General features: G+C 58.8%; 53 protein-coding genes, 1 other RNA gene and 1 riboswitch (1 of these 55 running past the window's edge). Of the genes, 20 read left to right on the top strand and 34 right to left on the bottom strand.

The window, feature by feature from the left end:
* The 6 genes from ACR0IK_RS21650 to rplJ form a co-directional block, all read right to left on the bottom strand.
* A protein-coding gene (locus ACR0IK_RS21650; protein ID WP_480643219.1) for an NAD(P)-binding domain-containing protein crosses the window boundary here: on the bottom strand, positions 1 to 671 show its 5' portion. It extends 1129 nt beyond the left edge of the window; only the first 671 of its 1800 coding nucleotides appear in the window; its start codon is at positions 669 to 671; its stop codon lies beyond the left edge, outside the window.
* A gap of 148 nt (positions 672 to 819) precedes the next feature.
* A complete protein-coding gene (locus ACR0IK_RS21645; RefSeq protein WP_480643218.1) occupies positions 820 to 2451 on the bottom strand; it encodes a sigma-54-dependent Fis family transcriptional regulator in 1632 nt (543 codons plus the stop codon).
* Positions 2452 to 2781: 330 nt separating this feature from the next.
* Positions 2782 to 7023: a DNA-directed RNA polymerase subunit beta' gene (gene rpoC / locus ACR0IK_RS21640; protein ID WP_480643217.1), complete on the bottom strand. Its 4242-nt coding sequence runs from the start codon at positions 7021 to 7023 to the stop codon at positions 2782 to 2784.
* Positions 7024 to 7073: 50 nt separating this feature from the next.
* Positions 7074 to 11210, bottom strand: coding sequence for a DNA-directed RNA polymerase subunit beta (gene rpoB / locus ACR0IK_RS21635; protein WP_480595524.1), 4137 nt, complete (start codon positions 11208 to 11210; stop codon positions 7074 to 7076).
* A 250-nt stretch (positions 11211 to 11460) separates the two neighbouring features.
* Positions 11461 to 11835 (bottom strand): 50S ribosomal protein L7/L12, encoded by a 375-nt coding sequence (rplL, locus tag ACR0IK_RS21630; protein WP_037314964.1) that lies wholly within the window; start codon positions 11833 to 11835, stop codon positions 11461 to 11463.
* 80 nt (positions 11836 to 11915) lie between these two features.
* Positions 11916 to 12434, bottom strand: coding sequence for a 50S ribosomal protein L10 (gene rplJ, locus ACR0IK_RS21625; protein WP_480595523.1), 519 nt, complete (start codon positions 12432 to 12434; stop codon positions 11916 to 11918).
* 404 nt (positions 12435 to 12838) lie between these two features.
* On the opposite strand from rplJ, the gene ACR0IK_RS21620 reads away from it, so the two are divergent.
* Entirely contained in the window at positions 12839 to 13804 is a 966-nt protein-coding gene (locus tag ACR0IK_RS21620; protein WP_480643215.1) for a phosphotransferase family protein, read from the top strand.
* Between the two features lie 231 nt (positions 13805 to 14035).
* Positions 14036 to 14944, top strand: coding sequence for a phosphotransferase (locus tag ACR0IK_RS21615; RefSeq protein ID WP_480643213.1), 909 nt, complete (start codon positions 14036 to 14038; stop codon positions 14942 to 14944).
* A 100-nt stretch (positions 14945 to 15044) separates the two neighbouring features.
* On the opposite strand, the gene rplA is transcribed toward ACR0IK_RS21615, so the two are convergent.
* Together rplA and rplK are read right to left on the bottom strand one after the other, a co-directional pair.
* Positions 15045 to 15743, bottom strand: coding sequence for a 50S ribosomal protein L1 (gene rplA / locus ACR0IK_RS21610; RefSeq protein WP_170328792.1), 699 nt, complete (start codon positions 15741 to 15743; stop codon positions 15045 to 15047).
* Position 15744: 1 nt separating this feature from the next.
* On the bottom strand, positions 15745 to 16194 hold the full coding sequence (rplK, locus tag ACR0IK_RS21605; protein WP_010440985.1) for a 50S ribosomal protein L11: 450 nt from the start codon (positions 16192 to 16194) through the stop codon (positions 15745 to 15747).
* 311 nt (positions 16195 to 16505) lie between these two features.
* Here rplK and ACR0IK_RS21600 point away from each other — a divergent pair, with 311 nt between their 5' ends.
* Positions 16506 to 17366 carry a hypothetical protein gene (locus ACR0IK_RS21600; protein ID WP_480643212.1) on the top strand — a complete coding sequence of 287 codons (861 nt, stop codon included), beginning with the start codon at positions 16506 to 16508 and terminating at the stop codon, positions 17364 to 17366.
* Positions 17363 to 18127: a hypothetical protein gene (locus ACR0IK_RS21595; protein WP_480643211.1), complete on the top strand. Its 765-nt coding sequence runs from the start codon at positions 17363 to 17365 to the stop codon at positions 18125 to 18127. Before ACR0IK_RS21600 ends, ACR0IK_RS21595 begins: the two co-directional genes overlap by 4 nt.
* Positions 18128 to 18248: 121 nt before the next feature.
* Here ACR0IK_RS21595 and nusG read toward each other — a convergent pair whose 3' ends face one another.
* The 11 genes from nusG to ccoN form a co-directional block, all read right to left on the bottom strand.
* Complete coding sequence (gene nusG, locus ACR0IK_RS21590; protein WP_170328796.1) at positions 18249 to 18782, bottom strand: transcription termination/antitermination protein NusG; 534 nt, start codon at positions 18780 to 18782, stop codon at positions 18249 to 18251.
* A gap of 199 nt (positions 18783 to 18981) precedes the next feature.
* Positions 18982 to 19179: a preprotein translocase subunit SecE gene (gene secE / locus ACR0IK_RS21585; protein ID WP_170335602.1), complete on the bottom strand. Its 198-nt coding sequence runs from the start codon at positions 19177 to 19179 to the stop codon at positions 18982 to 18984.
* Positions 19180 to 19247: 68 nt separating this feature from the next.
* Complete coding sequence (ccoS, locus tag ACR0IK_RS21580) at positions 19248 to 19406, bottom strand: cbb3-type cytochrome oxidase assembly protein CcoS (protein WP_170335604.1); 159 nt, start codon at positions 19404 to 19406, stop codon at positions 19248 to 19250.
* 5 nt (positions 19407 to 19411) lie between these two features.
* Positions 19412 to 21589 (bottom strand): heavy metal translocating P-type ATPase, encoded by a 2178-nt coding sequence (locus tag ACR0IK_RS21575; RefSeq protein WP_480643209.1) that lies wholly within the window; start codon positions 21587 to 21589, stop codon positions 19412 to 19414.
* A gap of 4 nt (positions 21590 to 21593) precedes the next feature.
* Complete coding sequence (locus tag ACR0IK_RS21570; RefSeq protein ID WP_480643208.1) at positions 21594 to 22052, bottom strand: FixH family protein; 459 nt, start codon at positions 22050 to 22052, stop codon at positions 21594 to 21596.
* Position 22053: 1 nt separating this feature from the next.
* The gene (ccoG, locus tag ACR0IK_RS21565) at positions 22054 to 23481 is read right to left on the bottom strand and encodes a cytochrome c oxidase accessory protein CcoG (protein ID WP_480595516.1); all 1428 of its coding nucleotides are present in this window, start codon (positions 23479 to 23481) and stop codon (positions 22054 to 22056) included.
* A gap of 101 nt (positions 23482 to 23582) precedes the next feature.
* Positions 23583 to 24458 carry a LysR family transcriptional regulator gene (locus ACR0IK_RS21560; RefSeq protein WP_480643207.1) on the bottom strand — a complete coding sequence of 292 codons (876 nt, stop codon included), beginning with the start codon at positions 24456 to 24458 and terminating at the stop codon, positions 23583 to 23585.
* Positions 24459 to 24833: 375 nt separating this feature from the next.
* On the bottom strand, positions 24834 to 25697 hold the full coding sequence (gene ccoP / locus ACR0IK_RS21555; protein WP_480595514.1) for a cytochrome-c oxidase, cbb3-type subunit III: 864 nt from the start codon (positions 25695 to 25697) through the stop codon (positions 24834 to 24836).
* Complete coding sequence (locus ACR0IK_RS21550) at positions 25694 to 25879, bottom strand: cbb3-type cytochrome c oxidase subunit 3 (protein WP_170328812.1); 186 nt, start codon at positions 25877 to 25879, stop codon at positions 25694 to 25696. Before ACR0IK_RS21550 ends, ccoP begins: the two co-directional genes overlap by 4 nt.
* 10 nt (positions 25880 to 25889) lie before the next feature.
* Positions 25890 to 26618, bottom strand: coding sequence for a cytochrome-c oxidase, cbb3-type subunit II (gene ccoO, locus ACR0IK_RS21545; protein ID WP_480595513.1), 729 nt, complete (start codon positions 26616 to 26618; stop codon positions 25890 to 25892).
* 15 nt (positions 26619 to 26633) lie between these two features.
* Positions 26634 to 28241 carry a cytochrome-c oxidase, cbb3-type subunit I gene (gene ccoN, locus ACR0IK_RS21540; RefSeq protein ID WP_480643206.1) on the bottom strand — a complete coding sequence of 536 codons (1608 nt, stop codon included), beginning with the start codon at positions 28239 to 28241 and terminating at the stop codon, positions 26634 to 26636.
* Positions 28242 to 28435: 194 nt separating this feature from the next.
* Here ccoN and ACR0IK_RS21535 point away from each other — a divergent pair, with 194 nt between their 5' ends.
* On the top strand, positions 28436 to 29275 hold the full coding sequence (locus ACR0IK_RS21535; RefSeq protein WP_480595511.1) for a universal stress protein: 840 nt from the start codon (positions 28436 to 28438) through the stop codon (positions 29273 to 29275).
* Positions 29276 to 29317: 42 nt separating this feature from the next.
* Here the strand turns inward: ACR0IK_RS21535 and ACR0IK_RS21530 are convergent, their stop codons facing one another.
* Positions 29318 to 29569: a GlsB/YeaQ/YmgE family stress response membrane protein gene (locus ACR0IK_RS21530; RefSeq protein WP_480595510.1), complete on the bottom strand. Its 252-nt coding sequence runs from the start codon at positions 29567 to 29569 to the stop codon at positions 29318 to 29320.
* Positions 29570 to 29643: 74 nt separating this feature from the next.
* Positions 29644 to 30387, bottom strand: a complete 744-nt coding sequence (fnrL, locus tag ACR0IK_RS21525) for a transcriptional regulator FnrL (RefSeq protein WP_480595509.1) — start codon at positions 30385 to 30387, stop codon at positions 29644 to 29646.
* A gap of 61 nt (positions 30388 to 30448) precedes the next feature.
* Between fnrL and hemN the strand changes: the two genes are divergently transcribed.
* From hemN to ACR0IK_RS21510, 3 genes are all read left to right on the top strand, one after another.
* Positions 30449 to 31804, top strand: a complete 1356-nt coding sequence (hemN, locus tag ACR0IK_RS21520; protein ID WP_480643205.1) for an oxygen-independent coproporphyrinogen III oxidase — start codon at positions 30449 to 30451, stop codon at positions 31802 to 31804.
* Positions 31805 to 31979: 175 nt separating this feature from the next.
* On the top strand, positions 31980 to 33911 hold the full coding sequence (locus ACR0IK_RS21515; protein WP_480643204.1) for an elongation factor G: 1932 nt from the start codon (positions 31980 to 31982) through the stop codon (positions 33909 to 33911).
* A gap of 93 nt (positions 33912 to 34004) precedes the next feature.
* A complete protein-coding gene (locus tag ACR0IK_RS21510) occupies positions 34005 to 34484 on the top strand; it encodes a DUF995 domain-containing protein (RefSeq protein WP_480643203.1) in 480 nt (159 codons plus the stop codon).
* A gap of 28 nt (positions 34485 to 34512) precedes the next feature.
* Here ACR0IK_RS21510 and ACR0IK_RS21505 read toward each other — a convergent pair whose 3' ends face one another.
* From ACR0IK_RS21505 to ACR0IK_RS21485, 5 genes are all read right to left on the bottom strand, one after another.
* Positions 34513 to 36090, bottom strand: a complete 1578-nt coding sequence (locus tag ACR0IK_RS21505) for an ABC transporter ATP-binding protein (RefSeq protein WP_480643202.1) — start codon at positions 36088 to 36090, stop codon at positions 34513 to 34515.
* On the bottom strand, positions 36087 to 37193 hold the full coding sequence (locus tag ACR0IK_RS21500; protein ID WP_480643200.1) for an ABC transporter permease: 1107 nt from the start codon (positions 37191 to 37193) through the stop codon (positions 36087 to 36089). Before ACR0IK_RS21500 ends, ACR0IK_RS21505 begins: the two co-directional genes overlap by 4 nt.
* Positions 37194 to 38279 carry a microcin C ABC transporter permease YejB gene (locus ACR0IK_RS21495; protein WP_480643199.1) on the bottom strand — a complete coding sequence of 362 codons (1086 nt, stop codon included), beginning with the start codon at positions 38277 to 38279 and terminating at the stop codon, positions 37194 to 37196.
* 5 nt (positions 38280 to 38284) lie between these two features.
* Positions 38285 to 40225 carry an extracellular solute-binding protein gene (locus ACR0IK_RS21490; protein ID WP_480643197.1) on the bottom strand — a complete coding sequence of 647 codons (1941 nt, stop codon included), beginning with the start codon at positions 40223 to 40225 and terminating at the stop codon, positions 38285 to 38287.
* Positions 40226 to 40399: 174 nt separating this feature from the next.
* Complete coding sequence (locus ACR0IK_RS21485; protein WP_480595531.1) at positions 40400 to 40909, bottom strand: c-type cytochrome; 510 nt, start codon at positions 40907 to 40909, stop codon at positions 40400 to 40402.
* A gap of 119 nt (positions 40910 to 41028) precedes the next feature.
* Between ACR0IK_RS21485 and ACR0IK_RS21480 the strand changes: the two genes are divergently transcribed.
* Entirely contained in the window at positions 41029 to 41862 is an 834-nt protein-coding gene (locus ACR0IK_RS21480) for a prephenate dehydratase (RefSeq protein WP_480643196.1), read from the top strand.
* Between the two features lie 11 nt (positions 41863 to 41873).
* On the opposite strand, the gene ACR0IK_RS21475 is transcribed toward ACR0IK_RS21480, so the two are convergent.
* From ACR0IK_RS21475 to nudC, 3 genes are read right to left on the bottom strand one after another with little or no spacing between them, the layout of a single operon-like run.
* Complete coding sequence (locus ACR0IK_RS21475) at positions 41874 to 42365, bottom strand: N-acetyltransferase family protein (protein WP_480643194.1); 492 nt, start codon at positions 42363 to 42365, stop codon at positions 41874 to 41876.
* Positions 42355 to 42822 (bottom strand): SRPBCC family protein, encoded by a 468-nt coding sequence (locus ACR0IK_RS21470; protein WP_480643193.1) that lies wholly within the window; start codon positions 42820 to 42822, stop codon positions 42355 to 42357. Before ACR0IK_RS21470 ends, ACR0IK_RS21475 begins: the two co-directional genes overlap by 11 nt.
* 39 nt (positions 42823 to 42861) lie before the next feature.
* On the bottom strand, positions 42862 to 43842 hold the full coding sequence (gene nudC / locus ACR0IK_RS21465; RefSeq protein ID WP_480595498.1) for an NAD(+) diphosphatase: 981 nt from the start codon (positions 43840 to 43842) through the stop codon (positions 42862 to 42864).
* Positions 43843 to 44017: 175 nt separating this feature from the next.
* Between nudC and ACR0IK_RS21460 the strand changes: the two genes are divergently transcribed.
* Together ACR0IK_RS21460 and ffs are read left to right on the top strand one after the other, a co-directional pair.
* Positions 44018 to 45898 (top strand): bifunctional 2',3'-cyclic-nucleotide 2'-phosphodiesterase/3'-nucleotidase, encoded by a 1881-nt coding sequence (locus ACR0IK_RS21460; RefSeq protein WP_480643191.1) that lies wholly within the window; start codon positions 44018 to 44020, stop codon positions 45896 to 45898.
* Positions 45899 to 45937: 39 nt separating this feature from the next.
* An RNA gene (gene ffs / locus ACR0IK_RS21455) (signal recognition particle sRNA small type) lies at positions 45938 to 46036 on the top strand.
* A gap of 39 nt (positions 46037 to 46075) precedes the next feature.
* Here ffs and ACR0IK_RS21450 read toward each other — a convergent pair.
* Positions 46076 to 46933, bottom strand: coding sequence for an alpha/beta hydrolase family protein (locus ACR0IK_RS21450; protein ID WP_480595496.1), 858 nt, complete (start codon positions 46931 to 46933; stop codon positions 46076 to 46078).
* 141 nt (positions 46934 to 47074) lie between these two features.
* A riboswitch (cobalamin riboswitch) is annotated at positions 47075 to 47296 on the top strand.
* A gap of 81 nt (positions 47297 to 47377) precedes the next feature.
* Between ACR0IK_RS21450 and ACR0IK_RS21445 the strand changes: the two genes are divergently transcribed.
* Positions 47378 to 47785 (top strand): hypothetical protein, encoded by a 408-nt coding sequence (locus tag ACR0IK_RS21445; RefSeq protein ID WP_480643190.1) that lies wholly within the window; start codon positions 47378 to 47380, stop codon positions 47783 to 47785.
* Position 47786: 1 nt separating this feature from the next.
* Here ACR0IK_RS21445 and ACR0IK_RS21440 read toward each other — a convergent pair whose 3' ends face one another.
* On the bottom strand, positions 47787 to 48290 hold the full coding sequence (locus tag ACR0IK_RS21440) for a protein-tyrosine phosphatase family protein (protein ID WP_480643189.1): 504 nt from the start codon (positions 48288 to 48290) through the stop codon (positions 47787 to 47789).
* Positions 48291 to 48423: 133 nt separating this feature from the next.
* Here ACR0IK_RS21440 and ACR0IK_RS21435 point away from each other — a divergent pair, with 133 nt between their 5' ends.
* The 5 genes from ACR0IK_RS21435 (at position 48424) to ACR0IK_RS21415 (ending at position 52530) form a co-directional block, all read left to right on the top strand.
* On the top strand, positions 48424 to 50175 hold the full coding sequence (locus ACR0IK_RS21435; protein ID WP_480643187.1) for a DNA polymerase III subunit gamma/tau: 1752 nt from the start codon (positions 48424 to 48426) through the stop codon (positions 50173 to 50175).
* Positions 50176 to 50178: 3 nt separating this feature from the next.
* Entirely contained in the window at positions 50179 to 50550 is a 372-nt protein-coding gene (locus ACR0IK_RS21430; RefSeq protein WP_480643186.1) for a hypothetical protein, read from the top strand.
* Between the two features lie 13 nt (positions 50551 to 50563).
* The gene (locus tag ACR0IK_RS21425; RefSeq protein WP_480643185.1) at positions 50564 to 50908 is read left to right on the top strand and encodes a YbaB/EbfC family nucleoid-associated protein; all 345 of its coding nucleotides are present in this window, start codon (positions 50564 to 50566) and stop codon (positions 50906 to 50908) included.
* Between the two features lie 64 nt (positions 50909 to 50972).
* Positions 50973 to 51566, top strand: a complete 594-nt coding sequence (gene recR / locus ACR0IK_RS21420; RefSeq protein ID WP_480643183.1) for a recombination mediator RecR — start codon at positions 50973 to 50975, stop codon at positions 51564 to 51566.
* Positions 51567 to 52041: 475 nt separating this feature from the next.
* Positions 52042 to 52530: a hypothetical protein gene (locus tag ACR0IK_RS21415; RefSeq protein WP_480643181.1), complete on the top strand. Its 489-nt coding sequence runs from the start codon at positions 52042 to 52044 to the stop codon at positions 52528 to 52530.
* On the opposite strand, the gene ACR0IK_RS21410 is transcribed toward ACR0IK_RS21415, so the two are convergent.
* Entirely contained in the window at positions 52527 to 53156 is a 630-nt protein-coding gene (locus ACR0IK_RS21410; RefSeq protein ID WP_480643179.1) for a ribonuclease T2 family protein, read from the bottom strand. The genes ACR0IK_RS21415 and ACR0IK_RS21410 overlap by 4 nt on opposite strands.
* A gap of 130 nt (positions 53157 to 53286) precedes the next feature.
* On the opposite strand from ACR0IK_RS21410, the gene ACR0IK_RS21405 reads away from it, so the two are divergent.
* Together ACR0IK_RS21405 and ACR0IK_RS21400 are read left to right on the top strand one after the other, a co-directional pair.
* Positions 53287 to 54048, top strand: coding sequence for a DUF1013 domain-containing protein (locus ACR0IK_RS21405; protein ID WP_480595484.1), 762 nt, complete (start codon positions 53287 to 53289; stop codon positions 54046 to 54048).
* Positions 54049 to 54087: 39 nt separating this feature from the next.
* Positions 54088 to 54492 (top strand): hypothetical protein, encoded by a 405-nt coding sequence (locus ACR0IK_RS21400; protein ID WP_480643178.1) that lies wholly within the window; start codon positions 54088 to 54090, stop codon positions 54490 to 54492.
* Positions 54493 to 54530: 38 nt separating this feature from the next.
* On the opposite strand, the gene ACR0IK_RS21395 is transcribed toward ACR0IK_RS21400, so the two are convergent.
* Together ACR0IK_RS21395 and ACR0IK_RS21390 are read right to left on the bottom strand one after the other, a co-directional pair.
* Positions 54531 to 55562: a permease gene (locus ACR0IK_RS21395; RefSeq protein WP_480643177.1), complete on the bottom strand. Its 1032-nt coding sequence runs from the start codon at positions 55560 to 55562 to the stop codon at positions 54531 to 54533.
* Positions 55555 to 55863 carry an ArsR/SmtB family transcription factor gene (locus ACR0IK_RS21390; RefSeq protein WP_058283064.1) on the bottom strand — a complete coding sequence of 103 codons (309 nt, stop codon included), beginning with the start codon at positions 55861 to 55863 and terminating at the stop codon, positions 55555 to 55557. The genes ACR0IK_RS21395 and ACR0IK_RS21390 overlap by 8 nt, the downstream gene beginning before the upstream one ends.
* 135 nt (positions 55864 to 55998) lie before the next feature.
* Here ACR0IK_RS21390 and pdxR point away from each other — a divergent pair, with 135 nt between their 5' ends.
* Complete coding sequence (pdxR, locus tag ACR0IK_RS21385) at positions 55999 to 57459, top strand: MocR-like pyridoxine biosynthesis transcription factor PdxR (RefSeq protein WP_480595481.1); 1461 nt, start codon at positions 55999 to 56001, stop codon at positions 57457 to 57459.
* Positions 57460 to 57671 lie beyond the last annotated feature (212 nt).

The raw sequence follows: 57671 nt of genomic DNA, 5'->3' as shown, positions 1-57671 counted from the left end.
TAGGGCAGATGGTCGTACCAGACCGGATCGTGCAGACAGAGGGATTTGTAGCGATTGCGCCAACTGTCGCCGGGCCGGTCGTTCCGTTCGACGATGATCGTCGGTACACCAAGCTGGCGCAGCCGCGCGCCCATTGCGATCCCGCCCTGACCGCCGCCGATGATAAGGCAGTAGGGCTGTGTCTTGTAGCCCAGTTCGGCCTCTTCCTGCGCGCGTTCTTCTGCCCATGTGGTACGGTGTTTTCCGGCCCCATGCTTGGCACCCAGCGGACGGTTGAACCCTTTGGGTTCTTCATGCCCTTTCAACTCGGCCATCGTGGTCAGCAAGGTCCATATCCTGCCTTCCTTGAGGCGGATCAGACCGTAGCCACGCGCAACTTCGGTCTCGAATTCGATCCATGCGGTGGTCACGCCCCCATCCTCTGTGGGCACCTCACCTTCGGCTATTCTCCAACCGCTTGGCTTGGTCGTGGCCAGCTGGTGCGAGAGCATATCTGCCACCTGCGCCTTGCCTTCGACCGTTTTGATATTCCAGGTAAAGCTGACCAGATCGCGCCAATAGCATTCATCATGAAACATATCGCAGGCAGCATCGATATCGCCTTTGGACAAAGCCGCCCCGAAAACGTCCAGAAACCCCTGCACCTGATCCGAGAGTGTTGTGTCGAGCATGTCATCCTCCCTATCTCCACGGAGCAGAAGGCTGGCAAATCCGCGACCCGTCGGGCAAGCGGATTTGCAGGGTCAGCACTTTACCCGGACCAAAAATACCTAAGCTTGTTGCGCGCGCAACAAGGCTGCAACACGGGTGCACTTGCGGTTATACGGGCGGTATAAGCCCAGCCTTTCGCGCACGACGAAGGATTGTCGACCGGTTCACGCCAAGCCGCCGCGCAACCTGGGACATGTTCCAATCACAGGCGCGCAGGAGCGCTTCCAGATCATCCACGTCCCGCTCTTGATCAGAGGCCAGCACCGGAGCGGGTAAGTCCGTCAAGTCGATGATGTTGTCCTGACATAAGGCGACAGTACTGAGCAGCAGATGTTCCAGTTCACGAATATTGCCGCGCCAGAGTCGTGACTTCAGATCAGCACGCGCGGCTGTGGACAGGCGGATATCATGGCTGGCAAACCGTCTGAGCAGGCGATCAATCAGCCAATCCAGATCCGCCCGATGTCGTAACGGCGGCAGGGGCAAGGTGGCACCTGCGATCCGGTGCAACAGATCCTCGCGCAGATAACCTTGCAATCCGGCCGGGGCCTCTCGGCAAGAGGCGATGATCCTCAGATCGGCCCGCCGCTCCAGCACCGCCAAAAGAGAGGCCTGCGCAGGTTTGCTAAGATCTTCGACACCGCGCAGGAACAGCGTTCCGGGATCAATGGCGTGGCAGAAATCGAGTGTCTCGGTGTCGCAGCAGATCACCGTGTGAAAATCCTGCGTCGCAGGATCGGCCATGTGGATTGCACGCGCCAGTTTTGTCTTGCCGGTTCCGCTTTCACCGGTCAGCACAAGCGGCAGATTGGTTGGTGCAAGACGCGCAGCTTTGTTCAACAGTTGCTGAAGGTCCGCATCCGGCCCCGCAAAACTGCCAAGGGTCCCGGGCAGAACCTGTTCTCGCTTGCGCAGGGCTGCCGTCATTTGCGGTGTCTGCGGCGCAACGGCATGGCCATAAAGCGCGCGCCCGTCCTTAAGGTGCAATACACGGTCCTCGGACGGCCTGCCGCGCATGAATTCGGGCATGTCGTCAACGCTGATTTCAAGCCAGTCCTGCAAGCGAGACCCGATCAGGTGTCCCGTACCGTCCGGGTCCAGCGCGCGGCGGGCTCCCGAGGTCATACCGATGATCTTGCCACCTCCGTCCACTGCAACCGCCGCTTCGGGATCGACCTCCAGAAACTCGGGGCTGGCTGAAAAGCGCAGGACCCAATCGCGCCGGGTCGATGCCATCAGGTTTGCCATCTCGACGCGACGGGCGGAATTCGTCACCAATGTCATGGCCAGATTCTGCGACGCCTTAGGCGAGGGTCCACGCAACAAGGACACATCCAGAACAGCCGCAAGACCACCCCTGGTGTCAAAAATAGGTGCTGCCGTACAAGACAGCGGCGTATGTGTGATCGAAAAATGATCGCCCTGATGGATCGTCACCGGCTGACCTGTAACAATGCACGAACCCACCCCGTTCGTTCCCGCCAACTCTTCCGTCCACTTGAATCCTAGATGAAGACCCGCAGTTCTGAGCTCGTCCTCGAAGTTCCGGTCGCCAAAGAAGTCGACGCAGACTCCATCCGCATCCGCAAGCAGCAGGACGTAGTTCTGCCCTGCCACCTGCGCAAACAGCGATTGCAGCCCCGAGCGCGCCGTTGCGATCAGACGTTCGGATTGTTCCAGATGTTCACGGAATTTGGTGTCAGGCAGGATATGCGCGGGTTCCTGCCGTGAGGGATCCATACCATAGGTTTCAACACAGCGCTGCCAGCTATCCGCGACGAGTCGGTCTCGCCCTGTATCGAATCCGCTTAAGACACGGTCAATCTCATTTGTGTGCTGGCGATCCAACAGCTTCCCGTCCTACAAATCCTTCCTAAAAATAGCATGAAGATGGCTTCGCGCCCATGTTCAAGTTTCGTTCGGCAAGCGTTTGGCGCTTCGTCGCGTCAAGCTGAGCTTCGTTGAACGCGCAGCATCGGGCCCTATGGACTCGAAGCAGTCATTGACTAGTCCAAAAAAAGAGGCCCCGCGATAGATATCGCAGGGCCTCTTTTTTGCTTGTGACGAGACTTACTCGCGGCTTTCCGGTGTTTCCACCAGAACGTCCAGCTCGTCGCCGACCATGTCGTCGTCCATCATCGGCGCAGCCAGGGCAGCGGCCGCTTCGGCTTCTTCCCGGCGAGCTTCGATCACGACGTTGTCGCGCGATTGCGCAACCTGACGCACGGCCTGGGTCGCACCACCGGTACCGGCGGGAATGAGGCGGCCAACGATGACGTTCTCTTTCAGGCCGACCAGTTTGTCCTTTTTGCCCTGTACCGACGCTTCGGTCAGAACACGGGTGGTTTCCTGGAACGACGCCGCCGAGATGAACGAACGCGTCTGCAGCGAGGCTTTGGTGATCCCCAAGAGGATCGGCTCGCCCTGAGCCGGACGTCCACCGCGCGAGATGGTCTTCTCGTTGGCCGCGTCGAACTCCTGCTTGTCGACATGTTCGCCTTTCAGCAGGGTGGTGTCGCCTGAATCCAGGATCTCCCACTTCTGCAGCATCTGGCGCACGATGACCTCGATGTGCTTGTCGTTGATCTTCACGCCCTGCAGACGATAGACGTCCTGCACCTCGTCGATCATGTAATCCGCCAGCGCTTCGACACCCATGATGGACAGGATGTCATGCGGAGCCGGGTTACCGTCCATCAGGTATTCACCCTTCTGGATGAAGTCCCCTTCGGCGACCGGGATGTGCTTGCCCTTGGGCACCATGTATTCGATGGTCTCCATGGACTCGTCCGCCGGTTCGATGCTGATGCGGCGCTTGTTCTTGTAGTCGCGACCAAAGCGCACGTAACCATCGGCTTCCGCGATGATCGCGTGATCTTTCGGACGACGGGCTTCGAACAGTTCGGCCACACGCGGCAAACCACCGGTGATGTCCTTGGTCTTGGCGCCTTCACGCGGGATACGCGCGACAACGTCACCGGCTTCAACCTGCTGGCCGTCTTCGACCGACAGGATCGCGTCCACCGACATCGGATAGTGAACCGGGTTGCCCGCATCATTGCGGACCGGCTCGCCATCTTCACCGACCAGAATGATCTCGGGCTTCAGGTCGCTGCCTTTGGGGGCGGCGCGCCAGTCGATCACGATCTTCTGGGTCATCCCGGTGGCTTCGTCGGTCTCGTCGCGAACAGCAAGGCCCGAAACAAGGTCGACGTATTTCGCGGTACCGGCTTTCTCAGCGATGATCGGCAGGGTGTAGGGATCCCATTCGAACAACTTGTCGCCACGGGCGACTTTGGTGCCGTCCTTGACGAACAGCTTCGAGCCGTAGCCCAGCTTGTGGCTGGCACGCTCTTCGCCGTGCTCGTCCTTGATCACCAGCTTCATGTTCCGGCCCATGACCAGGCTTTCGCCTGCCGCATTTACCAGAATCTGCGGGTTTTCGAACGAAACGACACCTTCCTGGCTGGCTTCCTGGAACGACTGCTGACCACCTTGCGCAACACCACCGATGTGGAAGGTCCGCATCGTCAGCTGCGTACCGGGTTCACCAATGGACTGGGCGGCGATGATGCCGACAGCTTCACCCGTGTTAACCATGGTACCGCGCGCGAGGTCACGACCGTAGCAAGTTGCACAGACACCTTCCTCGGACTCACAGGTCAGAGGCGAACGGATGCGGGTCGACTGAACGCCGGCTTCATCAATGGCATCTGCCATACGCTCGTCGATCAGCTGACCAGCCGCAACGATCACCTCATCCGTTCCCGGACGCAGGATGTCGTCAGCCGCCACACGGCCCAGGATACGTTCGGCCAGCGAGGCGACAACCTCACCGTCGTTCACGGCGGCTTCGGCTGTGATTGCACGCTCGGTGCCACAGTCGATCTCACGCACGATGCAGTCCTGCGCCACGTCCACCAGACGACGGGTCAGGTAACCCGAGTTCGCGGTCTTCAGAGCGGTATCCGACAGACCCTTACGGGCACCGTGGGTCGAGTTGAAGTACTCGAGAACGGTCAGACCTTCCTTGAAGTTCGAGATGATCGGCGTCTCGATGATGTCACCGTTCGGCTTGGCCATAAGGCCGCGCATTCCGCCCAGCTGTTTCATCTGAGTGACCGAGCCACGCGCACCAGAGTGGGCCATCATGTAGACCGAGTTCGGTTCCTGTTCGGATCCGTCCTCTGCCCGATCCGAAGATGAGATCGTGCTCATCATCGCCTCGGTGACGCGGTCGTTACACTTCGACCAGGCATCGACAACTTTGTTGTACTTTTCGCCCTGAGTAATCAGGCCGTCCATGTACTGCTGTTCAAAGTCTTTCACCTGACCGCGGGTGTCATCAACGATGCCCCACTTGTCGTCCGGAATGACCATGTCGTCCTTACCGAACGAGATGCCCGCCTTGAACGCTTCTTTGAAGCCCATCGACATGATCTGGTCACAGAAGATAACCGACTCTTTCTGACCGCAGTAGCGATAGACGGTGTCGATGACCTGCTGCACTTCCTTCTTCCGCAGCAGGCGGTTGACCAGTTCGAACGGCGCTTTGTTGTTCATCGGCAGCAACGCACCCAGACGCAGACGGCCCGGAGTGGTTTCATAGCGCTTCTGAACTTCGTTGCCTTCGTCGTCGATCTGCGTGATCCGCGCGGTGATTTTCGAGTGCAGATGCACCTCACCCGCGTCCAGCGCGTGCTGAACTTCTTCGATCGAGCCAAAGACCTTGCCTTCGCCCGGCATGCCTTCGCGTTCCAGGGTCACGTAGTAGAGACCCAGGATCATATCCTGCGACGGAACGATGATCGGCGCGCCGTTTGCAGGCGACAGAACGTTGTTCGTCGACATCATCAGAACACGGGCTTCCAGCTGCGCTTCAAGGCTCAGCGGGACGTGCACGGCCATCTGGTCACCGTCGAAGTCGGCGTTAAAGGCCGAACAGACCAGCGGGTGCAGCTGGATCGCTTTACCTTCGATCAGGACCGGCTCGAACGCCTGAATACCAAGACGGTGCAGCGTCGGCGCACGGTTCAGCATGACAGGGTGTTCGCGGATCACCTCGTCGAGGATATCCCACACTTCGGGACGCTCTTTCTCGACCAGTTTCTTCGCCTGTTTCACGGTCGAAGACAGACCCTTGGCTTCAAGGCGCGAGTAGATGAACGGTTTGAACAGTTCCAACGCCATCTTCTTGGGCAGACCACACTGGTGCAGCTTGAGTTCCGGACCGGTCACGATGACCGAACGGCCCGAGAAGTCGACGCGCTTACCCAGAAGGTTCTGACGGAAGCGGCCCTGTTTCCCTTTCAGCATATCCGACAGCGATTTCAGCGGACGCTTGTTGGCGCCGGTGATCACGCGGCCACGACGGCCATTGTCGAACAGAGCGTCAACGGATTCCTGCAGCATCCGCTTTTCGTTGCGGACGATGATGTCAGGTGCGCGCAGTTCGATCAGACGCTTCAGACGGTTGTTCCGGTTGATAACGCGGCGATACAGATCGTTCAGATCCGAGGTCGCAAAGCGGCCACCATCCAGCGGAACCAGCGGACGCAGTTCCGGCGGAATGACCGGGATCACGGTCATCACCATCCATTCGGGCCGGTTGCCCGACTCGAGGAAGGATTCAACTACCTTCAGACGCTTGATGATCTTCTTGGGCTTCAGCTCGCCGGTTGCTTCGGCCAGATCAGCGCGCAGCTGCTCGGCTTCGGCTTCCAGATCGATCTGGGCCAGCATCTCGCGGATGGCCTCGGCACCGATATTGGCGGTGAACGCGTCCATGCCATAGGCATCCTGCGCGTCCATGTACTCTTCTTCGGTCAGCATCTGGCCATAAGACAGGTCTGTCAGACCGGGCTCGATGACGACGTAGTTTTCAAAGTACAGAACACGTTCCAGATCGCGCAGCGTCATGTCCAGCATCAGACCGATGCGGGACGGCAGCGACTTCAGGAACCAGATATGTGCGACGGGCGCGGCCAGCTCGATGTGGCCCATACGCTCGCGGCGGACTTTCTGCAGGGTGACTTCCACACCGCATTTCTCGCAGACAACGCCGCGATACTTCATCCGCTTATATTTGCCGCACAGACATTCGTAGTCTTTGATCGGGCCAAAGATTCGTGCACAGAACAGGCCGTCACGCTCGGGCTTGAACGTCCGGTAGTTGATGGTTTCGGGTTTCTTGATCTCGCCATAGGACCAAGACAGGATCCGCTCGGGCGACGCCAGCGAGACCTTGATCTCGTCGAATACCTTCGGGGGCGTCAGCGGGTTGAACGGGTTGTTGGTGATTTCCTGGTTCATTTGTTACCTCAAATCTTGCGGAAGGGGGGACGGGAGAAAGGGCAGCGCCCTTACTCCTCAACCTCCGCATCCAGGAGTTCCATATTCAGGCCGAGGCCACGGACTTCTTTCACCAGAACGTTGAACGATTCCGGTACGCCCGCTTCAAAGTTATCCTCGCCCTTGACGATCGACTCATAGACCTTGGTCCGGCCGGCGACGTCATCCGATTTCACCGTCAGCATCTCTTGCAGGGTGTAGGCGGCGCCGTAAGCCTCCAGAGCCCAGACTTCCATCTCACCAAAGCGCTGGCCACCGAACTGCGCCTTACCACCCAGCGGCTGCTGGGTGACCAGGCTGTACGGCCCGGTCGAACGCGCGTGGATCTTGTCGTCCACCAGGTGGTGCAGTTTCAGCAGGTACTTGATGCCCACGGTCACCGGACGTGCGAATTGCTCACCGGTGCGACCGTCGAACAGGATCGACTGACCGCTTTCCGAGAAGCCCGCACGCACCAGCGCGTCGTTGACGTCAGCCTCTTTGGCACCGTCGAAGACCGGGGTTGCGATCGGAACACCGCGAGTCACGTTGCCCGCAGCCTCGATCAGGCCATCCTCGTCCAGACCGGTGATGCCTTCTTCGTAGACATTCTCGCCATAGGCCAGCTTCATTGCTTCGCGCACCGGGGTCAGGTCGCCGGAGCGGCGGTATTCACCCAGTGCGTCGTCGATGTTCAGACCCAGACCGCGCGCGGCCCAACCCATGTGGGTTTCAAGGATCTGACCAACGTTCATACGCGAAGGCACACCCAGCGGGTTCAGACAGAAGTCAACCGGAGTACCATCGGCCAGGAACGGCATGTCTTCCATCGGAACAACCTTGGAGATCACACCTTTGTTCCCGTGACGACCAGCCATCTTGTCGCCCGGCTGCAGCTTGCGCTTCACGGCGATGAAGACTTTGACCATCTTCATCACACCCGGCGGCAGGTCGTCGCCACGGCGGACCTTCTCGACCTTGTCCTCGAAACGGGCGTCCAGAGCACGCTTTTGCACTTCGTACTGCTCGTTCAGAGCTTCGACGATCTGTGCATCCTGCTCACCTTCCAGCGCCAGCTGCCACCACTGACCACGGGTCAGGGTTTCCAGCAGCTCCTCGGTGATCACCGAGCCCGGCTTGACGCCTTTCGGGCCTTTGACAGCGGTTTTGCCCAGGATCAGGCCCTGCAGACGCGCATAGATGTTGCGGTCAAGGATCGCCAGCTCGTCGTCCCGGTCACGGGCCAGACGTTCGACTTCCTCACGCTCGATCTGCAGCGCACGCTCGTCTTTCTCGACGCCGTGACGGTTGAAGACGCGAACCTCAACGACCGTACCGTAATCGCCCGGCTTCACGCGCAGCGAGGTGTCGCGCACGTCAGATGCTTTTTCACCAAAGATGGCGCGCAGCAGCTTTTCTTCCGGGGTCATCGGGCTTTCGCCCTTTGGGGTGATCTTGCCGACCAGAATATCGCCCGGCTCGACATCCGCACCGATGTAAACGATGCCCGCCTCGTCGAGGTTGCGCAGCGCTTCTTCACCGACGTTCGGGATGTCGCGGGTGATCTCTTCCGGGCCCAACTTGGTGTCACGGGCGGCGACTTCGAATTCCTCGATGTGGACCGAGGTAAAGACGTCGTCACGCGCGATACGTTCCGAGATCAGGATCGAGTCTTCGTAGTTGTAACCGTTCCACGGCATGAACGCGACGACCACGTTCTTGCCCAGCGCCAGTTCACCCATATCGGTCGACGGACCGTCGGCAATGACCTCGCCCTTCTGGACGGTGTCACCCACCTTGATCAGCGGACGCTGGTTGATGCAGGTGTTCTGGTTCGAACGCTGGAACTTGCGCAGACGGTAGATGTCAACGCCAGCGTCGCCCAGTTCCAGATCTTCGGTGGCGCGGATAACGATACGCTGGGCATCGACCTGGTCGATGATACCGGCGCGTTTCGCCTGAATCGCAGCGCCTGAGTCGATCGCAACCTTTTCCTCGATCCCGGTACCGACCAGCGGTGCCTCGGCGCGCAGCAGCGGAACCGCCTGACGTTGCATGTTCGAGCCCATCAGAGCGCGGTTGGCGTCGTCATTTTCAAGGAACGGGATCAGCGATGCAGCGACCGAAACCAGCTGTTTCGGCGACACGTCGATCAGGTCAACATTCTCACGCGGGGCAAGAGTGTAGTCACCAGCCTGACGGGTCGACACCAGATCGTTGATGAACTTGCCATCAGCGTCCAGAGTCGCGTTCGCCTGCGCCACTGTGTGACGCATTTCCTCGGTCGCGGACATGTAATGAACCTCATCGGTCACCTCGGCGTCTTTAACAACGCGGTAAGGTGTTTCAATGAAGCCATACTTATTCACGCGGGCAAAGGTGGCCAGCGAGTTGATCAGACCGATGTTCGGACCTTCAGGCGTTTCAATCGGGCACATCCGGCCATAGTGGGTCGGGTGCACGTCGCGAACCTCAAAGCCCGCACGCTCACGCGTCAGACCACCGGGGCCAAGCGCCGAGAGGCGGCGTTTGTGGGTGACTTCCGACAGCGGGTTGGTCTGGTCCATGAACTGCGACAGCTGCGATGAGCCGAAGAATTCACGCACAGCAGCCGCAGCCGGTTTCGCGTTGATCAGATCCTGCGGCATGACGGTGTCAATCTCGACCGACGACATACGCTCTTTGATCGCGCGCTCCATGCGCAGCAGACCGACTCGATACTGGTTCTCCATGAGTTCGCCGACCGAACGCACACGACGGTTGCCGAGGTGGTCGATATCGTCCACGTCGCCTTTGCCATCGCGCAGTTCCACCAGCGCTTTGATGCAGGCCACAATGTCTTCGCGGCGCAGGGTGCGCAGGGTGTCCGGCGCGTCCAGTGCCAGACGCATGTTCATCTTCACGCGGCCAACGGCGGACAGGTCATAACGCTCGCTGTCGAAGAACAGGGTGTCGAACAGGGCCGACGCAGCTTCGACGGTGGGCGGCTCACCCGGACGCATAACGCGGTAGATGTCCATCAGCGCGCTTTCACGGTTCAGGTTCTTATCCTGAGCCATGGTGTTGCGCATGTAGGGGCCAACATTGACGTTGTCGATGTCCAGAACCGGGATGTCGGTGATACCCGCATCGATCAGTTCCTTGACAGTGCCACCGATCAGGTCGCCGTCCTTGTCGTATTCCAGGGTCAGCTCATCACCGGCTTCGACATAGATCGCGCCGTTTTCTTCGTTGATGATGTCCTTTGCGACATACTTGCCGACGATGTGATCGAACGGAACCAGCAGGTCGGTAACGACGCCTTCTTCGATCAGTTTCTTGACCGCGCGCGGGGTGACTTTCTTGCCCGCCTCGGCAATGACTTCACCGGATTTCGCGTCGATCAGATCATAGGTCGGGCGGGTACCGCGAACACGCTCGGGGAAGAATGGCGCGATCCAGCCCTTCTTCTTGTCCAGCTTGTAGGACACGGTGTTGTAATACGCGTCCATGATCGCTTCCTGATCCAGACCCAGTGCATACAGCAGGGTTGTCACAGGCAGTTTACGGCGACGGTCGATACGGGCGAAGACGATGTCCTTGGCGTCGAACTCAAAGTCCAGCCAGCTGCCGCGATACGGGATGATGCGGCAGGCAAACAGCAACTTGCCCGAGGAATGGGTCTTGCCCTTGTCGTGGTCGAAGAACACACCGGGCGAACGGTGCATCTGGGACACGATCACACGCTCGGTACCGTTCACGATGAACGTCCCGTTCGGCGTCATCAGGGGCATGTCGCCCATGAACACGTCCTGTTCCTTAATGTCCTTGACCGATTTGGCGCCGGTGTCCTCATCGACATCAAACACGATCAGACGCAGAGTGACCTTCAGCGGCGCGCTGTAGGTCATGTCGCGCTGCATGCATTCTTCGACGTCGTACTTGGGTTTTTCCAGATCGTATTTTACGAACTCCAGAACGGAGGTTTCGTTGAAATCCTTGATCGGGAAAACCGACTGGAACACGCCTTTGATGCCTTCGCCGTCGGTGGGCTGCTCTGCATCGCCTGAGCGCAGGAAAAGATCATAAGAAGATTTCTGGACCTCAATGAGGTTCGGCATCTCCAGCACTTCACGGATTTTGCCGTAATATTTACGAAGACGTTTCTGGCCAAGGAACGTTTGAGCCATGTCAGATGTCACCTTTCGATGTTCTCAGCGGGCAAAGACACCGTCGGGCCCCGGCATCTTGCACATTCGAGACGACACGTCCGGATCAATTCATGGCCACCGTCCCGAAGGCAGCCTCCCGATCCGCGAACCGCGTCTTAGAAAACGCCCCAACCCATGAGGCCCTTTCTAAGACAGGTTCGGCTGGACCCGGATTTCTCCGGACCCAGCCAAATTTTTCGGCGCATCAGCGATGCACCTGTCGGTTGACTTAGGCCAGCTCGACTTCGGCGCCAGCTGCTTCCAGCTTGCCTTTGACTTCTTCGGCTTCGTCTTTCGACACGCCTTCTTTGATCTTGCCGCCAGCTTCGACCAGCTCTTTGGCTTCTTTCAGGCCCAGGCCGGTGATGCCGCGAACTTCTTTGATCACGTTGATTTTCGAAGCGCCGGCGTTCTTCAGAACGACGTCGAATTCGGTTTTTTCTTCCTCAGCTGCGCCACCGGCGTCGCCACCGGCTGCCATGACAACCGCGCCGCCAGCTGCGGGCTCGATGCCATATTCGTCTTTGAGGATGGTTTTCAGTTCTTGTGCTTCCAGCAGGGTCAGACCCACGATGCTTTCTGCGAGTGCTTTCAGATCAGCCATTGTATTAGCTCTTTCCGTTTTACAGTGTGTGTTCCAACGTCAGGGCAAATGCCCCACGCAGATCATTCAGTGCCAACCGCTTACGCAGCTTCCGCCTTCTCTTCGATGGTGGAAAGGATGCTTGCGATGTTGCTTGCAGGTGCGCCAATCGCGCCAGCGATGTTCGAAGCAGGTGCGCCAATGCAGCCAACGATCGAGGCAATAAGCTCATCGCGGGACGGCATTTTCGATACTGTTTCGACGCCTTTGCGGTCCAGAGCGTTCTCACCCATTGCACCGCCGAGGATTTCAAAATTCTTGTTATCCTTGGCGAAGTCCTCGGCCACCTTGGCTGCTGCCACGGGGTCCTCGGAATAGGTCAGAACGGTCATCCCTGTCAGCAGGTCGGCCATGCTTTCACACGGCTTACCCTCAAGGGCGATTTTGGCGAGCCTGTTCTTGGCAACACGCACGGAGCCTCCGGCTTCGCGCGCACGCGAACGCAGGTCCTGCATCTCGGCAACTGTCAGACCGGCGTAGTGCGAAACCACTACGACGCCAGAGCTTTCGAAGATTTGGCCGAGTTCCTCGACCACTTTCTCTTTCTGGGCTCTATCCACAGTTCTCTCCAAGTTTGGGATGATATCTCACCCCGGCTCATATTTGCCGCGGCTTGCGCCCCGGCGTTCAGGTCCGTTGTTACGGGATTGGCCAAAACTCGCCCGAGGATCGTGACCCTCAGAATTCTTTGGTCTTACCCGTCTCAGGCAGGGAATTAAGGGACCGAATGGACCCACCCACCGTCTTGGACGAAACGAAATAAAGCGCACGACGAATCGCACGCTTTACTACGCAGCTCTCTTTAGGGCAGATGGCCGGGGTTTCCAAGGGGTAAATTGCCCGCTCCGGTAGTTTGGCAAGACCAAGCCACCGCACTCCGGCGCAAGTCAGCGATTGACATGGCTTGCGCGCTGGGGTCCTGTCAACCAACCCCTTTGTTTCACGACCGACTTTTGCCTATCCTATGCTAATCCTCACCGAAGATGAACACAGGCGCGCAACTGAGTTTGTCGGGGAGTTTTCGCGCCATGCCGGGCTGCGCGGGAAGCTACAATTCGATTGCGTATACCGGTCGCACGGCTTTCCCGACACCCGCCTGGTTTTGCGGGTTCAGGGGCCTGCGAATGACTATGCGGTGAAGATTGACACCGCCTCGCCCAAATCCGGCCGGCTGCAGAAAGAGTTCGATATTCTGACCCGGTTGGCGCGGTATTTTGACGGACACGAGACGTCACGGGTGGTTCGCCCCTATTACGTGTCGCCCGGAAATATGTTCTTCGTCTCCGAGTTCATCGACCGACCCACCGCCGTGGACGTGATCCACAACAGCGGGGATAACGATCAGGTTGCCCAGGTCTATCGCCGCGCCGGGGCGTGGCTGCACGACCTTCATGGCTTTCAACCCGCCGCGGAATACGAATTTCGCCCGCGCTGGATGACTCTCAGCATCAAAGAGCTGCTGAACTCCGTGCCGCCGCATATCAAAGAAGAAAGTCAGCCGATGGTGGAGAGCTTGAAAACCGCAGCCCGACATCTGAAGGGCATCCCGGATACACGGGTGTTTTCACACGGAGACTTCCACGGACAGAACCTGATAGTGGGCAAGGGTGAGATGATCGGTCTGGATTTCACCGAGGCGCGGGAGAAACTGGCCGTCTATGACATCGTCGATTTTCTCAAGTCGGATGTTTTCCGCGATACCAGCCCATCCGATGTAGACCGCAGCGGTATCTTAAAACCAAACAAGGACATGTTTTTTCGCCGCTACCGCCACCCGATCCATATGGGGATACTGGATTTCTGCATCCGCGGACGCCTGCTGAAAGACTGGCTTGCGTCGTGGCACATCGACCATAGCTGCAGCCCCTACGAGGAAGACAGGCGGGGGCGCTTGGGGGACCGGCTGAAGATCGCGTTTCAACATCGCTGAAATCACCCAACTCACGCTTCAGACCGGCAGGAAAACCGAAGCCAATTAGAACCGGTTTGCGTTCTGGTACCAAAGTGAACATGATCGCCGCAACCGGGTGTCTTGGTTAAAACTCAAAAGACGGCTTTCTGTATGTGGTTGAACTTCAGAGACACGGACCTTGACCAAGCCGCGTTGAAAGCATGGCCGATGATAGCGGCCGAAGCCGGACTGCCCCGAAGGGGGTGGAAGATGACCCGGCTGTATCGCCGGGACGAAGCTGACACGTCTTGTGTAGTCCTGCTATTGCAGCACCCGTCCGGTAAGAACCTTGCCTACAAGTACCAAATGAGGCCAGAGGGACAGGGTGGTTTCGTTGCCCAATTCGAACGCCAGCAAAAGTTTTTCAATGTATTTGGTCATCATGACAACCTGGCCATGCCCGAGCCGATCTATGTATCCAAAAAACGTCAGGCCAGCCTGATGGAGTATGTTCCGGGGCGCACGATCGGAAAGCTCGTTCGGCTGGCAGAGGGCAACACGATAAGGCAGCTGGAGCTGTTGTCACACGCTGGTGCGTGGCTGGATGCTTTTCATCGCACCCTAAGCCAAGAGCAAAGGGTGTTTCAGCCAAAACACACTCTGGAGTATTATCACGACCTGAGAACCCGGATCTTGGCCGGGGAAACCCGCGTGGCCGCCAAACAGATGTTTCTAAACGGAATTGCCCGCCTTTCCGAGCTTGCGCCGCATTTCGAAGGGCGGGAAACCATCGCGGCCGCCCATCACGGCGATTTTCACATGGGCAACCTCGTTTTCGATGGAACAAAGACTTATGGGCTCGATATCTCAAGTGATCGTGTTGAGCCCGTTGGGTATGACATCGCCAAAGTCCTGTTGGATTTTGCGGCCATCGCTCAAAATCTGCGGACTGTCCCACCCGGCAAGATCGTATCAAGCGACGTAATGCGCGCCTTCTTTGACGGCTACACTCTTGTCGGACCCGACGACCCCAGCGTCAATTTTCTGATCTACCCGCGTTTGCTGGCGACCCTGACCCGCGTTCCGCAAAAAAAGAGTGCTCGGAGTATTGCCCAACAACGCACTTTGAGAACGCTGAGACCTTTTGCAAAAAACGCCTTTGAACACCGGCCAGACTGACACACCGGGACCTGGCAAATCAAAAACCCAAAGGCTCAAAAGAAAATCCCGGGCAGTTCGCACCACCCGGGACCAATTCTTCGCAACTTTGCGTAAAGGCTTATTCGCCCGCCGCAGCTGCCACATCCAGAGTCACGCCCGGGCCCATGGTCGAGCTCAGTGCGATTTTCTTCATGTAGGTGCCTTTGGCGCCCGACGGCTTGGCCTTGGCCACAGCCGAAACGAAAGCACGGACGTTTTCGGCCAGCTTGGCTTCGTCGAAGGACGCTTTGCCAACGCCAGCGTGCACAACGCCGCCTTTTTCCGCCTTGAACTGAACTTCACCGCCCTTGGCTGCTTCCACGGCCGCTTTCACGTCCATGGTCACGGTGCCAACTTTGGGGTTCGGCATCAGGTTACGGGGGCCCAGAACTTTACCCAGACGACCGACGATCGGCATCATGTCCGGGGTGGCAATGCAGCGATCGAATTCGATGGTGCCGCCCTGAATGGTTTCCATCAGGTCCTCTGCGCCAACGATATCTGCGCCTGCTTCTTTCGCTTCGTCAGCCTTGGGGCCACGTGCGAATACAGCAACGCGCATCGCTTTACCGGTGCCGTTCGGCAGACCGACAACGCCGCGAACCATCTGGTCTGCGTGACGGGTGTCAACACCCAGGTTCATCGCGATTTCGATGGTCTCGTCGAATTTCGAGGTTGCGTTGGCTTTGACCAGGGCAACTGCTTCTTCGATCGACAGGTTTTCCTTGCCGGCGACAGCTTCGCGCGCAGCGCGGGTACGTTTACCGAGTTTTGCCATCTTACTTCACCTCGATGCCCATGGAGCGGGCCGAGCCCAGGATGATCTGCATTGCGCCTTCGACGTCGTTGGCGTTCAGATCTTTCATTTTGGCTTCGGCGATTTCGCGAACCTGCTTCGAGGTCACGGTGGCCACGGTCTCACGACCGGGGTTTTCCGCACCACGGGGGCGGTTACGCTTGCCGACCGGCTTCAGACCAGCTGCTTTTTTCAGGTAGTAAGACGCGGGCGGCGTCTTGATGTCCATGGTGAAGGACTTGTCCTGATAGTAGGTGATCACGGTCGGGCACGGAGCGCCGGGCTCCATGTCTGCGGTCTTGGCGTTGAACGCCTTGCAGAATTCCATGATGTTGATGCCGCGCTGACCCAGCGCCGGACCAACTGGCGGCGACGGGTTCGCCTGACCTGCAGGAACCTGCAGTTTCATTGTACCAGCAAGCTTCTTGGCCATTTGGTTTTCCTTTCAACGTGAATGGGACGCGTCCCACCCGGTATATGTTGCGTGGTCCGATCCGGGATCGCGATCCCAGCAACCTCCCACGAGAGAATCTCGCCCGAAGACGATAGAGGCGGCGTTTACAGGGGAATGTGGAGGTTGGCAAGTGGCTGGCTCATAATCCCAAGGGACCTATTTGCACCGCAATCGGCCCACAGTCAAATATGGGAACTGAGCAACAGAACAGATTACTTGAATACATAAGTTGCCAAAGAGACGCAGGTGGGTATCTTTGCACAGCTTGATTACAAAAGAGGTGGTCAGGGATGGCATCATCTCGGCTGAACAAGGGACTGCTGATCTGCATTCTGATTGCGATGCTGCCGGGGTGCGGCAGTAAGGCGCAAGATCAGAGCGCTGGCTCCGAAACGGCCACCCAAACCGACGGCGGCAACGGAACTTCTTTGCCCTCAACAACAGGGATTGACCCCGCCACTTATGCAGGCCGGTTCCAGATCAAGCTAACCAAAGAAGTTCCCCTGCGTGACATTCCCGTCCCTTTCACCGTCTATAGCGGACTGGAAGAATCCAGCCCGACCCGTTTGCGATTGAGAGCGTTCATGGATTTGCGTGGATTGCAGGAAAAAGCGCCCCGTATACTGACAGGCCCACTTGAAGAAAGCTGCAAACGCCAGATTTACCTCGAAATCCGGGACGTCACCGCCATAGGCGACACCGTAAAGGTCGAGGGTTCAGCCCGTGCCCAGTTCACGCGGTGTAACAGACGAGAAGAACCGGGTATTCGTTATTTTGGGGCGACCGTAGATGCAATTGCTGTCGCTAAGGCAGAAGTGAAAGGCCAATGCCTCACATTCAGTATCGAAAAGGTTAACCTTAGCCCGCGTGGGTTCATCGGAGCCGTCAGCAATCTCTTTGGCCTGACCAACCGGATCAACGAAGCCGTGTTCGAAAAGGGCGGCGAGTTTTTGGCAGCGCATCCGGTTTGCCCACCCTTGCCCGAAGAATTCACTGTTCTCGACCCGATTTACGAGTCCGGCGGCACACGTGAAATTGCTCCTGGCGGGCTGGGAGCAGCTGTTGTCGGATCGGCTGATGTCAGCGCAGAGACAATAGTCAAAGTCCTTGGGGGACTGAAGGAGCTTGGTGATTTGGAGTTCGCTGAATGAGACTTTGGTTAGTATTCCCGGTCTTAATGGCAGCTTTTTTGGACGCCCGGGCCCCAAGCGCACAACAGGTGAACTTCGTTATCGATGCGTCACTGCCCTTTCGCGACACGGAATTGCCGTACACGCTTGACCTGAACCTCACGGCAGTAGCCCCCACTCGGATCGGGGTGGGCGCACTTTTGGATTTGCGTGAAATACAAAAAACCGTACCTGAGCGTTTGGCTGATAATGCAATTGTCGACAATTGCGGCCTGCAAATCAGGCTTGATGGTATGAGTTTTCATGCCAAGGACGATGTGATCGATCTGGACGGGGAAGTAACAGTCACGAACTTTGAATGCAGCCGCACCAGTGAACGTGACTTTCAGCGGGGCGAACAAAAAAGAGCTATCTTGGCCAACATGTCCACCGAAGCAACCGTCGATCTGCGTGACAACTGTGCCTATTTTAAACTCAAAGACCTTACATTAACGGCTCCCGAAGCTCAGCGAGAGCAACTGCTGGAAGACGATACACTGGAATCCGTAAAAGACTTGATGTTGGCTGCTGTGGATCTTGTGCTCAATGAAACCCCATTGTGCCCGGAGTTGCCGGCGGAGCTAGCGTCCCTTGATCCAGTGTATGATAAAGGCGGCCCGCGCGAAATCGGAGAGGGTGGCCTAGGTGTTTTTCTTGACGGATCCGTTGATGTAAGCCCGTCAACAATTCTCGACATACTGACAGTTCTTCAGCAAAAAGAACTGCTTCCAGGTCGGCCATAACGAAAGCTTTTCACAGCGTAGGCGCCATCCTTCACCTGCAGGCTTTAGATTTGGCTCGCCAATACAAAAACGCCGCGTTGCTGATCGCAACACGGCGTCGAAAAACCAGTGGGCGAGCCCTTTAGCTCTGCTTCGTGACTTGAGTGAAGTCCAGCTCGACCGGGGTTTCACGGCCAAAGATCGAAACCGAAACCTTCAGCTTCTGGTTCTCGTCATCCACGCCTTCCACCATGCCGTCGAAATCCTCGAACGGGCCGTCGTTGACCTTGACCTTCTCGCCAACCTCGAAGGTGATCATCAGTTTGGGCGCTTCTTCGCCTTCCTGAACGCGGTTGAGGATCTGGTTCACTTCGGCATCACGCATCGGCATTGGGCGGCCTTGCGGGCCCAGGAAGCCAGTGACGCGGTTGATCGAGTTCACCAGGTGATAGCCCTGATCCGACATTTCCATGTGAACCAGCACGTAGCCGGGCATGAAACGGCGTTCGGTCGTGACCTTTTTACCCCGGCGCACTTCGATCACCTCTTCGGTGGGCACCAGAACCTCGTCGATGTCATCCTCAAGGCCCTGCTCGGCCACGGACGTGCGGATCTGCTCTGCGATCTTCTTTTCGAAATTCGAAAGAACGCTGACCGAGTACCACCGTTTCGCCATGAACCTGTCGTCCTTGTTTTTCTTCGGTGCGCACGGATGGCCGCAAGCACCGTCATTGAAATTCTATCGCATCACCCGGAATAAAAAGCGGCGCGCAGCCCGAATCGCCGCACGCCCATTCCGAATAGTACCGCGTCACCTACTCTGACATCGCGCGCGGTGCAAGGGGGCAGTGGTGTTTCCGCCCGCCCGAGCCGGTTTAGCTGAACGCGCCCAGGATCGCCTGAAGCCCGCCGCGAATGGCTAGGTCGACCAGTGCGAAGAACACGGCCGTCAGAGCCGCCATGATGAACACCATGACCGTGGTCAACAGAACTTCACGCCGGGTCGGCCAGACGACCTTTGCAACTTCGGCGCGGACTTGCTGAATGAACTGGATCGGATTCATAGTTGCCATTTGGCTTGGTTCTCTCTGCTAGCGGATGGGCCGGACATAACCGGGCATTGCGGCAATTTCAAGGGCCGTCAGGGCTTGGGCTTGTCGTCCCATTCATCGCTGAGGATACGGCGCGCATCGCCTTCGGGATCATCATACTGGTTCGACCGCACCGTATAAATGAACGCAACAAGGCCAACCCCGCCCAAAAGCAGGGAAATCGGTATCAGATAGGCCAGAACTTCCAATTCAACTACCTCAGGCGCAGGGCATTCAAAGACACGGTGATGGACGAGGTCGACATCGCCAGCGCCGCGATCAGCGGTGTGGCCAAGCCAACGACAGCCAACGGGACCGCGATGATATTATACACGGTTGCGATGCGGAAGTTTTCACGAATCCGTTTCGTCGCTTTCACGGCCGTATCGCAGGCATCTGCGATTGGGGCAAGATCATTACCCAATAGTACGATATCCGACGCCACCCGCGCCGCATCCAGCGCCGAGGCCGGAGAGATCGACACATGCGCCGCTGCCAGCGCGGCAGTATCATTCAGGCCATCGCCGACCATAAGGACGTGGCGGCCCTGCTCGCTCAATTCCTGCACGCGGGCCGCCTTGTCCTGCGGCAGGGCCTGCGCGACCCAGTTGTCGATCCCCAGTTTTGCAGCCAGTACCTGAACCGCGCCCTGCGTGTCGCCGGATATCAGGACAACGTCCTTACCCGCATCCCGAAGGGCCTGAACCGCCTCGGCCGCACCGGGGCGCAGTCTGTCCGAGAACAGGAAGGTTGCGGGGGCTTGTCCGCCAACCGACAGCCAGGCCGCTGTCTGGTTGCCCTCTTCCGCGCCGGTCCAGGCAGCGCGGCCAAGGCGCACGCGCTGACCATGCCAACTGCCCTCTGTGCCATAGCCCGGAACTTCGGTGACATCCTTAAGGGTGGCCGGCTTAATCCCGGCGTCGCGCGCAGCCTTGGTCAGAGCGACGGACAACGGATGCGAGGACACCTCGGCCAGTGCCAGAGCGACCTCAAGGTCCACACGGGAATGATCACCCAGATTAGTCAGCTCGGGCGTGCCCGAGGTCAGCGTACCGGTCTTATCGAAGACGACCGTATCGACTTCGGCCAGACGCTCCAGCGCGGTGGCATGTTTGATCAGCATCCCCTTGCGGAACAGCCGCCCCGAGGCCGCCGTGGTCACCGCAGGCACGGCCAGACCCAGCGCGCAGGGGCAGGTGATGATCAGAACGGCGGCGGCAATGTTCAGCGCAGTGCGGATATCGCCGGAATAGATGTACCAGCCAAGAAAGCTGAGCGCCGACAGGATGTGCACGCCCGGCGCATAGAGTTTGGCCGCCTTGTCTGCCAGCGAGGTATAGCGAGACCGGCCCGATTCAGCGATGGCGACCAGATCGGCCATGCGATGCAGTGAGGTATCCTCGCCCACCGCCGTTGCCCGGATGGTCAGGGGGCCGGTCAGATTGACCTCACCGGCACTTACGGTCAGGCCAGCCTCGGCGAAGACCGGTAAGGTCTCCCCGGTCAGCAGAGACCGGTCGAGTTCCGATTGGCCAGAGACGATTTCGCCATCCACCGGCATTCGGCCCCCGGGCCGGACAAGGATCAGGTCACCGACGGTCAGAGTGGCCACAGCAACCTCTTCTTCTGACCCATCGACCAGCTTTACGGCACGGGGCACTTCAAGCGCCGTCAGTTCCTCGGCCGCAGACCGGGCCGCGGCACGGGTGCGGTAGTCCAGATACCGTCCGGCCAGCAGGAAGAAGGTCAGCGTCAGCGCTGCATCGAAATAGGCATGTTCACCGCTGAGTACGGTTTCCCAAAGCGACGTCACCAGCGCCAGCACGATGGCCAGTACAATCGGTACGTCCATATTCAGACGGCGTACGCGCAGGGCGCTCCAGGCGTTGGCAAAGAAGGGCTGCCCGGAAAAAGCAATCGCCGGCAGCGCAATGGCTGCCGATATCCAGTGGAACATGTCGCGGGTGGCATCCGATGCTCCCGACCAGACAGACACCGACAACAGCATCACGTTCATCGAGGCAAACCCGGCCACCGCCAGCCGCATCAGCAGATCGCGGCCCGCCTTGTCCGCCTGCGTGGCCGACAAGGCGCCGGGGTCCAGCTCATGGGCCTCGAACCCCGCCCGTTCCAGCACCGGGATCAGGTCGGTGGCCCGCAGGTCTGGCGCCGCTTTGACCATCGCGCGTTTCAGGGTCAAGTTCACCCGCGCGTCCTCCACGCCGGGGTGGGCGTTCAGCTCTCGCTCGACCGTCGCGATACAGGCCGAACAGTGAATGCCCGGCAGCGACAGCGCGATCTGCACATCCTGCGGAATGGGCCGCGCCGGTTCCGCCGGGCCGGCAATGCATCCCGGACAGGCCGCCGTGCCGGATGTCAGTTGCGCCGCCATCCGTTCACCCCTTCACATACAGCGGCACACGCTGCGCGAACTCGGCGCCCGAGCTGTCCTTGGCCACCAGTCGGATGTTCCAGTTGCCCTTGCCCAAAACCGCCGGGGTCGCATAGGCCTGACCATCAAAGGTGAAATCGGGCGCGAAGTCGTCTTTCACATGGGTTGCGCGGCCAACTACGGCCTGCAGTTCCGACACTTCGACCGGGGCACCGGTCTTGTCGGTAATATGCAGGATCAACAGCCCACCGGACACCTCGGCAAGGATGTTCCAACCCAGCGCCTGCTGTTCCTGCAGGCGCTCATTGAACTCCTGGCTGGCGACGTAGGAGTTCTTCACCTCGAGCCCCGGAAAGGTTTTGACCGCGCTATATGCCAAGACGAGGTTGACGGCGATGATCACGCCGAAGGCGACGATAAACACCGCCAGGGCGTGCTTTCCGGTAAACTGACGCTCGGCCATCTTAGTTTCCTCGTCCGTTGAACGTGGTGTCCTTATAGGCGCGCTCACCACTTTCCACATCTTCGACCCAGATACGCACCGGCGTGGAAGCCGCGGCCGCAGGTCCGGTACCTTGTTCTGAAATGATGTAGACGCGTGTCAATTGTGCCGTATCTGCGGTGACATTAACAGTGCTGCCCTCGATCCCTTCGATTTGCAGCTGCAGCGCCGGATCACCGGCCAGTGTCAGTTCGAACGGCCGATCCTCTCCATGTTTGTTGCGCAGACGCACATCATAGGTGTTTCGGATGGTACCGTCGGACAGGGTCACGAAGGTCGGGTTGCGCACCGGCGCCACCGTCAGATCGATGTCAGAACGGATAAACAGCGCAAACAGCAGGCCAAAACCAACCAGAGACCACAGGGACGTATACATGATCGTCCGAGGCCGCAGGATGTGCTTCCAGACATTTTTGGGTGCATGCCCCGCGCGTTCTCGGGTCTCATCGCTGAGAGCCATATAGTCGATCAGGCCGCGTGGCTTGCCGATCTTGGCCATCATGTCGTCGCAGGCATCGATGCACAGGGCGCAGGTGATGCACTCCAACTGCTGACCGTCGCGAATGTCGATACCCACGGGGCAGACATTCACACAGGCCATGCAGTCGATGCAGTCGCCCAACTCGGAATCCGCTGTCCGCTTGCCCTTACCGCGTGGCTCACCCCGCCATTCGCGGTAGCCAACGACCAGAGTATCCTCGTCCATCATCGCAGCCTGAATACGCGGCCACGGGCAGGCATAGATACAAATCTGCTCGCGGGCGAAGCCACCGAACAGAAAGGTCGTGCCGGTCAGAATCAAAATGGTGGTGTAAGCAATCGGATGGGCGTTGCCGGTGACCAGATCGCGCAGCAATGTCGGCGCATCGGCAAAATAAAACACCCAGGCGCCGCCAGTAGCCACGCCGATCAACAACCACACGGTCCACTTGGTCAGACGCAGCCGAGCCTTGCGGAAATCCAGTTTCTCCTGCCGATGCAGACGCAGGCGGGCATTTCGATCTCCCTCGATCCAGCGTTCAACCAGAATGTAGAGGTCCGTCCACACGGTCTGCGGACAGGCATAGCCGCACCACACGCGCCCCAGCGCCGAAGTGAACAGGAATAACCCAAGACCGGCCATGATCAGTAGACCCGCCACGAAATAGAACTCGTGCGGCCAAATCTCGATCCAGAAGAAATAGAACCGCCGGTTCGCCAGATCCAGCAGTACCGCCTGATCCGGCAGACTGGGACCGCGGTCCCACCTGATCCATGGCGTCAGATAGTAAATCCCCAATGTGACCGCGAGGATGATCCATTTCAGGTTTCTAAAAGGACCGGACACGCGCCGGGGAAAAATGGGCTCCCTAGCAGCATAAAGGCTGGGGGCGGGGTCGGAATCGCTCACGAGCTGGCTCCAGATGTGGCTGTTTTTTAGGCGTCTTGTCCCAAATCACAACGTGTCCCACTTTGACATGGGTCAAAAGCGCATCGCACAGACACCTTTTGTCACATGCGACCAGATTGCCGCCTGAGCCAACCCACAAAAACCTTGACGGCAGGCCGCAGCGGTGCATCGCCGGTTACAATATGATAGCCTCGTTCGCCCGGTTCGCAAAACAGTTCGACAAGGCGACCCGCTTTTATGTCGGGTTCAACGAAATGCCGCGCCGTGACGGTCACCCCCTGCCCGGCCCGCAGCCCTTCAAGCACCAGATTGCCCGGCAACATGATGCGCCCGGCAAGAGGGCCGTGATCAACGCCTTGTCGGGCGAGCCACGTGGTCGCCTCGGTGGTTCCAAGCTCTTCTAGCCAGGGCAACTGGCTTAGTTCGTCCGGGGTCATCGACGCCCTGCCCTGCAGCAGCGAGGGCGCAGCGACGATCACGATCGGGCTTTGCAGCAACAGTTCCGATGTCATACCGGACCAGTTCCCATCCCCGTACCGGATCGCAACATCCACCCCGCCCGGGCGCAGGCTGACCAATTCCGGCGAGGGGTCCAGCACCAGAGGAATATCGGGATGGTCGAGCTGAAAAGCAGGCAGGCGCGGCATCAGCCACGAGGCCGCAAAAGACGCGGTCAGCGAGATGTGAACCGGACGATCTTCGGCCAGATGCATCAGGTCGGCCACCGCATCACCGATGGCACCAAATCCCAGATGCAGGGCACGGGCCAGTTTCTCGCCCTCGGGGGTCAGGGTCATGGATTTTCCGCTTCGGTCCAGCAACGCGGCACCCAGATGCTTTTCCAACGCGCGCAATTGCTGGCTGATGGCAGCGTGACTGACATTCAGCTTTGTACCCGCCTGCACCACATTTCTCGTATCCGCGAAGGCATTGAAGGCCTTCAGCGACGCAAGCGGTGGCATCTTCAACCAATCCATATGTAAGTCCACCTTACATTTTCACACATCAATTGAGTCGCATTTCCGCGCCCGCAGATCAATCTTAAATCCAGTTGGACCCACATTCAGGAGAGATCAGATGCTGTCTATTCTTGCCAGAACTTTCATGGTCGCCACCCAAACCGAGCCGCGCGACGAACCGCCAAAGCCAAAGTGGCTTTCTGATGATCACTGGTGGAAGAAAAGCTTGCGCGTCACAGGTTCGTGCTCCAAGTAATAGGTGCACTGGACCGGTACATTTTGGATTACTGGTCTGGAAATGTAGCACCGGCTGTTCAGGAAACGCGCGAACAGATGGAACAGCCGGTGCCTCAACCTTCGGGCGGCGAACCGTCCGAAGGTATTCTTTAAACCTTACTGACCACCACCAAGCTGGTGGACGTAAGCCGAGACAGCGCGAATCTGCGCGTCGGTCAGACGGTTTTCCCAAGCAGGCATCACACCAAAACGGCTGTAGGTGACCGTTTCGGTCAGAGCCTCTTCACTGCCGCCATAGAGCCAGATCGCGTCGGTCAGGTTCGGCGCGCCCTGGAAGACATCGCCTTTGCCGTCTTCGCCGTGGCAAGCCGCACAGTTGTCTTCGAAGACAACCTTGCCCGCCTGCGCCGCCGCATCGTCGGTCTGCGCATTGGTCAGCGACATGACATACTGAACCACCTGAGTGATTTCGTCTTGTTCAAGCATTTCGCCAAAGGCCGGCATCTCGGAATAGCGCGCATCATCGCTTTCCTCGTTCCGAATACCGTGGGCAATGGTGAACTCGATGTCCTCGAGCGTACCGCCCCACAGCCAGGCATCGTCCAGCAGGTTCGGGAAGCCAGTGGCACCCTGTGCCCCCGAGCCGTGACACTGCGCACACCAGGTGCGGAACACAGCACCACCCGAGTTCACCGCGTATTGCTGCAACTCAGCGTCAGCCGAGATCTGCTCTAACGGCGTTTCGACCAGCTTGGCATTCCACGGTGCGTTGGCCTCTTCGAACGCCACCATATCCTCTTGCACGATTTCACGTGTGGACCAGCCCAGAACACCTGCAGTCGCCGAATGGACCAACGGCCAAGCCGGATACATGATCGTGTAGATCACGCCCCAGATGATGGTGGCGTAGAAGGTCCACAGCCACCATCGCGGCATTGGATTGTCGAATTCTTCGATGCCGTCCCAGGTATGTCCGGTTGTATTTGGATCGCCCGGCAGTTTTTCAGATGGTTTGCTCATTGCCGCGCCTCCTCGGATGTGGCCGGTTTGTCTTGATGCCGGAACGGGATGTTGGCGGTGTCCTTGTATTCCTTGCTGGCGCCAGGGCGGAAAACCCAGATGACGATGCCAACAAAGAAGGCAAACAAAAGCAACAGCATCCAGCTATCCGCGAATTGCCGTAAGAGAGTATATTCTTCCATCACACCCTCCTTAGCGGCTCGCGTCTGGGGTAAAGGTCGAAAAGTCGACCAGCGTACCCAGCATCTGCAGGTAAGCGACCAGCGCATCCGCTTCGGTCAGTTCGGGCTGACCGTCGAAGTTGCGAACGCTGACCTTGTCGCCATAGCGTTCCAGCAGCCCGTCATAGTCGCTGTCCGGATCAGCCTGCGCACGGAAGTCCGCCTGGGCGTTGGCCAGCATCTCTTCGGTATACGGCGTGCCCACTACGGCGTTCGCCGCCATTACATCACCGATATACTTGCCGTCGATCTTGCGGTGCTCGAGGAAGCCGTATTTCGGCATCACCGATTCCGGCACAACCGACTGCGGATCACGCAGGTGGTCCACATGCCACTGGTCCGAATAACGGCCACCCACGCGTGCCAGATCAGGCCCGGTACGTTTGGAGCCCCACTGGAACGGGTGGTCGTACATCGACTCGGCCGCCAGCGAGTAGTGACCATAGCGTTCGACCTCGTCCCGCATCGGGCGGATCATCTGGCTGTGGCAGACATAGCAGCCTTCACGGATGTAGATCTCACGGCCCGCCATTTCGAGAGGGGTGTAAGGGCGCATGCCCTCCACCTTCTCGATGGTGTTCTCAAGATAGAACAGCGGGGTGATCTGCACCAGGCCACCGATGGTTACGACCAGAAAGCTGAAGATCAGCAGGAGGGTCGCGTTGGTCTCGAGGATCTTATGTTTGTCGAGAATTGCCATAGCTACCGGCCCTCCTTATTCAGCCGGGACCGCGACGGTCAGGCTGGCCTCTTTGGCCGGCGCTTTCCGCACAGTCATCCACAGGTTGTAGCACATGATCACAGCACCAGCGACGAACAGGACGCCACCCAGAGCACGCACCACATACATCGGGAACTTGGCCGCCACGGTGTCGGCGAACGAGTTCACCAGGAAGCCGTTGGCATCCACTTCGCGCCACATCAGGCCTTCCATGATACCGGTCACCCACATCGACGCGGCGTAGAGCACGATGCCGATGGTGGCGAGCCAGAAGTGCCAGCTGACCATCTGCAGCGAATACAGACGTTCACGCTTCCACAGGACGGGCACGAGGAAGTACAGCGCACCAAAGGTGATCATTCCGTTCCAGCCAAGCGCGCCCGAGTGCACGTGGCCAATGGTCCAGTCGGTGTAGTGGCTGAGCGAGTTCACAGCGCGGATCGACATCATCGGACCTTCAAAGGTGGACATGCCGTAGAAGCCGACCGAGATCACCATCATCCGGATCACCGGGTCCGTGCGCAGCTTGTCCCAGGCGCCCGACAGGGTCATCAGACCGTTGATCATACCACCCCAGGACGGCATCCACAGCACAATCGAGAACACCATACCCAGCGTCGAAGCCCAGTCAGGCAGCGCGGTATAGTGCAGGTGGTGCGGACCAGCCCAGATATACAGGAAGATCAGCGCCCAGAAGTGGATGATCGACAGTTTGTACGAAAATACCGGACGTTCAGCCTGTTTCGGGATGAAATAGTACATCATGCCCAGAAAGCCTGCAGTCAGGAAGAAGCCCACAGCGTTGTGGCCGTACCACCACTGGATCATGGCGTCCTGTACGCCCGACCAGACGATGACCGATTTCGAACCCCAGATGCTGACCGGGATGGTCATGTTGTTGACCAGGTGCAGCATCGCTACGGTGACGATGAAGGCCAGGTAGAACCAGTTGGCCACGTAGATGTGCGGCTCTTTCCGCTTGACCACGGTGCCAAGGAAAACGGCCAGGTAGGCCACCCAGACGATGGTCAGCCACAGGTCAACATACCATTCAGGCTCAGCGTATTCTTTCGATTGGGTACCGCCCAGCACATAGCCCGTTGCGGCCAGCACGATGAACAGCTGGTAGCCCCAGAACACAAACCACGCCAGATTACCGCCCCACAGGCGCGCGGCACTGGTGCGCTGCACGACATAGAACGAAGTCGCGATCAGCGCGTTGCCGCCAAATGCGAAAATAACCGCCGAGGTGTGCAGCGGGCGAAGACGCCCAAAGTTCAGATAGCCCTGGGCCCATTCGAAGTTGAGCACCGGAAAGGCCAGCTGGAACGCAATAAAGGTTCCCGCCAGGAACCCGACTACGCCCCAGAAGGCGGTTGCGATCACGCCGAAGCGGACGACTCCATCCATGTATTCGCCCGAGCGATCCACGAGAATATCTGGCTCATCGGTATTTCTGAGCGTCCAGATGAACAAACCAACGGCGATCACCATCACCAGAATTGCGTGCACCTGATACGCCAAATCGCGTGCATAATTGGTTCCGATCGCAGCGAATATCGCGATCAGACCAAGCACGATCAGCTTGATGTAATTTGACATATTGCGTCCCTTTGCCATGCCCCGCGCGATTCTATCTGTGTCGCAGGGCTTATTTGACTGGCTGCTGTTTTGTCCGACAGAGGCCAGAACTGCTTTGATCTGTGTCAAGACAATAGCCTGATTTCTGTGACAATCGTATTCTGGCGGCTGGGTCATCAGGACGCAGTCAGACGCTTTGCAGGCACGAGGTCAAAATGGCTTACAAATCTCTTCTCACCGTCATGACGGACACAAGCCAAAGCGATCCGGCTCTGGCCCAAATGGCGGCGCTGGCATCCGCACAGGACGCGCATATCGAAGCGCTCTGCCTCGGTGTCGACCGCAGCCAGACCGGCTATTACTACGCCGGTGCTAACGCCTTGATTCTTCAGGAAACGCTAAATCGTGCCAATGCCGAAGCCGAGGAAATCCTGTCCTACGCCAAAACCTATCTGGGCAAGACCGACACCCGCTGGTCCGCCGAAAGCGGTGTAGCGCAGATATCGGACATCGGCCGCCATGTCGCACATCGTGCGCGATTCTCCGACCTCGTCATCCTGCCACAACCTTATGGAGAGGATCGCGGCGCCGAGGCCGAACCCATCGTCGAAGCCGCTATGTTCGAGGGTCACGCGCCGGTTTTGATCGCACCGCAGGGCGCCACTCCCTTTGCACGACCCGGCACGATCCTGATCGGATGGAACGAAAGCGTCGAGGCCATGCGTGCCATTCGCCGCGCCCTGCCGTTCTTGGTCGCAGCCGATCTGGTGCGCATCGTCGTCATCGATCCGCCACGCCACGGCCCCGACCGGTCTGACCCTGGCGGTTTGCTGTCACAGATGCTGGCCCGCCATGGCGTGAAATGCGAGATTGACGTGCTAAGCAAGACCATGACCCGCGTGTCGGATATCCTGAACCGGCACGCTGCGGACACCGAAGCGGACATGATCGTCATGGGCGCTTACGGCCACTCTCGGTTCCGTGAAGCCATTCTGGGTGGTGCGACCCGGAACATGCTGGAACAATCCTCGGTGCCGGTTTTCTTGGCCCATTGAGGTAAAGGTGATCACAATAGCCGTCCCTCGGGGGCGGTTTTCCTATCGCTTCACCAGCCCGATCAGGAACAGCAGGATCACTGCCCCGACCGTGGCGAAGAAGATCGATGAGAACACTCCACCGCCCACGGCAAATCCGAGCGCCGGGAAGATCAATCCTGCAAGAAACGCGCCGACGATGCCAACAATGATGTTGCCGATCAAACCAAAGCCACGGCCTTCCATGATCTTGCCCGACAGCCACCCGGCGATTGCGCCGATGAACAGCATCGCCAGAATGCTACTGAATCCCATGGTTCACTCCTGAAGATCGCTTCACCCGGACCCAGTAAAGCACGGTGTGCAGCCTCAGTCACGCCGCAAGCGTGTCAGACCAGAAAACCACCATCCGAGTCGTCTCCCGCCTCTTCCATCAGGCGCCCCATATCCGGGATCGTGACATGGCGCTTGCCTTCCAGCAGAATGACCTGTTCCTTTTTCAGGGCCGAGATCTGACGGCTGACTGTTTCCAGCGTCAGGCCTAGATAATCCGCCATCGCCTCGCGGGTCAGGGGCAGGTCGAACACGATCGGGCCGGCATTGCCCTTCTGGTGGATCGAGGCGTCGCGGCGGGCGATGATCGAAAGCAGGCTGGCGATCTTTTCGCGCGCGGTCTTGCGCCCCAGCACCAGCATCCATTCGCGCGCCGCGTCCAGTTCGTCGAGCGTCATCTGCAACAGACGATGCGCGATATGCGGCGTTTTGCTCATCAGGTCTTCGAACGGCTTTTTGCGAAAGCAGCACATGACCAGATCAGTTGTCGCCAGCACGTCATAGGGCGCAGAATCACGCCCCGGCCGACCGACGAAGTCGCTGGGCAGCAATAGGCCGACCATTTGCGTGCGCCCGTCTTCCATTGTCTGTGTCAACGATGCGATACCCGACACGACAGAGCCGACAAAGTTCATCTGATCCCCGGACCAAATAATCGTCTGCCCCGCTTCAAAACTGCGGTAATACTTAATACCTTCAAGCTCTTCCAGCTCATTCGCATCGCAGTGCGCGCACACTGCGCGATGCCGGATAGGGCAGTCTCCACAGTTCGTATGGTCGATCTTGAATATCGGTGTCATGCGCGTTTCCACTTGATCTCGGTCAAAGCATCTGGCCGGGTCGTCCCTTAAACGTATCGCCATGATAGTGAAACCACAATTGGCAAAGCTTGGACTATTTGACGCGAAAGTCCCGCGTTACACAAGCTACCCCACTGCTCCCCATTTCAGCAATGATGTGGGGGCAAGTCTTTATGGTGACTGGATTTCCGGCCTCAAGCCCGGCAGTTCCGTATCGCTGTATATCCACGTCCCATTCTGCCGCAGGCTGTGCTGGTTCTGCGCCTGCCGCACGCAGGGCACGCAGACAGACAACCCGGTCATCGCTTACGTGGATGTACTGAAGGCCGAGCTGGACCTGCTGGCCGAGCGCCTGCCCGAAGGTGTCACCCTGTCGCGCCTGCATTGGGGCGGTGGTACGCCGACCCTGCTGAACCCGGATCTGATGCGCGATCTGGCAGCGCGGATTCTGGAGGTTGTGCCGCTGGGGCCGAACGCCGAATTCTCGGTTGAGATCGATCCGAACGAGATCGACGAAGGCCGTCTGGACGCGCTGGCCGAGGCTGGCATGAACCGCGCCTCGATCGGGGTTCAGGATTTCGACGATGAGATTCAAAAGACCATCGGGCGTATACAAAGCTATGACACCACCCGCGAAGCCGTGGACATGATCCGCGCGCGCGGGATCAACAGCCTTAATGCCGACATCCTGTATGGCCTGCCGCATCAGACCAAGAACCGGATGACGGAAAGCGTGCAGAAACTGCTGTCGCTCAGCCCGGATCGGGTGGCGCTGTACGGTTACGCCCACGTACCGTGGATGGCCAAGCGGCAACAGCTGATCCCGTCCGATGCCCTGCCCACCCCCGAAGAGCGGCTGGACCTGTTCGACACCGCCCGCCGCCTGTTCATGTGGGACAACTACGCAGAGATTGGCATTGACCACTTTGCCACGCAGGACGATGGTCTGACCCATGCGCTGAAAGCCGGGCGGCTCAAGCGGAACTTCCAGGGCTATACCGACGACCAGGCCGAAGTTCTGATCGGTGTCGGCGCCAGCTCGATCTCGCGTTTCCCGCAAGGCTATGCGCAGAACGCACCCGCGACCTCCGCCCATACCAAGGCAATCCGCGAGGGGCGCTTCTCAACTTCGCGCGGGCACCTGTTCAAAGGGCAGGACATCCTGCGTGCCCGGTTGATCGAAGCGTTGATGTGCGATTTCCAGATCGACAGCGCCGAGATTCTGCGCGACCACAATATCTCCGCTGCCGAACTGCAAAGCATGTATCAAGACGCCAACAGCGCCTTTGACGGGTTGTTGCGCATCACCGAGGACGGGTTGTTCATCCCGCCCGAGGCGCGTCCGCTGACCCGCATGATCGCGCGCAGTTTCGACGCCTATGATCTAAGTAAAGCCGGCCACAGCTCAGCAATCTGACCCGCCAAGAGGTCAGGACTTGACGCGACGGGTCGGTTTTTCACACACTTGCAGGGCGGGCGACATCTCGCCCGCACCTGAGGCAGGCCGAGTAACAGACAATAGCGCCGACGCATTCGCGTAAGGCTTTCCTTTTCGTGCAGTTGATCTGCAATTTGAAAGAGGGACAGCACCTATGCGCGTTTTCACCGTCCTCGGCCCCAGCCAATCGGGCAAAACCACCCTGGTCGAGGCTATAAGCCGCCTCGACGACCGGCCCACCACATTCGACGTATCCGGAACCGTGCATTTGCACGGTTTTTCTTACTTGAACGAGCCCTGGTGCGCCATCGACGTAGATGGCGGCGGCGACAATCTGGCCTATGTCGGCCCGGCCATGGCAATCTCGGACGCCGCCGTAGTGGTCGTACCGCCCGACCCGAACGCCGCCGTCCTATGCGCCCCGTACCTGCGGCTCGTTGAAGAGGCGGGAATCCCCTGTTTCCTGTTCATCAACCGCATGGACAATCCAAATGGACGCATCCGCGACATCATTGCGGCGCTTCAGACCTATTGTACCCAGCACATCGCCCTGCGACAGGTGCCGATACGCGAAGGCGACACGATCATCGGCGCGGTCGACCTGATCTCGGAACGGGCTTGGAAGTACCAGGAAGGGCAACCCTCGGCCCTGATCGAACTGCCGCAATCGGTCGAAGACCGCGAGCAGGAGGCCCGCACCGAGTTGCTGGAAACCCTGTCAGATTTCGATGACCACCTGTTGGAGCAACTGATCGAGGACAAGCAACCCCCCAGCGCCGAGGTCTATGACCTGGCCGCGCAGGTGCTGCAAAACCATCAACTGATCCCGGCCTGCCTGGGCGCGGCCAGCCATGGTAACGGCCTGACCCGCCTGATGAAGGCGCTGCGGCATGAGGCACCCGAATTCGATATCGCTGCCGACCGTGACGAAGCAGCCGAGAATGCCCGTGCCATTGCCGGGTTTGCTGATGTGAAAAAGCATATCGGCAAGATCGTCGTGCTGCGCGGGCTCGGCGATGGCGTAAAAGCGCATGAGAATCTAGGCGGTGAGACCGTGGGGAACCTGACCACGCTTGACGCCAAAACCCAGATATCCGATCTGCCCGCCGGGCAAATAGGGCTGGCGGTAAAATCCGACCACCTGAACCCCGGCAATCTCTATGACAGTACCGAAGCGACGCCTTTGCCGGAATGGGCGTCGTCCCATCCCATCGCCTTCCGTCAAATCGTGTCCCCCGCGCATGAACGCGATGACGTGAGACTGTCGAACGCATTGAACCGTCTGGTCGAGATCGACCCGGGCCTGCATCTGGATCAGGATGAACTAAGCGGCCATGCAGTATTGGGCTCGCAGGGTCCACAGCACATGCGGCGCGTCACCGCCAAGCTGGCCGAGGATTTCGGTATCGAGATCGCGGCCGAGCAGGTTGAAACCGCCTATCGCGAAACCATCCGCGCGCCCGTCGAACATCGCCACCGCCATCGCAAGCAATCCGGTGGCGCGGGGCAGTTTGCCGACGTGGTGATCTCGGTCGCTCCGATGCCGCGGGGTGCGGGCTTCCAGTTCGAGGAGATCGTCAAGGGCGGCGCGGTGCCCAAGAACTATATCCCCTCGGTCGAGCACGGCGCCAAGGACGCGCTGGCACAAGGCCCCGAGGGTTTCCCGGTGGTCGATGTGAAAGTCACGCTCAGCGACGGCAAGCACCACAATGTGGACAGTTCGGATTACGCCTTCCGCACAGCTGGCAAAAACGCCGTTCGTGAGGCCCTGCCGCAAGCCAAACCGGTGGTCCTGCAACCGATCCTAAACGCCGAAATTCACCTACCCTCGGATTTCGTCGGCGATCTGGTTCCGACCATCAGTTCGCTGCAGGGTCAGGTTTTGGGATTTGAAGGTAACCCCAACGCCTCGGGCTGGGAGATTTTCAACGCTCAACTGCCCGCCGTGGCCGAGGATGAACTGCACCGCACTCTCGCCAGCGCCACACGCGGCACTGGCTGGGTCAAGCTGAGCTTTGATCACTACGAGGAGTTGCGTGGACCAGTGCCGAAATCTGCATCGCGCGAAACGGCAAACGCACACTGACATTTCCAGAATTCCTCTGATCGGCACGCCGGTCAGAGGGCCTCCGGGATCACGTCCCTTTTTTTAAGAACGAGTTAGAAAGGAGTCTTTGTTATGGGGTATGCAAAATCCGTCCTGAGCACAGCTGCCGTAGTTTCCTTGGTACTACTTGCCGGTGAAAGCCTTGCGAAAGGGAAACCCAAGGGTGCATTGGCAACTGATCCCCAGCAAATTGCACAGTTATTTTCCGGCAAAACGTCAAACTGGAGCCGTGGCAGCAAGTTTTATTGGGCTCCCAACGGTGTCATGCACGGCGTCGGCAAGAGTGGAGACTCCATCGGTATCGGTAAATGGTACGTCACCAACAAAGGAAAACTGTGCAACGAAACAACTTGGTATTGGCCTGAGAACGGTCAAACAAAGTCAGAATTGTACAATGAGTGCTGGGAGTTCGTGACAGCACCAGACGGAACCATTTGGGAACGTTACCTTCCTGAGAAATCAGATTGGTATAAGCACAAGTACGAAAAACAGGTCAAGGGCGACACCCAAAAGAGCAAATTCAACAAGATCAAAAAAGATTTGGGGCTTTGATCTCTGGCCGGGCGGGTCACTGGCCGCCCTACCCCGCCGCTGCGATCAGTTCGCGGGTATAATCGGTCTGGGCGTTTTCGAACAAATCCTCAGCCGTTCCCATTTCGACCACATCACCGTTCCGCATGACGATCACACTGTGGGACATGGCGCGGACGACCTTCAGGTCATGGCTGATGAACAGATAGGCCAGACCGTATTTCCGCTGAAGGTCGCGCAGCAGGTCAACAATCTGCACCTGCACCGTCATGTCCAGCGCGCTGGTCGGTTCGTCCAACACCAGCAATTTGGGCCGCAGCACCATTGCCCGCGCGATGGCGATGCGCTGGCGTTGCCCTCCTGAGAACTCATGCGGGTAGCGGTCCATCGCCGCTGGGTCGAGCCCCACTTCTGTCATCACCTCAGTGACCAACTCACGCGGGGCACGGTGCGGGTCGACTTTGTGGATCGCCAACCCTTCGGCAATGATCTGCTGGCAGGTCATCCGCGGACTGAGGCTGCCGAACGGGTCCTGAAACACGATCTGCATGTCCTTGCGCAGCCGCCGCAGCTGACGCGTGGACCAGCGGCGCACGTCCTGGTCCCGGAAGGTAATCCCGCCCTCGGATGCGATCAGCCGCATGATGGCCAACGCCAGCGTTGTCTTGCCCGAGCCGCTTTCACCGACAATCCCAAGCGTTTCACCTGCACGAACGCTCAGCGTCGCATCGTTGACAGCTTTCACATACCCGACCGTGCGCTTCAGAAATCCGCGCTGAATCGGGAACCAGACCTTCAGGTGGTCAGTCCGGGCAACTTCTTCTGCCTCTGGCGCGACCGGGTCAGGATGGCCCGAGGGCTCGGCCCCAAGCAGCTTACGCGTATAGGAGTGTTGCGGGTTGTCGAAAATCTCGGCAGTAGCGCCGGTTTCTACGATCTTGCCGTCCTTCATCACGCAGACCCGGTCAGCGATGCGCCGCACAATACCAAGGTCATGGGTGATGAACAGCATCCCCATGTTCTCGGATTTCTGGAGCTCGGCCAGCAGTTCGAGGATCTGCGCCTGAATGGTCACATCCAGCGCGGTTGTGGGTTCATCCGCGATCAGAATGTCGGGCTTGTTGGCCAAGGCCATGGCAATCATGACCCGTTGCCGCTGCCCACCCGACAGCTGATGCGGATAACTGTCCAGCCGCTCGCGCGGATCACGTATACCGACCTTGGTCAGCAGTTCCACAATTCGCTCGCGCGCCGCGTCACCGGTCAAACCCTGGTGCAGAGCCAGCGACTCGGCCATTTGCTTCTGGATCGTGTGCAGCGGGTTGAGCGAGGTCATCGGTTCCTGAAAGATAAAACTGATGTCGTTGCCGCGCACATTCATCAGCTTGTCTTGCGAGGCACCGATCATCTCGTCGCCATCGTATTTCACTGATCCCTCGACAATGGCGCTGTCGCCCAGCAACGAGACGGTGGACAGGGCGGTGACGGATTTACCCGAGCCGGATTCGCCCACCAGAGCCACTGTCTCCCCCCGATCAACGGTGAAGGACACACCCTTGACCGCCGCGCTGATTTGTCCGTCCTGCCGGAACGAGACCTTGAGGTTGTTCACTTCCAGCAGGCTCATGAGAAGGTCTTTCTGGGATCAAACGCATCGCGGACGCCTTCGAAAATGAAGACCAGAAGCGACAGCATGATGGCAAAGGTGAAAAAGGCGGTGAAGGCCAGCCACGGCGCCTGCAGGTTCTGTTTCGCCTGAAGCGTCAGTTCCCCCAGCGACGGGGCCGAAGATGGCAGGCCGAAGCCCAGGAAATCCAGCGAGGCCAGGCCGCCAATGGTACCCGTCACGATGAACGGCATAAAGGTCAGTGTGGCCACCATCGCGTTGGGCAGCATGTGCCGGAACATGATCGTCATGTTGCCCACGCCCAGCGCCCGCGCGGCGCGCACGTATTCCAGGTTCCGCGCCCGCAGGAACTCGGCCCGCACCACACCCACCAGACCGGTCCAGCCAAACAGGATCATCAGCGCCACCAACAGCCAGAAACTGCGCCCCAGAATGGCGAACATGATGATGATCACGTAAAGCGATGGTGTGGCCGACCAGATTTCGATGATCCGCTGGAACACCAGATCCAGCCAGCCGCCAAAGAACCCCTGAATGGCGCCCGCGAAGATGCCGATCATACTGGCCACACCCGTGACGACGAGGGTGAACAAAATGGACAGGCGGAAGCCGTAGATCACCCGCGCCAGCACGTCCCGCTTGGTGTCATCCGTGCCCAGCAGATTCTGCCCATTGGGTGGCAGAGGCGCAGCACCGGGGCGATCCACGCTCGTGCTGTAGGAATAGGGGATCAGAGGCCAGATGGACCAGCCACGTTCGAACCCATCCGCCTGGAATGTGCCTGCATTGATGTCATCGATGATCCCTTCGGGATCGTCGAAACACGATTCCAGCCCGCCGCTGTCGATCAGGCATTGTACCTCGGGGTCGCGATAGATCGCTTCCGTCTGGAAATCACCGCCGAACTCGGTCTCGGGGTAGAAGTTAAAGATCGGCGTATAGAACTCACCCCGGTATTTGACCAGGATCGGTTTGTCATTGGCGATAAACTCGGCAAACAGCGACAAGCCGAACAGAACCGAAAAGATGATCAGCGACCAGAACGCCCGACCATTGCGCCGGAAATTGCGCCAGCGGCGCTGGTTGAGGGGGGACAATGCCATTTACCCCTCCCGCTTTTCGAAATCGATACGCGGGTCGACCAGCACATACATCAGGTCGCTGATTATGCCGACGACAAGGCTCATCAGGCCAAAGATGAACAGCGTTCCGAAGATCACCGGATAATCCCGCGCAACGGCGGCTTCAAAACCCAGACGGCCCAGACCGTCCAGCGAAAAAATGGTCTCGATGATGATCGAGCCACTGAAGAACACACCGATAAACACCGCCGGAAAGCCCGCAATCACGATCAGCATGGCATTGCGGAAAACATGGCCGTACAGCACCTTGCCCTCGCTCAGGCCCTTGGCGCGGGCGGTCATGACGTACTGTTTCTTGATCTCGTCCAAAAACGAGTTCTTGGTCAGCAGGGTCAGCGTCGCAAAAGCAGAGATTGTCAGGGCAATCACCGGCAAGGTGATGTGCCAGAAATAGTCGGCAATTTTGCCAAACAGACTGAAGTTGTCCCAATTGTCCGAGGTCAGCCCCCGCAGCGGGAAAATCTGCCAGTAAGAGCCGCCGGCGAACAGCACCAGCAGCAGAATGGCAAACAGGAAGCCGGGGATCGCATAGGCCACGATGATGGTGCCACTGGTCCAGGTGTCAAAGCGTGACCCGTCCTTGACCGCCTTACGGATACCCAGCGGAATCGACACCAGATAAGCGATTAGCGTCGACCACAACCCCAGCGAAATCGACACCGGCATCTTTTCCAGCACCAGATCAATCACGCTGATCGAGCGGAAATAGCTCTGCCCAAAATCCAGCGTCATATAGTTGCCCATCATTGTGAGAAACCGCTCGACCGGGGGTTTGTCGAAGCCAAATTCCTTTTCCAGTTCTTCGATGAACTCCTTCGGCAAACCTCGGGCGCCGATATATTCGCTGTCCGAACCAAAGGTCTCTTCGGCCGGCGCACCTTCGCCCCCGGCAAAACCTGCGAACACGTCACCTTCGCCCTGCATTTGAGCCAGTATCTGCTCGATCGGGCCACCCGGCACAAATTGCACCAGGGTGAAGTTCACAATCATGATTCCAAGTAGCGTCGGTATGACCAGCAAAAGCCGGCGAAGAATATACGCGCCCAAATCGGTTACCTCACCGCGCCAGCAGCTTTCAGTTTCTGGTACTTCTCTTCGTTAAACCACCAGAAGTCAAACTGGCCGACGGCCAGTGGCGGCAACACTTCGGGATGTTCGAACATGTCGTAATAAGCGACCCACGTATCCGAGACATATCCGGTTGGGACTTGAATTCGGAGATACCGCAAAACACGGTCCAGAGATTTCAGCGCAGCGATCTCTTCCTCGCGGGATTTCGTGTCCAGCGACGCATCGATGATGGCGTCTACAAGCGGTTCCTGCAGGGATTGAGGGTTATAGGACGAAACAACTGCGGTTTCAGACCCGTAAGCTTGTTTGAGCCCGGTGCCCGCTTCCAGAAACGGCTGGTTTCGGAAAAAGATCATGTCGAAATCTTTGTCGTAGTACCGCTGAATCCACTGTGCGCTGTCGATTTTTTCGACCGTCACCGCTACGCCAAAGCTTTCCAGACTTGCTGCGTAAGTCGTCACAATGGCCTCGGCCGTGTCTGACGACGAGGCGTTGAGCATAATAGTGATCTTAAGCGGATTGCCGTCCGCGTCCTGCAGTTTACCGCTACTCGACACCGACCAACCGGCCTCTTCGAACAGCTTCAGGGCCTTTCGCTTGTTGCGGCGGTCCACCGTACGATCCGCATTCGAGGTATGGGCAAGCACCGCCTCTTGCGTGAAAAGCTCTTCGGGAACGATATCACCCAAAGACCGCAAGAACGCTGTTTCCATCTCGTCGGGCAAACCATCTGCCGCGACTTCCGAGTTTTCGGCGAATGAATGGCGCGGTTCCGTCAGCCCAAACTGAAGGGATTCGGACGTCCACTCAAAGTTGAACGCCAGCCCAAGCGCCTCGCGGACCTTGATGTTGTCAAACGGGGCACGTTGCATGTTGAAGATGAAACCCGATGGTGAAGGAGGCGTCATAACGGGAATGCTCTCACGCTTTACATAACCGTTCTGCACCGCCGGAAAATCGTACCCGGTGGCCCATTTCTTGGTGCTGCCTTCTTCGCGGAATGTGTAGATGCCAGCTTTGAACGCTTCGAACTCGGCGGAATCATCGGCAAAGTATTCGACCCGCACGGTTTCAAAGTTGTGCCGACCAACGTTGATCGGCAGGTGCCAACCCCAATAGTCGGGGTTTCGGCGATAAACGATGTAGCGGTTTATTTCATAATCATCGAGCACATAAGGTCCGCTTCCCATCGGTGTCACGAGGCTTTGCTTATCCAAGCGCTCGCCGGTTTCTTCGTACCAGGCTTTCGAGAAAACGGGCGTTCCGCCGACCTGCGAGATAAGCGATCGGCGCGAGATACCGTCAACGAAATTATACTTGATCGTGTGATCATCAATGATCTCGTACCCTTCGATGCGCTGCTTAACGGCCCGCGCATAGCTGCGAATGCCCTGATCGAGGAACAGGTCATGGGTGAACGCTGCATCATGCGCTGTCAGCGGTGTGCCATCGGCAAAACGAGCCTCGGGCCGCATATAGAAAATGCACCATTCCTTGGTGCTGGGGTATTCGACGGCTTCCGCCAGCAGACCATAGGCTTCTGTAATTGAGTCTGCAGGCGAGGCCGATCCAAATGGGCTGTCACCAAACATACTTTCCGCGATCAATCCGGAGTAGAGACCCGCTTTGCCCTGCCAGTTGAAGCGGTTCATGCCATCGAAGGTTCCTCGCGAAGCAACCGAAATCTCGCCTCCGATCGGAGCGTTCGGGTTCACGTAATCGAAATGCTTGAAGTCCGGCGGGTATTTGAGGTCGCCAAAGAACGAATACCCATGCGCGCGAATGATTTCAGGTTCCGCCGCACCTGCTGCGAACCCCGGCACTGGCGCAAGCGTTGACGTCAGGAGGCCGCCGCCCAGCATCTGCAACGTGGTTCTGCGGTCGATCTGGAACCCCGCGCCCGAAACACTTTTTTTCGCCATGGCTGCCTCTCCTGATTATCCGGTCAGTTTATATCTTGCGCGCGCCAGCTAAATGACCAGCACTGTCAGGTTCAAGTTTAGAATGCGTGAACGCTTTGTGAAGATGTCGTTAGGCAAAAATAAAGCCGCTGCGCGGGGCAGCGGCTTTGAAACTCGGTGCGGTCGATCAAAGGATCAGTTGCCGATGGTCTGCAGATAAGCAATCAGGTCGGCGCGCTCCTGCGGCTTTTTCAGGCCGGCAAAGCTCATGGAAGTGCCCGAGATATAGCTTTTCGGGTTGGCCAGGAATGCGTCCAAAGCTTCGGGTGTCCAGTTGCCGCCATGAGCCTGCATCCCGGGCGAATAACCGCCGAAGCCGTTCGCCGACGCGACCGGACGATCCACAACGCCGTACAGATACGGGCCGGTGCCGTTGGCACCATCTTCAAGCTTGTGGCAAGCCGAGCATTTGCGGAAGACTTTTGCGCCCTTGTCCGGATCGGCAGCGGCCAGCATGTCTTCGAATACCACCTCTTCGCCGTCGGCGCTTTCACCCGCGCTTTCGGTTTCGATGATATATGAGGCCGTCTCGCCATGCCCATCGGCATGGTACAGCGCCTCGGCGCCCCATTTTGCCAGAAGCAGCACCAGGAAGGTGCCAAACAGGCCTGCGGCGGCCTTGGTAACTGTCATCGTGTCGAACATTGATCGCGAGTCCATTTCAGCTGTCTGCGGGGTGTCTAAGGCTTCCCCTCGCAAGAGGCAAGGTATAGACACCGCGACTAAACGCCCAATTCTGGAACTTGTTGCACGGAATCGATCAAATGACCAATCGTATCGCATTTCAGGGGGAACCCGGTGCCTATAGCCACGAGGCCTGCCGCAATGCGCGCCCCGATATGGAGGCCCTGCCCTGCCGTACGTTCGAAGATGTGATCGAATCGGTGCGCGCGGGCGAGGCGGATCTGGCGATGCTGCCGGTCGAAAACACGACCTATGGCCGGGTGGCCGATATTCACCGCCTGTTGCCGCACAGCGGGTTGCATATCATTGATGAGGCCTTCGTGCGTGTGCACATCAACCTGCTGGCGGTGCCCGGTGCTACGCTGACCGACATCACCGAGGCGCATTCGCATCTGGTCCTGCTGCCGCAATGCGCCGGGTTTCTTAAGAAACACAACATCCGCGGCCGGGTCAGCCCCGACAACGCCCGCGCCGCGCGTGAGGTGTCAGAGCAGGGTGAACTGCACTCGGCGGCGCTGGCCAGCGAACTGGCCGGCGAAATCTATGGCTTGAACGTGCTGGCTCGTCACATCGAGGATCAGGACAACAACACTACCCGCTTTCTGGTCATGTCCCGGCAGGCGGACCTGTCCCAGCGTGGCCCCTATGGCATGATCACCAGCTTTGTCTTTCAGGTGCGCAACATTCCGGCGGCGCTGTACAAGGCGATGGGAGGCTTTGCCACAAACGGGATTAACATGACTAAGCTGGAAAGCTACATGGTCGATGGATCGTTCACTGCTACGCAGTTCTATGCCGATATCGTCGGTCACCCAGACGACCACAATGTGCAGCTGGCCATGGACGAGCTGGAGCACTTCACCACCAATGTTGAAGTGCTGGGCGTTTACCCCGCGGCGCATCCGCGCGGATAAGTCTTGAAATATCAACGGATACTGTAGGTCTTGCAGACAGAGTCGTCATGCGACCTGTAGTCGATGAAACCCATGGCCGCATAATAGGCCAGACCTTCTACATTTGTTGCGGCAATGGTCGCGTCAATCGCAGGAAGTCCTATTGCTCTTGCCACTTCCAGTGTCGCTTCAAACAAACACCGCCCAATGCCTTGGCGCGCGGCAGAGGGGCGAACATGCGTTCCGATGACACCCCAATCGACAGGTGCACCGTAAGGGTTGTTATCCACCGCTCGCTTCAACGATTGAAACCCCAGAATGCGCGCGCCTGAAAGTGCCACGTGGCATTTTACCTGTTCCGGGTGGGCCACATAATGCGCTTTAGCGAATTCCGGATCACAAGGTTTACTGCGCTTACCAGCGGCTGCAATCTCCCTCAAAACCTCTGAGATACCCTTGGCGTCATCCACACCCGCCTGCCTGACAATCAGGTTTTCCATCGCCTTGCCCTTTTCAGCCGCCATGCAAATGGCGCTCTTCCATCTCTCGGGCGAACTCGCTGAGCCGTAACTGAAACTGCCGCCGGAACCGCGCTTGTCCCAACCGCAACGATTGCAGCAACAGCCGCGCAGGCAGGGATCTGGCCGCAAGCGACATGTCGACACTCAGACGGGTGCGGCGCTGCGACAGGGCCAGTAATTCGATGATCGTCACCCCGTTCATGCCCTTACTCACCGCGTCGAATCGCAATAGTGACGGTGGGTCGCATTCGGCCATCTCAATCGCGATTTGGCGAGGCTTGCCGCGCAGCTTGAACTCGGTTTCCCACTGCGTACCCGGCACCACCCCCATATGGCCCGACAGGCGCCGCACTTCGATTCCGCGACGCATGGCCAAACGCTCGAACCGCTCAAAATCGGCGACCATTTCGAACACAGCATTGATCGGAGCTTCGATGTCTTCGCGCGCGGTAAACTGCATAACGGTTCGTGGTTCTCTTTGCTTCCAGCCTAGTATCTGTCAGTCAAGAGTATCCGCAAGCCAGTTTTGCAACAGGAAATGCGCAATGGCGCCCTTGCGGGCTGGCAGCAGCTTCGGATGCTCTCCTGCAAAGGCCTGCATCATCTCGGGCTTGCTTACCCACATCGCATCCTCGATTTCCACCGGATCAATGGTGATCTCGCGCGACAGCGCCTCACCCGCGCAGCCAAACATCAATGAGGCCGGAAACGGCCAGGGCTGGCTGGACAGATAACTGACCGCACCGACGGGCACGCCTACCTCTTCCATCACTTCGCGCCGGACCGCCGCCTCCAGTGTTTCTCCGGGTTCGACGAAGCCCGCCAGCAGTGAGTACATTCCCTCGGGCCAGCCTGGAGATCGCCCAATCAGCACCGAATCTCCGTGCGTGATCAACATGATGACTACCGGGTCGGTGCGCGGGAAATGTTGCCCGCCGCAGGACGGACAACTGCGCTGCCACCCGGCTTGTGATATTTCGCTCGCGGCACCGCAGCGTGCACAGAACCGGTGGGTTTCATGCCATCCGATCACCGCCTTGGCCGCTGCGGCCAGTTCCGCGTCCCGGGCGGACAGGCGCGTCATGATCCGGCGCAGTTCGGCAAAGACATGGCCTCGGGGCAGGTCGGGATGTTGCTGCTCTGTCCGATCAACAAATGCTCCCAACTGCGACATGTCCAGCCCCTCGGGGGACCAGTTCGAGATATCGAGGGCAAAAACAGGCGACCCGTCCGAGAGACCCAGAAACACGGGTTTCTCCACTCTGCCGCCCGGCCCGTTCTGCACCAATCCGTGCGTCATGGGGATCAGACCCAGCTGATCCAGCGCCTCGCCCCGAACCAGTGGCTTTCCTCGCCACAGCAGCATGCAGGACGCCTGCGGATGGGCGCGCATCCGCGCAAGCTGGTCCGCATCCCCCCGGATATGCGCCGCACGATCCAGGCCCGAGCCGCCAAACGTCACAAGTTCCGCATGTTTCATGAATGTTCCTTTGGGTCGTCGGCACAGGGCTGCCACGGCTGCAGCCGCGTTGCAATGGCAATTCCAAACAGCCGGAAACCTGCGGTCGTCAAATGATCGCAGTCACACCTTAAATGTTGCGCCTAATATACTTTTTGGGGAAAATGCTTAACATATAACTGCCAAAAGTAGAAATTTGTCACACCCCATTCATCTGCCGCGCCCTGTCTTGAAGATACGGATATTGGCAACCTCCGATCTGCATATGAATCTGAGCGGCTTCGACTACTACTCTGACGCCCCGGAACCCACGATTGGGTTTACGCGCACCGCCAGTCTGATCCGGGCTGCGCGGAACGAGGCGGTGGCGGCTGGCGCGCTGGTTCTGCTGTTCGACAACGGAGATTCGCTGCAAGGCACACCAATCGGGGAATGGGCTGCGGAACCGGCCAATGCGCCGCATATTCTGATGCAGGCCTTTGGTGATCTGGACTATGACGCCATCGGGCTGGGCAACCATGATTTCGGCTTTGGACTAGAGGTTCTGGATCGAGTTCTGGCCGACGCTCCCTGCGCGGTGGTGTGCAGCAATGTGCAAAGAAGGAATGCCGATCCTCTCTGGCACAGCCATGCAATCCTGACGCGTACAGTCCCGTACCAGGACCAGCAGGTTACGCTGAAAATCGGAGTGCTTTCAGTGCTTCCCCCTCAGACCGCCAAATGGGAGGCGCACCGGTTGCAGGACCGGGTCACCGTTGGCGATATCCTGACCTGCGCCCGCAACAAGGTGCGGGACTTGCACGCAGAGGGCTGTGATCTGATCCTTGCGCTGGCGCATACGGGGTTGGGATCGCCCTTTGCGGAACCCGATTTGGAAAACGCGATCATCCCGATGGCTGCCATCGACGGCATCGACGTCCTGATCGCCGGGCATTCCCACCTGACTCTGCCCGGTCCCGTGCATGAGGGGCTGAACAATGTCGATGCAGCCCGGGGGCGGGTTCACGGGAAACCGGTGGTCATGCCGGGCCCGGCCGGATCGAATTTGGGGGTGATTGACCTGAACCTCCGCAAGGCGGATGACAGTACGTGGACGATAAAAGACCACAGCACCGAATTGCGCTCGGTTTGCCCGACCCGGTCTGGCGGAGAGGCCCATCCGGTTGCGGAAGACCCTGAATTACTGCGGCTTTTCGCCAAAGGCCATTTGGAAACGCGCCGTCACACGGCTCAACCGGTGGGCCGAACCGATCAGCACCTGCACAGCTATTTCAGCTTTTGCGTTGAGGATAGAGGGCTTGCTTTGGCCGCAGCGGCGCAGGCGGCGGCTCTGCGCCCGTATCTGCAGGGATCGCCCGTTGCGGAGTTGCCCGTTCTGTCCGCGATGGCGCCTTCAAAATTCGGAGGACGCGCCGGGCCGCGGTTTTATACGGATGTGCCACCTGGACAGGTATTCCTGCGTCATATCAACGACCTGTATGTTTTTCCCAACGAATTGCAGGCCGTTGTCGTTAATGGCGCGCAGATCGGCGATTGGCTGGAAATGTCGGCAAGCGTGTTCAACCAGATCAAACCGGGGTTCGAAACCGACCTGGTCGACCCCAGCCGGGCCGGGCATAATTTCGATGTTCTGCAAGGGTTGAGCTATCAGATCGACCTCTCGCAACCTCCACGCTTTGACTCCTCAGGTCATCTGAGCGCTTCTGCACATCGCCGTGTTCACGACATCCGATTAGAGGGCCGTCCCGTAACACCCGACAAGCGCTTTGTCGTTGCGGTGAGCAATTACCGAGCCAGCGGGGGCGGCTATTTCCCTTTTGTCGACCAGGCCGAGCCGATCCGGCTGCCTGCACGACCCGTTCAGCACATATTGCGAGACTACATCTCGGGTGCCCTGCCACGGGACCCGCTGGAAAAAGCGCCCCGCGCCTTTCAGTTTGCTCCATTTCCCGGCGCGACAACCTTGCTCAGAACCGGTCCGAAGGCCCGCGATCACATTGCTGAACTAGAGGAATACACCCCACATCTGATCGGTGCAGACGATGACGGCTTTCTGCTGATCCGTTTGACACTCTGACGGGTTGTCATTTCCGCGTCTGTTGCCTATATCGTGCGTTGAGAGGTTGGCGCGGGCGAGCGCCTCGCCAACCTGGTCAGGTCCGGAAGGAAGCAGCCACAACGAGCCCCGCTTGGGTCGATGTCCAACCTCTCACTTCCTCCCTGTAGCAAACGTAAAGCGCCAGAACCGGCGAAGTCATGCAATCAGCCGTGGCCAAAGGACTGCGTTGCGGCGGGCAAAAGCGCCGATGTGCCCAACTTCCGACAAGCCAAATTCACCGGGTGACAACAGGTGACGGCGCGCATCTGGGCCGTACAGATCGGCCAATCGCCACACCGCATTGGGCGGCACCACATCATCATCCTCGAAGGTAAACAGGTCCACGGGCGTCCCTGACTGCGCCCAGCGCGCATCAGGCAAGGAGATCCCGATCTCGGGCAGGTAGTTGCGCGGTGCGGTGCACCACCGCCGCCACTGCCAATATACCGATGCCGGCAGGTCCGCCCCGAACCCCAGCGCCTTGCCAGGAAGGTACCCCAGGGCTTTCACCGCCAAAGGAGCGTGACCATACCAGAACAGCAAAGCCAGCGCCCGATACGGCCAGGGGTGATCCGATACCGTTACAGGGCCAGAACAGACGCAGATCATGCGGTCGATCTGATCGACGTCGGGCTGAATCGGCCCCAGCATCCCGCCGACTGAATGTCCGATGCTCCACTGCTGCGCATCGGGGAACCTGCGCCGCATTTCAGCCCGGGCCGCGGGCATGTCGACCAAGGCCCAGTCGGCCATCTTGACCCGTGATGCTTTCAGCGATCCGTTCAGAGAATGGCCGAAATCGCTGTAGTCGTAAGTCAGACAGGCCATCCCCCGTTCGGCAGCCAGCCAGCGGGCAAAATGCTGGTAATAATCTCTCGGTACGCCGGTAGCACCGTGAATGACCACGGCCACCCGGGGCGCGGACGCTGGCAGATAAAGGCGTGCCGACAAGGAGCCCGTGCCGGACGGAAACTGAAAGTCCTCGGTCGAATCGGTTTGTGCAGTGTCCAGCATGGTTCGGTCTCCGGATTTTGAACCGATTGGTTCACTTTCTCCAGTCCGCAGTGTTTCCCGTCACAAGTCAACAGTGACCGTACATGACCACACGTCCGCTTGGCCGTGCAAATTGCCCGCTTGACTCGGGTCGCCCGTACCCGCTAGCGATGGCGTGATGGTTCTCGACCCCGATCGTTGGGCGAGATGAAAAGGGAACACGGTGCGGTTCTGCCCCGGTTATACCGGAACGAACCAAGGCCGCGACTGCCCCCGCAACTGTAAGCGGTGAGCAATGCCGAAATACCACTGGCCGAAAGGCTGGGAAGGTCGGCAACGCGATGACCCGCAAGTCAGGAGACCTGCCATCGAACCAAAACCGAAACTCGGGCGGGGTGTCCGGGCAGGTCGTCAGCATGCTGTCACACCTGATCTACGCCCCTTCCTACGCGCGGAGGGCACACAATGATCTGGAAGACAAAGACCCACGAATACTCGGCCACCGTATGCCAGCGAACCGGCAAGACCTGCCCAGCTTTGGCACGGGTCGCGCGTGTCATTACACAGGCGATAGAGACCGCCGCACCTGCAACAACCCCCGATTTTCAGGTCGAAGGCAGCAGTGAACTGACCCATTGCCCCGAAGGTTGCACCGCCCGATTTTGCGCACGGCCTGATCAGATTCGGATCTTTTGCGGCACGGAGTCCGACGTTTCCACCGATTCACTTGATAGGTATGCCGACATGATGTTCGCGGATGTGTTCAGCTCTCTGCCCGCCGATGTTATGGCCAGCCCGCCCTGCGCGATGCTCGAGGTTTTATTGCTGGCCGCAAGTCCGGTTGCGCAACCGGAGCAGCACGCGGCGCTCTAAGCTAGCTGCCCTTTCGGGCGCTGGCCGCCTGCGCCGCCCATTGCAACTGGCCGTCGGTTTCAACGGCGCAGGCCCGTACGGCGCGCAGACGTTTCAGCGCTGCCTCGGGCTGTTCGCCCTGTTCGACCATAAGGCGCAAAGCGACCATGCCAGACCGGCCACAGCCACCCCGGCAATGCACCAACACCCGCCCTCCTCGGGACAGGACTTGTGCCGCCGCTGCGCTGACCTCGGCCCATGCGGCCCGAACCTCTGGCGGTGGCGCGCCAAAATCCGCGACTGGCAGATGCGCCCACCCGATGGCGGCGACGCGAAGATCGTCACCGAATCCGGCGGCACCTTCTTCCAGCATCTCAACCTCAGTGGTCATGGAAACCACCAGATCCGGCTGCCAGTCCCGGATGGTACGAAGATCCTGCAGGTAGTTGCCGCCGCGCCCCGGGATTGGTGAAAGGGCAACCGTGCCATTTCCCACCTGCACGGCGTGAATCGCAAAGAGTCTCAAAAGGTGGCCCTCCTGCGAACGTTTCTACGATGCGTAAACTGTCCTGCAAACCGAATTTCGACTACAGCGGCGGTGGACGCGGGCGGCAGGGGTCTCTACGCTGCATTCCTGAACCGAATCCGACAGAGCAGACATGAACGACACGCCAAGCCCCGCCTATCAGGTTCTTGCCCGCAAATACCGCCCCGAAACCTTTACCGATCTCGTCGGTCAGGATGCGATGGTTCGCACGCTGAAAAACGCGTTCGAGGCCGACCGGATCGCACAGGCCTTCATCATGACCGGCATTCGCGGCACGGGTAAGACCACCACGGCGCGGATCATCGCCAAGGGCATGAACTGCATCGGCCCCGATGGCCAGGGCAAGCCGACCACGGAACCCTGCGGCCAGTGTGAACATTGCGTGGCCATCATGGAAGGCCGACATGTCGACGTGATGGAGATGGACGCCGCCAGCCGCACAGGCGTCAACGACATCCGCGAGATCATCGACAGCGTTCGTTACCGCGCCGCCAGCGCGCGCTATAAGATTTACATCATTGACGAGGTCCACATGCTGTCGACCAGCGCCTTTAACGCGCTGCTCAAGACGCTTGAAGAACCGCCTGAACATGTGAAATTCATCTTCGCCACAACCGAGATCCGCAAAGTGCCGGTAACGGTGCTATCCCGTTGTCAACGCTTCGACCTGCGCCGGATCGAACCTGAGGACATGATCGGCCTGCTTGGCAAGATCGCCGCGGCTGAGAATGCCCAGATCGCGGAAGACGCGCTGGCCTTGATCACGCGCGCGGCCGAAGGGTCGGCCCGGGATGCAACCTCGCTGCTGGATCAGGCGATCTCGCACGGGGCCGGGGAAACCAGCGCCGATCAAGTGCGTGCGATGTTGGGACTGGCCGACCGCGGGCGGGTGCTGGACCTGATGGACATGATCCTGCGCGGAGATGCCGCTGGCGCCCTGACAGAACTGAGCGCACAATACGCCGAAGGCGCAGATCCGCTGGCGGTGCTGCGCGATCTTGCCGAGATCACCCACTGGGTATCAGTGGTCAAGATCACCCCGGATGCAGCCGAGGACCCAACCGTATCCCCGGACGAACGCGCCCGCGGCCAACAGATGGCTGAGGCCCTGCCTATGCGCGTGCTGACCCGGATGTGGCAAATGCTGCTGAAAGCGCTCGAAGAAGTCTCGGCGGCTCCAAATGCGATGATGGCCGCCGAAATGGCCGTGATCCGCCTGACCCATGTGGCCGACCTGCCGAGCCCGGAAGAACTGATCAAACGGCTGCAAGACGCGCCGTCGCCCCCGCCGAACGGAGGCCCCGGTGGCGGTATCGCAGTGTCGTCCCACGCGCCTGTTCAACCTGTTGCTCCTGCGTACACCCCGACCGCACGCGGGCCCGCTGGAGCGCCAACTGCCGCGCTGGCCCAGGACATCCAAGCGGCCCTTGCACGGTATCCCAGCTTTGACCATGTCGTCGAATTGATCCGGACCAACCGCGACGTAAAACTGCTGGTCGAGGTTGAAAACGGAGTGCGGCTTGTATCCTATTCACCCGGTCGGATCGAGTTCACACCTACAGATAACGCTCCTACAGACCTGGCTCAAAGGTTGGGATCAGCACTACAGCGGTGGACCGGAAACCGCTGGGCGGTGTCCATCGTCGCCGACGGGGATGCTGCGACCATTGCCGAGGTTCGAGATGCCGCAGATCTGGCGCTGAAGGCCGAGGCCGAACAGCATCCCTTGGTTCAGGCCGTGCTGATGCAATTCCCGAAAGCACGCATTAAACGGATCGAGACACCGGAGGAACGCGCCGCAAAGGTCGAAACCGAAGCCCTGCCCGAGGTCGAAGACGAATGGAACCCGTTCGAAGAGGACTAGCCGTTGCACGGCCCTTCAACCGACCTGTTGTTTCAAGATGCATGTGATTTTTACCGACCACAATGGGACGGCACACCGGTTACCGCGCTTCAAGTATCAATCATTCTTGCAGCGTCTCCGGTTTCCCTGGCTCTACTCGCGCTCTCAGTTTTTACTATTTGGCCCGGCAACATCTGGATCACGATCTGCGCCTGCCTTGGATGGGCCACCTGTATACAACACATTTTCTTCGAAGACTTGCTGCACGATCCACGTTTTACAGCGCAGGAGATCGGCTGCATTGGACATTCCACCCTGTTCATTGGCGTCGCAATTGCGCTATGTGGAGCAATGATGCTGCACACAGTTTATGTCCGCTTCTTGCGGACCCACTAACGGAGAAAGAACAATGCTCAAAGGTTTAGGCGGTCTCGGCGACATGGCCAAGATGATGAAATCCGCGCAGGACCTGCAAGCCAAGATGACCGAAATGCAGGAAGAGCTGAACAACCTTTTGGTCGTCGGTGAGTCCGGTGCCGGCCTGGTCAAGGCAACCGCAACTGCCAAAGGTGAACTCAAGGGTCTGGACATCGACCCTTCGATTTTCAACGGCGACGACAAAGAGGTGGTCGAAGACCTGATCCTGGCCGCCATAAAGGACGCGCAGACCAAGGCGGCGGAACGCTCTCAGGCCGAGATGGCAAAACTGACCGAAAGCATGGGTCTGCCCGCAGACATCAAACTGCCGTTCTGATAGACACTCCTGACGGAATACCGGCCGGGCGTCCCTGCCCGGCCCTTTTGCAGGAGCATCCGCAGTGAGTTCGAACAGCGAAATCGACAACCTGATCGACCTGATGGCCAAGCTGCCGGGTCTCGGCCCGCGTTCGGCCCGCCGCGCGGTACTGCACCTGATCCGCAAACGCGCCCTGCTGCTGACGCCGCTTTCGGACGCGATGCAGCAAGTGGCCGTTACCGCCCGCGAATGCCTGAACTGCGGCAATGTCGGCACCACCGACATCTGTGACATCTGCGACAGCGAGGCCCGCGCGACCGGAGAACTGTGCGTGGTCGAGGACGTCGCCGACCTCTGGGCGATGGAGCGCGCCGGGGTCTTCAAAGGCCGCTATCACGTTCTGGGCGGCACATTGTCGGCACTGGACGGTGTCGGCCCGGACGAGTTGCGCATCCCCCGCCTCAATGACCGCGTGACAGCCGAAGGGATCACCGAGATTATCCTCGCCCTGAACGCCACCGTCGACGGCCAGACCACCGCCCACTACATCGCCGATCAACTGGAGGGGCAGGTCCGTTTAACCTCACTAGCGCAAGGCGTGCCAATTGGCGGAGAGCTGGATTATCTGGATGACGGGACGATTACGGCGGCGCTGAGGGCGCGGAAGGAAATTTGAGTTCGTTATTGCTAAACATCTCCGCTTGCTGTCCATTCAGGGTAGAAAAACCTGGTAACTCAATGGTTATAATAAGCGAATTTCTTTTCAGCACTTTCCTGTTTCTGTTATATGCGGTGCCCGCTTTTGCAGTGGTCTTAGGTTACTTTGAAAAACTGAAATGGCTCAAGATTGCAGTGGGGCTGCAGTTTACTGTGATGGTGATCGGCCTTTCCATCCATTACGTCGTTATAGAAACGGGTCGCTGTAGGAATTGCACCGGAATGGAAGGACTGGCATTCCTAGTGTTGCCCGGTTTTTTTCTGGCTTCGTGTGCCGCTAGTTTCTGCCTCTACTTCTTCGTACGCTGGGTTTCCAATCTAATACACAAGTAACTTGGCGACACTTACAGATGATCACAGCCGGGCTAAACAGGGATAGTCTGTCAGTTCCGAGTTCGGTAACTTGCATAAAACACAAATTCTTGGAAACTGTTATGACCCGCCTTCACGCCCTCACCGTCGCCGCCTTCACCGCAACCGCTGCCCTGTCACAAGAACTCATCGACAAGGGCTTTGTCGAAGGCTGGAACATCATGATGGACCCAGCGCTGGGCAATGGGTGTCTGATCCAGACGGTGTATCAGGACCTCTCGGTGGTGCGCATCGGCTATGACGCGTTGGACAATCGCGGGTATTTCGCCGTTTACAACAAGGCATGGGGCGACATCAAACAGGGCGAGAGTTATCCGATCCGGTTTGAGCTGGATAGCAAGAGCTTTGACGCCACCGCCATCGGGTTCAATCAGGGGCCGGTACCCGGGGCAACGGTGTTCTTCACCGACCGGAGTTTCGTCAAAGCTATTGCGCAGAACAAGACGATGACCGTCTACAACCCGGCAGGCGAAGTAGTGATGGCGATCGATCTCAATGGCACCGCCAAAGCGCTGGACTATGCGCGGGATTGCCAGAACAAAAAGCTCTAACGAATCGGATCGAACAGCGCGTCCTTGGCCGTGCAGTCGCGGATCACGTCCCGTCCGCAAGGCACCGGTTCAAGGTCGCGGGACAAGCACAGGCGAACTTCTTCAATGTAGCCCTGTTTGCAGGTGATGGTGATCATGTCCCGCTCCAGCACGGGATTGGCTTTCAGAAACGCATCCTCCACGACCGATGCGGGCAATTTGACCGTGGCGTCCAACTTGCGGAACACCTGCGGACGCGTGACACCTTCGTAAGCCCGCCGTGACAGCGCAAAGTAGTCAGGTGCGCTGAGCCCGGAACAGGTGCCGTGTTTCTTCCACTGGTGCCATGCAAGGCCCGGCGATCCCTGAATGTCTGCCATATCGCGGGTCATGGCGCGCGACGGCGGTGCCTTGGGTGTACGACAGTAGGCAGGCCAGCCCTGATGGTATTGCGGCCAAAGCCCGTGCAATACCCACCCGTGGTCATGGCGCGCATCGCATTGGTCCGATCCACGCGCATCACCTTCCCGCGCGCACCAGTTGGGCGACCAGCTCAGAGACAGAACATAATAGTCGAACTCTCCCGCCTTTTCGCCATCAGCCAGCGCTGCCACAGCGCTGAACACCCACAAAATTACCCAGCGCATTCGCCTCTTCCCTTCTTGCCTTTGCGCGACTATATAGGCCCCAAGTTCCCCGACAACGGAAACCTGCCCCAAGACCAAGGGGCCGCCGAATTCCGGCGACGGGATAGATGTATTTATAGGAGACGGGCTGATGGCAAAACCGCTTATGGCCAAGGCAACAGCCGTATGGCTGGTGGACAACACCACGATCAGCTTCAAGCAGATCGCGGATTTCGTAGGCATGCACGAACTTGAGGTGCAGGGCATCGCAGACGGCGACGTCGCGGCAGGCGTGAAAGGCTTTGACCCCATCGCCAACAACCAGCTGACGCAAGACGAGATCGATACCGCCCAGAACAACCCGCTTCACAAGCTGAAGCTCAAGTTCAACCCGGCTGCGTCGGGCGAAGAAAAGCGCCGTGGACCACGTTACACTCCGCTATCCAAGCGACAGGATCGTCCGAACTCGATCCTGTGGCTGGTCAAGTTCCATCCGGAACTCAGCGACGGTCAGATCGCCAAGCTGGTGGGTACCACCAAACCAACCATTCAGTCGATCCGCGAGCGCACCCATTGGAACATCTCGAACATGCAGCCGATCGACCCGGTTGCGCTGGGCCTTTGCAAACAGTCGGAACTGGACGCGATCGTTCAGAAGGCCGCTGCCAAGAAGGCAGCAGAAGGTGGCGTGATGTCTGACGACGAGCGCCGCAAGCTGGTTTCCACCGAGCAGTCGCTCGAAATGGACGCCGCACCCAAGATTCCGACCGCCATCGAAGGTCTGGAAACTTTCTCGCTGTCTGACGACCCGGCAGAAGAGGCCGAGGAAGAACCGATCATCGACGCCGACAGCTTCTTCAACCTGCCAAAGGGCGGGGCCGAGGATGAAGACGAAGACGATCTGCGCCCCTAACGCTCAGATGGCCCCGGCAGAACAGGCCGGGGTCTTTTTTTGCAGAAAACCATGCTGTCCATCCTGTCCAAAATCTTCGGCCCGCACCGTGCCGTATCGATTTACGCTTTCCTGAAAACCTGGGGTTTGCTGGTGGTTGCAATCGTTGGCACCATCATGGTGGCGACCGCATTGCTGGTACTCAATGACGATGGCAAGCACGAGCATGACTCTTTCATCACCGTTGCGGTCCTGTCGGCAACACCGATCAACGGCGACCTTAAAAACGGTGTCATCGCCTCGGTCCGTTTGCCGGATGGGTCGGCCACTTCCATCAATGAACCCAAAGAGCATGTCGCCCGAACCGTCGGCACCACAGCCTGTGTGGAAAAACGCGTCTACGTCGAAAGCGGAGAGGCACGGTACCGATTCAAACTGCCGAGCCTCTGCGAGGCTGACAAATAAGCAAAACCACCCGGTGGTCACACCGGGCGGTTTTTCCTTCAGATCACCTGAAAGATGATCCCCGCGATTATGGCACCTGTGATCCCCAACCCCAGATAAATTGCAAAAACATGGGGTTTGACCAGCGACCAGACCGCCGCCATCGCCGGGATCGAACTGACCGCGCCGGCGATCATGAACGACATCGCCGCCCCCGCGCTCATCCCCTGTTCCATCAGCCCCGCCAACAGTGGCGGCGCGACGTAAGAGTTCAGATAGGCCGGCATCCCGACCAACGCAGCGATCACGATTGGAACGATGCCTTCACCACCGACCACGCGTGCAATCAGATCGGCCGGAACATAGCTGACCAGCAGTGCCTCGAGCACGTAGGCCAGCGCCAGCCATTTCAGCAGGAACAACCCATTGTGAACAAACTCGGACCGGAACCGCTGACGACGTTCGGGCTCGTGCCAGAACAACCAGACCGGTTTGTCATCCTGCTTCGGACCACACCCACAGCACCCAGCCGGATTGTATTCACGCAGAGGTTGGGCGAATGCCCCCGAACGCATGAGACCACGCACGATGAAGCCTCCGAACAGACCCAGCGCGACAGCCGCAACGGCTTTTCCAATGGCAAACGGCCACCCCAATGCGCCCGCAGTGATCAGCAAGGTCGGTGGATCGATCAACGGAGAGCTGAGCCAGAAGGCCATCACAGCAGACAGAGGCGCGCCGAGCGCCAACAGCCCTGCGATGAACGGAATAACCTCGCAGGAACAGAACGGGGCCAACCCGCCGAACACTGCGGCAAGGAAGATCATCCGCGTTTCGCGCCCTTCAAAAGCGCGGGCAACCATGACTTCGGCCCCGGTCGCCTTGAGATAGGACAGCAACAGGACTGCGAACAGGATGTACTGACCGGTATGCGCCAGCGCCTTTCCCGCAAAGGTTACGACGTCACCCCAGTTGCCCGGGTCCAGAACGACCACGGCGGCAAGGATTGCTACGATCAAAGCCCAAGGCGTTTTGATCAGATCCAGGGCGGCCTTGGCCGAAACCTTAGGGTTTTGTGTCAACTCAGCCATCGTTCGCGGCCTTTCCCACTTCGTCAGCGCAGCACTCGGCAAGGATGAACTGCGCGAGATTTCTCAACTCGTCATAGCAGGCGCGATTGATTGTGCTGCGCCCGACTTTCTCTTGCTCAACCACGCCGCCAGCAGCCAGAAACCGCAGGTGATGCGCCAGGGTCGACGGGGCGATCCCCGTCCGCTCCTGTATCTCGCCAACCGTCAGTCCGGCCTGCCCGGCCCGTACCAACGTCCTCAGAACCTTCAGCCGGGCCTCGGACCCCATGGCCGAAAATCCTGCTGCAGCGGTCTCCCACATCGCAATTACTCCATTAAACTAGATTTTTGGTTATTTAATCAAATCCAACCATAGGGTCAACTACCTGCATCACGAATTCTCGGTAAATTCGTAAGTCCAGATTGCTCACCCCATAAGTCCAACCTATAAGACCCTATGGCAATATCGGTCGAAACCTTCTTTCTTGAGCTGAACGGGCAAGGCACACTGCAGGCGCAGATCCAGCAGATGATTGCCGAGGGCATCCTGTCCGGCAGGTTCCATGTCGGGGAAAAGCTGCCCTCGTCCCGCAAACTGGCAGCCCATCTGGGCGTCAGCAGGATCACGGTGACGCTGGCCTATACCGAGTTGCTGGCCAATGACTACCTGACAGCCAAAGGCCGGTCGGGGTATTACGTTTCGCAAAACGCGCCGGTGCCGCCGAAATACACTCCCGTCCAGCGGGGCACTGAAACTGTGGATTGGGATGGGGCGCTGGCCCGGCGGTTCTCAGGGGGCGATGTGCTGTCGAAACCGGCCGACTGGCGCAACTACCGTTATCCGTTCATCTACGGGCAAGCCGACCAGACCCTGTTTGACCACGCCAATTGGCGCCTCTGCGCCGTGCGGGCGCTGGGTCATAAGGATTTCGAGTCCCTGACCGCAGATTACGTCGATCAGGATGATCCGCTGCTGGTCGAGTTCATCGCCCGCCACACTCTGCCCCGCCGCGGTATCGCCGCCCGCCCCGAAGAGATTCTGATCACCATGGGTGCGCAGAACGCGCTGTGGCTGGCCTCGCGCATCTTGCTGACTCACAACCGAACAGCCGTGATCGAAGACCCCTGCTACTACGCCCTGCGCAACCTGTTGGAGCACTGGGATTGCGACGTAACCCCACTGCCGGTTGATCGCGACGGGCTGCCGCCGGATGCGCTGCCCGAGGACACCGACGTCATCTTCACAACACCCAGCCATCAAAGCCCGACGACCTCTACCATGCCTGTCAGCCGTCGACACAGATTGCTGGAGCGCGCACGGGAACTGGACGCGATGGTGGTCGAGGATGACTATGAATTCGAATTGGCCTTTCTGGGCGCGCCCTCCCCGGCGTTGAAGTCGATGGACCGGGACGGGCGAGTGATCTATGTGGGCAGCTTTTCGAAATCATTGTTCCCGGGATTGCGGCTTGGCTACATGGTCGGGTCCGAGCCGTTTATCCGCGAGGCGCGCGCGCTGCGGTCGCTGGTGCTGCGTCATCCGCCGGGACATATCCAGCGCACGGCGGCCTATTTCCTGTCGCTGGGCCATTACGATGCGCAGATCAGGCGCATGTCCAAGGTTCTGGCACGACGGCGCGAAGCTCTGGACAACGCGGTCGAAGAACACGGGCTGACCGTGGCCGGGCGCGGCATTCTGGGCGGGTCCTCGCTGTGGATGTCGGCCCCCGACCATATCGACACAACCCGGCTGGCACTCACCTTGCAGGACCAGAGCGTTCATATCGAGCCCGGCGTGCCGTTCTTCTCTGGACCGGATCGCCCGCAGAATTTCTACCGCCTCGGCTACTCTTCGATCCGGCAGGACCGTATCGAGCCGGGTGTGAAGCTGATCGCCGAAGCCATTCGCGAAAGCTGACACGCCTCTGGACCTATTCCGCCGCAAATTCTGGCCCTAACGCCGCCCGGTCCCTTGCGCCTAAACCATATCTAACGCTGGGCTGGTGGCTCAGCTCCACTTAGCTTTGCGCGGAGAACACACAGATGAAAATGACGACGGAAGAGGCCTTTGTTAAGGTTCTGCAGCTTCACGGTATTGAACACGCGTTTGGTATCATTGGTTCGGCGATG

The sequence above is a fragment of the Ruegeria sp. BF7 genome (genome assembly GCF_056538605.1).
Note: the sequence above shows the minus strand (reverse complement) of the source record. Positions and strands in the feature narration are given on the sequence as shown.

Coding starts and splice junctions, on each gene's coding strand:
- ACR0IK_RS21645 (WP_480643218.1), bottom strand. CDS start 2,451: ATGGATCCCTCACGGCAGGAACCCGCGCATATCCTGCCTGACACCAAA.
- rpoC (WP_480643217.1), bottom strand. CDS start 7,023: ATGAACCAGGAAATCACCAACAACCCGTTCAACCCGCTGACGCCCCCG.
- rpoB (WP_480595524.1), bottom strand. CDS start 11,210: ATGGCTCAAACGTTCCTTGGCCAGAAACGTCTTCGTAAATATTACGGC.
- rplL (WP_037314964.1), bottom strand. CDS start 11,835: ATGGCTGATCTGAAAGCACTCGCAGAAAGCATCGTGGGTCTGACCCTG.
- ACR0IK_RS21620 (WP_480643215.1), top strand. CDS start 12,839: ATGCTAATCCTCACCGAAGATGAACACAGGCGCGCAACTGAGTTTGTC.
- ACR0IK_RS21615 (WP_480643213.1), top strand. CDS start 14,036: ATGACCCGGCTGTATCGCCGGGACGAAGCTGACACGTCTTGTGTAGTC.
- rplA (WP_170328792.1), bottom strand. CDS start 15,743: ATGGCAAAACTCGGTAAACGTACCCGCGCTGCGCGCGAAGCTGTCGCC.
- rplK (WP_010440985.1), bottom strand. CDS start 16,194: ATGGCCAAGAAGCTTGCTGGTACAATGAAACTGCAGGTTCCTGCAGGT.
- ACR0IK_RS21600 (WP_480643212.1), top strand. CDS start 16,506: ATGGCATCATCTCGGCTGAACAAGGGACTGCTGATCTGCATTCTGATT.
- ACR0IK_RS21595 (WP_480643211.1), top strand. CDS start 17,363: ATGAGACTTTGGTTAGTATTCCCGGTCTTAATGGCAGCTTTTTTGGAC.
- nusG (WP_170328796.1), bottom strand. CDS start 18,782: ATGGCGAAACGGTGGTACTCGGTCAGCGTTCTTTCGAATTTCGAAAAG.
- secE (WP_170335602.1), bottom strand. CDS start 19,179: ATGGCAACTATGAATCCGATCCAGTTCATTCAGCAAGTCCGCGCCGAA.
- ACR0IK_RS21575 (WP_480643209.1), bottom strand. CDS start 21,589: ATGGCGGCGCAACTGACATCCGGCACGGCGGCCTGTCCGGGATGCATT.
- ACR0IK_RS21570 (WP_480643208.1), bottom strand. CDS start 22,052: ATGGCCGAGCGTCAGTTTACCGGAAAGCACGCCCTGGCGGTGTTTATC.
- ACR0IK_RS21560 (WP_480643207.1), bottom strand. CDS start 24,458: ATGGATTGGTTGAAGATGCCACCGCTTGCGTCGCTGAAGGCCTTCAAT.
- ccoP (WP_480595514.1), bottom strand. CDS start 25,697: ATGAGCAAACCATCTGAAAAACTGCCGGGCGATCCAAATACAACCGGA.
- ACR0IK_RS21550 (WP_170328812.1), bottom strand. CDS start 25,879: ATGGAAGAATATACTCTCTTACGGCAATTCGCGGATAGCTGGATGCTG.
- ccoO (WP_480595513.1), bottom strand. CDS start 26,618: ATGGCAATTCTCGACAAACATAAGATCCTCGAGACCAACGCGACCCTC.
- ccoN (WP_480643206.1), bottom strand. CDS start 28,241: ATGTCAAATTACATCAAGCTGATCGTGCTTGGTCTGATCGCGATATTC.
- ACR0IK_RS21535 (WP_480595511.1), top strand. CDS start 28,436: ATGGCTTACAAATCTCTTCTCACCGTCATGACGGACACAAGCCAAAGC.
- ACR0IK_RS21530 (WP_480595510.1), bottom strand. CDS start 29,569: ATGGGATTCAGTAGCATTCTGGCGATGCTGTTCATCGGCGCAATCGCC.
- fnrL (WP_480595509.1), bottom strand. CDS start 30,387: ATGACACCGATATTCAAGATCGACCATACGAACTGTGGAGACTGCCCT.
- hemN (WP_480643205.1), top strand. CDS start 30,449: ATGATAGTGAAACCACAATTGGCAAAGCTTGGACTATTTGACGCGAAA.
- ACR0IK_RS21515 (WP_480643204.1), top strand. CDS start 31,980: ATGCGCGTTTTCACCGTCCTCGGCCCCAGCCAATCGGGCAAAACCACC.
- ACR0IK_RS21510 (WP_480643203.1), top strand. CDS start 34,005: ATGGGGTATGCAAAATCCGTCCTGAGCACAGCTGCCGTAGTTTCCTTG.
- ACR0IK_RS21505 (WP_480643202.1), bottom strand. CDS start 36,090: ATGAGCCTGCTGGAAGTGAACAACCTCAAGGTCTCGTTCCGGCAGGAC.
- ACR0IK_RS21500 (WP_480643200.1), bottom strand. CDS start 37,193: ATGGCATTGTCCCCCCTCAACCAGCGCCGCTGGCGCAATTTCCGGCGC.
- ACR0IK_RS21490 (WP_480643197.1), bottom strand. CDS start 40,225: ATGGCGAAAAAAAGTGTTTCGGGCGCGGGGTTCCAGATCGACCGCAGA.
- ACR0IK_RS21485 (WP_480595531.1), bottom strand. CDS start 40,909: ATGTTCGACACGATGACAGTTACCAAGGCCGCCGCAGGCCTGTTTGGC.
- ACR0IK_RS21480 (WP_480643196.1), top strand. CDS start 41,029: ATGACCAATCGTATCGCATTTCAGGGGGAACCCGGTGCCTATAGCCAC.
- ACR0IK_RS21475 (WP_480643194.1), bottom strand. CDS start 42,365: ATGGCGGCTGAAAAGGGCAAGGCGATGGAAAACCTGATTGTCAGGCAG.
- ACR0IK_RS21470 (WP_480643193.1), bottom strand. CDS start 42,822: ATGCAGTTTACCGCGCGCGAAGACATCGAAGCTCCGATCAATGCTGTG.
- nudC (WP_480595498.1), bottom strand. CDS start 43,842: ATGAAACATGCGGAACTTGTGACGTTTGGCGGCTCGGGCCTGGATCGT.
- ACR0IK_RS21450 (WP_480595496.1), bottom strand. CDS start 46,933: ATGCTGGACACTGCACAAACCGATTCGACCGAGGACTTTCAGTTTCCG.
- ACR0IK_RS21445 (WP_480643190.1), top strand. CDS start 47,378: ATGATCTGGAAGACAAAGACCCACGAATACTCGGCCACCGTATGCCAG.
- ACR0IK_RS21435 (WP_480643187.1), top strand. CDS start 48,424: ATGAACGACACGCCAAGCCCCGCCTATCAGGTTCTTGCCCGCAAATAC.
- ACR0IK_RS21425 (WP_480643185.1), top strand. CDS start 50,564: ATGCTCAAAGGTTTAGGCGGTCTCGGCGACATGGCCAAGATGATGAAA.
- ACR0IK_RS21415 (WP_480643181.1), top strand. CDS start 52,042: ATGACCCGCCTTCACGCCCTCACCGTCGCCGCCTTCACCGCAACCGCT.
- ACR0IK_RS21410 (WP_480643179.1), bottom strand. CDS start 53,156: ATGCGCTGGGTAATTTTGTGGGTGTTCAGCGCTGTGGCAGCGCTGGCT.
- ACR0IK_RS21405 (WP_480595484.1), top strand. CDS start 53,287: ATGGCAAAACCGCTTATGGCCAAGGCAACAGCCGTATGGCTGGTGGAC.
- ACR0IK_RS21395 (WP_480643177.1), bottom strand. CDS start 55,562: ATGGCTGAGTTGACACAAAACCCTAAGGTTTCGGCCAAGGCCGCCCTG.
- ACR0IK_RS21390 (WP_058283064.1), bottom strand. CDS start 55,863: ATGTGGGAGACCGCTGCAGCAGGATTTTCGGCCATGGGGTCCGAGGCC.
- pdxR (WP_480595481.1), top strand. CDS start 55,999: ATGGCAATATCGGTCGAAACCTTCTTTCTTGAGCTGAACGGGCAAGGC.